Annotated in this window: 51 protein-coding genes, 1 pseudogene and 2 riboswitches (1 of these 54 running past the window's edge); of the genes and pseudogenes, 33 read left to right on the top strand and 19 right to left on the bottom strand. The window is 69.9% G+C overall.

Going from position 1 to position 56,168, the window contains the following annotated elements; translation table 11 throughout:
* The 4 genes from ACZ5K7_RS44455 to ACZ5K7_RS44440 form a co-directional block, all read left to right on the top strand.
* Positions 1-441, top strand: the 3' portion of a protein-coding gene (locus ACZ5K7_RS44455; RefSeq protein ID WP_351713094.1) for an enoyl-CoA hydratase/isomerase family protein. It extends 327 nt beyond the left edge of the window; only the last 441 of its 768 coding nucleotides appear in the window; the start codon falls outside the window, past its left edge; its stop codon occupies positions 439-441.
* 290 nt (positions 442-731) lie between these two features.
* Complete coding sequence (locus tag ACZ5K7_RS44450; RefSeq protein WP_351713096.1) at positions 732-1,235, top strand: ATP-binding protein; 504 nt, start codon at positions 732-734, stop codon at positions 1,233-1,235.
* A gap of 63 nt (positions 1,236-1,298) precedes the next feature.
* On the top strand, positions 1,299-2,090 hold the full coding sequence (locus tag ACZ5K7_RS44445) for a polysaccharide deacetylase family protein (protein WP_468923516.1): 792 nt from the start codon (positions 1,299-1,301) through the stop codon (positions 2,088-2,090).
* Complete coding sequence (locus tag ACZ5K7_RS44440) at positions 2,090-3,283, top strand: YncE family protein (protein WP_468923513.1); 1,194 nt, start codon at positions 2,090-2,092, stop codon at positions 3,281-3,283. The genes ACZ5K7_RS44445 and ACZ5K7_RS44440 overlap by 1 nt, the downstream gene beginning before the upstream one ends.
* 55 nt (positions 3,284-3,338) lie before the next feature.
* Here the strand turns inward: ACZ5K7_RS44440 and ACZ5K7_RS44435 are convergent, their stop codons facing one another.
* Positions 3,339-3,971, bottom strand: a complete 633-nt coding sequence (locus tag ACZ5K7_RS44435) for a GNAT family N-acetyltransferase (protein ID WP_351713102.1) — start codon at positions 3,969-3,971, stop codon at positions 3,339-3,341.
* A gap of 53 nt (positions 3,972-4,024) precedes the next feature.
* On the opposite strand from ACZ5K7_RS44435, the gene ACZ5K7_RS44430 reads away from it, so the two are divergent.
* Together ACZ5K7_RS44430 and ACZ5K7_RS44425 are read left to right on the top strand one after the other, a co-directional pair.
* The gene (locus ACZ5K7_RS44430; RefSeq protein ID WP_468923509.1) at positions 4,025-4,936 is read left to right on the top strand and encodes a helix-turn-helix domain-containing protein; all 912 of its coding nucleotides are present in this window, start codon (positions 4,025-4,027) and stop codon (positions 4,934-4,936) included.
* A 59-nt stretch (positions 4,937-4,995) separates the two neighbouring features.
* On the top strand, positions 4,996-5,208 hold the full coding sequence (locus ACZ5K7_RS44425) for an EF-hand domain-containing protein (protein WP_351713106.1): 213 nt from the start codon (positions 4,996-4,998) through the stop codon (positions 5,206-5,208).
* A 149-nt stretch (positions 5,209-5,357) separates the two neighbouring features.
* On the opposite strand, the gene ACZ5K7_RS44420 is transcribed toward ACZ5K7_RS44425, so the two are convergent.
* A complete protein-coding gene (locus ACZ5K7_RS44420; protein ID WP_468923505.1) occupies positions 5,358-6,326 on the bottom strand; it encodes an AraC family transcriptional regulator in 969 nt (322 codons plus the stop codon).
* A gap of 101 nt (positions 6,327-6,427) precedes the next feature.
* Between ACZ5K7_RS44420 and ACZ5K7_RS44415 the strand changes: the two genes are divergently transcribed.
* Entirely contained in the window at positions 6,428-7,429 is a 1,002-nt protein-coding gene (locus ACZ5K7_RS44415) for a zinc-dependent alcohol dehydrogenase family protein (RefSeq protein ID WP_351713110.1), read from the top strand.
* A gap of 81 nt (positions 7,430-7,510) precedes the next feature.
* Complete coding sequence (locus ACZ5K7_RS44410) at positions 7,511-8,209, top strand: NADPH-dependent F420 reductase (RefSeq protein WP_450973614.1); 699 nt, start codon at positions 7,511-7,513, stop codon at positions 8,207-8,209.
* Between the two features lie 564 nt (positions 8,210-8,773).
* On the opposite strand, the gene ACZ5K7_RS44405 is transcribed toward ACZ5K7_RS44410, so the two are convergent.
* Positions 8,774-9,334, bottom strand: a complete 561-nt coding sequence (locus ACZ5K7_RS44405; protein WP_468923502.1) for a glycoside hydrolase family 25 protein — start codon at positions 9,332-9,334, stop codon at positions 8,774-8,776.
* Between the two features lie 130 nt (positions 9,335-9,464).
* Positions 9,465-10,502, bottom strand: a complete 1,038-nt coding sequence (locus ACZ5K7_RS44400) for a phosphatidylinositol-specific phospholipase C domain-containing protein (RefSeq protein WP_468923499.1) — start codon at positions 10,500-10,502, stop codon at positions 9,465-9,467.
* A 185-nt stretch (positions 10,503-10,687) separates the two neighbouring features.
* Between ACZ5K7_RS44400 and ACZ5K7_RS44395 the strand changes: the two genes are divergently transcribed.
* Genes ACZ5K7_RS44395 through ACZ5K7_RS44385 form a run of 3 tightly spaced genes read left to right on the top strand, consistent with a single transcriptional unit; the run spans position 10,688 to position 11,695 of the window.
* The gene (locus ACZ5K7_RS44395; protein ID WP_468923571.1) at positions 10,688-11,014 is read left to right on the top strand and encodes a PadR family transcriptional regulator; all 327 of its coding nucleotides are present in this window, start codon (positions 10,688-10,690) and stop codon (positions 11,012-11,014) included.
* Complete coding sequence (locus ACZ5K7_RS44390) at positions 11,011-11,367, top strand: DUF1048 domain-containing protein (RefSeq protein ID WP_468923496.1); 357 nt, start codon at positions 11,011-11,013, stop codon at positions 11,365-11,367. The genes ACZ5K7_RS44395 and ACZ5K7_RS44390 overlap by 4 nt, the downstream gene beginning before the upstream one ends.
* A gap of 1 nt (position 11,368) precedes the next feature.
* Positions 11,369-11,695 carry a DUF1048 domain-containing protein gene (locus ACZ5K7_RS44385; RefSeq protein ID WP_351713120.1) on the top strand — a complete coding sequence of 109 codons (327 nt, stop codon included), beginning with the start codon at positions 11,369-11,371 and terminating at the stop codon, positions 11,693-11,695.
* Positions 11,696-11,721: 26 nt separating this feature from the next.
* On the opposite strand, the gene ACZ5K7_RS44380 is transcribed toward ACZ5K7_RS44385, so the two are convergent.
* On the bottom strand, positions 11,722-13,173 hold the full coding sequence (locus ACZ5K7_RS44380) for an alpha-amylase (RefSeq protein ID WP_468923493.1): 1,452 nt from the start codon (positions 13,171-13,173) through the stop codon (positions 11,722-11,724).
* A complete protein-coding gene (locus ACZ5K7_RS44375; RefSeq protein WP_468923490.1) occupies positions 13,170-15,857 on the bottom strand; it encodes an MGH1-like glycoside hydrolase domain-containing protein in 2,688 nt (895 codons plus the stop codon). The genes ACZ5K7_RS44380 and ACZ5K7_RS44375 overlap by 4 nt, the downstream gene beginning before the upstream one ends.
* A 717-nt stretch (positions 15,858-16,574) precedes the next feature.
* Here ACZ5K7_RS44375 and ACZ5K7_RS44370 point away from each other — a divergent pair.
* The 4 genes from ACZ5K7_RS44370 (at position 16,575) to ACZ5K7_RS44355 (ending at position 20,762) form a co-directional block, all read left to right on the top strand.
* The gene (locus ACZ5K7_RS44370) at positions 16,575-16,877 is read left to right on the top strand and encodes a hypothetical protein (protein WP_468923487.1); all 303 of its coding nucleotides are present in this window, start codon (positions 16,575-16,577) and stop codon (positions 16,875-16,877) included.
* Between the two features lie 138 nt (positions 16,878-17,015).
* A complete protein-coding gene (locus ACZ5K7_RS44365) occupies positions 17,016-18,119 on the top strand; it encodes a SagB/ThcOx family dehydrogenase (protein WP_468923484.1) in 1,104 nt (367 codons plus the stop codon).
* A gap of 79 nt (positions 18,120-18,198) precedes the next feature.
* Positions 18,199-19,416, top strand: a complete 1,218-nt coding sequence (locus ACZ5K7_RS44360; protein WP_468923481.1) for a JmjC domain-containing protein — start codon at positions 18,199-18,201, stop codon at positions 19,414-19,416.
* A gap of 50 nt (positions 19,417-19,466) precedes the next feature.
* Complete coding sequence (locus ACZ5K7_RS44355; RefSeq protein ID WP_468923478.1) at positions 19,467-20,762, top strand: MFS transporter; 1,296 nt, start codon at positions 19,467-19,469, stop codon at positions 20,760-20,762.
* A gap of 76 nt (positions 20,763-20,838) precedes the next feature.
* Here the strand turns inward: ACZ5K7_RS44355 and ACZ5K7_RS44350 are convergent, their stop codons facing one another.
* From ACZ5K7_RS44350 to ACZ5K7_RS44330, 5 genes are all read right to left on the bottom strand, one after another.
* A complete protein-coding gene (locus tag ACZ5K7_RS44350) occupies positions 20,839-21,372 on the bottom strand; it encodes a hypothetical protein (RefSeq protein ID WP_468923475.1) in 534 nt (177 codons plus the stop codon).
* Positions 21,369-22,880: a nitrosuccinate lyase gene (locus tag ACZ5K7_RS44345; RefSeq protein WP_468923472.1), complete on the bottom strand. Its 1,512-nt coding sequence runs from the start codon at positions 22,878-22,880 to the stop codon at positions 21,369-21,371. The genes ACZ5K7_RS44350 and ACZ5K7_RS44345 overlap by 4 nt, the downstream gene beginning before the upstream one ends.
* Entirely contained in the window at positions 22,877-24,961 is a 2,085-nt protein-coding gene (locus ACZ5K7_RS44340; RefSeq protein WP_351713137.1) for an FAD/NAD(P)-binding protein, read from the bottom strand. Before ACZ5K7_RS44340 ends, ACZ5K7_RS44345 begins: the two co-directional genes overlap by 4 nt.
* 98 nt (positions 24,962-25,059) lie before the next feature.
* Positions 25,060-26,166 carry a 3-dehydroquinate synthase II family protein gene (locus tag ACZ5K7_RS44335; protein WP_468923469.1) on the bottom strand — a complete coding sequence of 369 codons (1,107 nt, stop codon included), beginning with the start codon at positions 26,164-26,166 and terminating at the stop codon, positions 25,060-25,062.
* The gene (locus tag ACZ5K7_RS44330; protein ID WP_468923466.1) at positions 26,163-26,978 is read right to left on the bottom strand and encodes a 2-amino-3,7-dideoxy-D-threo-hept-6-ulosonate synthase; all 816 of its coding nucleotides are present in this window, start codon (positions 26,976-26,978) and stop codon (positions 26,163-26,165) included. The genes ACZ5K7_RS44335 and ACZ5K7_RS44330 overlap by 4 nt, the downstream gene beginning before the upstream one ends.
* A gap of 417 nt (positions 26,979-27,395) precedes the next feature.
* Between ACZ5K7_RS44330 and ACZ5K7_RS44325 the strand changes: the two genes are divergently transcribed.
* The gene (locus ACZ5K7_RS44325; RefSeq protein WP_351713144.1) at positions 27,396-28,268 is read left to right on the top strand and encodes an AfsR/SARP family transcriptional regulator; all 873 of its coding nucleotides are present in this window, start codon (positions 27,396-27,398) and stop codon (positions 28,266-28,268) included.
* A 169-nt stretch (positions 28,269-28,437) separates the two neighbouring features.
* On the opposite strand, the gene ACZ5K7_RS44320 is transcribed toward ACZ5K7_RS44325, so the two are convergent.
* Both ACZ5K7_RS44320 and ACZ5K7_RS44315 read right to left on the bottom strand, forming a co-directional pair.
* On the bottom strand, positions 28,438-29,280 hold the full coding sequence (locus ACZ5K7_RS44320; protein ID WP_351713786.1) for a winged helix-turn-helix domain-containing protein: 843 nt from the start codon (positions 29,278-29,280) through the stop codon (positions 28,438-28,440).
* A gap of 302 nt (positions 29,281-29,582) precedes the next feature.
* Complete coding sequence (locus ACZ5K7_RS44315) at positions 29,583-30,062, bottom strand: RrF2 family transcriptional regulator (RefSeq protein ID WP_351713788.1); 480 nt, start codon at positions 30,060-30,062, stop codon at positions 29,583-29,585.
* 92 nt (positions 30,063-30,154) lie between these two features.
* Between ACZ5K7_RS44315 and ACZ5K7_RS44310 the strand changes: the two genes are divergently transcribed.
* From ACZ5K7_RS44310 to ACZ5K7_RS44290, 5 genes and pseudogenes are all read left to right on the top strand, one after another.
* On the top strand, positions 30,155-31,414 hold the full coding sequence (locus tag ACZ5K7_RS44310) for an MFS transporter (RefSeq protein WP_468923461.1): 1,260 nt from the start codon (positions 30,155-30,157) through the stop codon (positions 31,412-31,414).
* Between the two features lie 261 nt (positions 31,415-31,675).
* A complete protein-coding gene (locus tag ACZ5K7_RS44305) occupies positions 31,676-32,926 on the top strand; it encodes an FAD-dependent monooxygenase (RefSeq protein WP_468923458.1) in 1,251 nt (416 codons plus the stop codon).
* 16 nt (positions 32,927-32,942) lie between these two features.
* On the top strand, positions 32,943-34,580 hold the full coding sequence (locus tag ACZ5K7_RS44300) for a class I adenylate-forming enzyme family protein (RefSeq protein WP_468923455.1): 1,638 nt from the start codon (positions 32,943-32,945) through the stop codon (positions 34,578-34,580).
* Entirely contained in the window at positions 34,577-35,590 is a 1,014-nt protein-coding gene (locus tag ACZ5K7_RS44295) for a methyltransferase (protein WP_351713796.1), read from the top strand. The genes ACZ5K7_RS44300 and ACZ5K7_RS44295 overlap by 4 nt, the downstream gene beginning before the upstream one ends.
* A gap of 80 nt (positions 35,591-35,670) precedes the next feature.
* A pseudogene (locus ACZ5K7_RS44290) lies at positions 35,671-35,802 on the top strand (IS21 family transposase); the annotation flags it as partial.
* A gap of 97 nt (positions 35,803-35,899) precedes the next feature.
* Here the strand turns inward: ACZ5K7_RS44290 and ACZ5K7_RS44285 are convergent.
* The 4 genes from ACZ5K7_RS44285 to gcvT form a co-directional block, all read right to left on the bottom strand.
* Entirely contained in the window at positions 35,900-37,267 is a 1,368-nt protein-coding gene (locus ACZ5K7_RS44285) for an L-serine ammonia-lyase (RefSeq protein ID WP_468923451.1), read from the bottom strand.
* 56 nt (positions 37,268-37,323) lie between these two features.
* Positions 37,324-38,586: a serine hydroxymethyltransferase gene (gene glyA / locus ACZ5K7_RS44280; RefSeq protein ID WP_468923448.1), complete on the bottom strand. Its 1,263-nt coding sequence runs from the start codon at positions 38,584-38,586 to the stop codon at positions 37,324-37,326.
* Positions 38,587-38,624: 38 nt separating this feature from the next.
* Complete coding sequence (gene gcvH, locus ACZ5K7_RS44275) at positions 38,625-39,002, bottom strand: glycine cleavage system protein GcvH (RefSeq protein ID WP_351710937.1); 378 nt, start codon at positions 39,000-39,002, stop codon at positions 38,625-38,627.
* Positions 39,003-39,141: 139 nt separating this feature from the next.
* Positions 39,142-40,269, bottom strand: a complete 1,128-nt coding sequence (gene gcvT, locus ACZ5K7_RS44270; RefSeq protein ID WP_468923444.1) for a glycine cleavage system aminomethyltransferase GcvT — start codon at positions 40,267-40,269, stop codon at positions 39,142-39,144.
* 47 nt (positions 40,270-40,316) lie between these two features.
* Positions 40,317-40,426, bottom strand: a riboswitch (glycine riboswitch).
* A riboswitch (glycine riboswitch) is annotated at positions 40,427-40,525 on the bottom strand.
* 162 nt (positions 40,526-40,687) lie between these two features.
* On the opposite strand from gcvT, the gene ACZ5K7_RS44265 reads away from it, so the two are divergent.
* The 3 genes from ACZ5K7_RS44265 to ACZ5K7_RS44255 all read left to right on the top strand — a co-directional run bounded on the left by ACZ5K7_RS44265 (position 40,688) and on the right by ACZ5K7_RS44255 (position 43,277).
* A complete protein-coding gene (locus ACZ5K7_RS44265; protein WP_468923441.1) occupies positions 40,688-41,407 on the top strand; it encodes an AAA family ATPase in 720 nt (239 codons plus the stop codon).
* 103 nt (positions 41,408-41,510) lie between these two features.
* On the top strand, positions 41,511-42,302 hold the full coding sequence (locus tag ACZ5K7_RS44260; protein ID WP_468923438.1) for an enhanced serine sensitivity protein SseB: 792 nt from the start codon (positions 41,511-41,513) through the stop codon (positions 42,300-42,302).
* A 192-nt stretch (positions 42,303-42,494) separates the two neighbouring features.
* Positions 42,495-43,277 carry an enhanced serine sensitivity protein SseB C-terminal domain-containing protein gene (locus tag ACZ5K7_RS44255; protein WP_351710943.1) on the top strand — a complete coding sequence of 261 codons (783 nt, stop codon included), beginning with the start codon at positions 42,495-42,497 and terminating at the stop codon, positions 43,275-43,277.
* Positions 43,278-43,362: 85 nt separating this feature from the next.
* Here the strand turns inward: ACZ5K7_RS44255 and ACZ5K7_RS44250 are convergent, their stop codons facing one another.
* Entirely contained in the window at positions 43,363-43,902 is a 540-nt protein-coding gene (locus ACZ5K7_RS44250) for a hypothetical protein (protein WP_351710945.1), read from the bottom strand.
* Positions 43,903-44,637: 735 nt separating this feature from the next.
* On the opposite strand from ACZ5K7_RS44250, the gene ACZ5K7_RS44245 reads away from it, so the two are divergent.
* The 7 genes from ACZ5K7_RS44245 to ACZ5K7_RS44215 all read left to right on the top strand — a co-directional run bounded on the left by ACZ5K7_RS44245 (position 44,638) and on the right by ACZ5K7_RS44215 (position 53,213).
* Entirely contained in the window at positions 44,638-45,636 is a 999-nt protein-coding gene (locus ACZ5K7_RS44245) for an ABC transporter permease (protein ID WP_351710947.1), read from the top strand.
* 58 nt (positions 45,637-45,694) lie between these two features.
* A complete protein-coding gene (locus ACZ5K7_RS44240; protein ID WP_351710949.1) occupies positions 45,695-47,449 on the top strand; it encodes an ABC transporter substrate-binding protein in 1,755 nt (584 codons plus the stop codon).
* Positions 47,450-47,521: 72 nt separating this feature from the next.
* Positions 47,522-48,529 carry an ABC transporter permease gene (locus ACZ5K7_RS44235; protein WP_351707412.1) on the top strand — a complete coding sequence of 336 codons (1,008 nt, stop codon included), beginning with the start codon at positions 47,522-47,524 and terminating at the stop codon, positions 48,527-48,529.
* Positions 48,526-49,617 carry an ABC transporter ATP-binding protein gene (locus ACZ5K7_RS44230; protein ID WP_450973512.1) on the top strand — a complete coding sequence of 364 codons (1,092 nt, stop codon included), beginning with the start codon at positions 48,526-48,528 and terminating at the stop codon, positions 49,615-49,617. The genes ACZ5K7_RS44235 and ACZ5K7_RS44230 overlap by 4 nt, the downstream gene beginning before the upstream one ends.
* A complete protein-coding gene (locus ACZ5K7_RS44225) occupies positions 49,614-51,014 on the top strand; it encodes an ABC transporter ATP-binding protein (protein ID WP_468923431.1) in 1,401 nt (466 codons plus the stop codon). Before ACZ5K7_RS44230 ends, ACZ5K7_RS44225 begins: the two co-directional genes overlap by 4 nt.
* Before the next feature lie 100 nt (positions 51,015-51,114).
* On the top strand, positions 51,115-52,506 hold the full coding sequence (locus ACZ5K7_RS44220; protein ID WP_468923427.1) for a M1 family metallopeptidase: 1,392 nt from the start codon (positions 51,115-51,117) through the stop codon (positions 52,504-52,506).
* A gap of 47 nt (positions 52,507-52,553) precedes the next feature.
* Positions 52,554-53,213 carry a trimeric intracellular cation channel family protein gene (locus tag ACZ5K7_RS44215; protein WP_351710957.1) on the top strand — a complete coding sequence of 220 codons (660 nt, stop codon included), beginning with the start codon at positions 52,554-52,556 and terminating at the stop codon, positions 53,211-53,213.
* Here the strand turns inward: ACZ5K7_RS44215 and ACZ5K7_RS44210 are convergent.
* Positions 53,122-54,351 (bottom strand): alpha/beta hydrolase, encoded by a 1,230-nt coding sequence (locus ACZ5K7_RS44210; protein WP_468923423.1) that lies wholly within the window; start codon positions 54,349-54,351, stop codon positions 53,122-53,124. The genes ACZ5K7_RS44215 and ACZ5K7_RS44210 overlap by 92 nt on opposite strands.
* A gap of 173 nt (positions 54,352-54,524) precedes the next feature.
* Here ACZ5K7_RS44210 and ACZ5K7_RS44205 point away from each other — a divergent pair, with 173 nt between their 5' ends.
* Positions 54,525-55,376 carry a thioesterase family protein gene (locus tag ACZ5K7_RS44205; RefSeq protein ID WP_468923420.1) on the top strand — a complete coding sequence of 284 codons (852 nt, stop codon included), beginning with the start codon at positions 54,525-54,527 and terminating at the stop codon, positions 55,374-55,376.
* Between the two features lie 206 nt (positions 55,377-55,582).
* Entirely contained in the window at positions 55,583-55,966 is a 384-nt protein-coding gene (locus ACZ5K7_RS44200; RefSeq protein ID WP_351710963.1) for a hypothetical protein, read from the top strand.
* The last annotated feature ends 202 nt before the right edge of the window (positions 55,967-56,168 follow it).

The following is a 56,168-nucleotide window of genomic DNA, read 5'->3' as shown; positions in this document are numbered from 1 at the left end:
CTCGCCCTCTGTGCCGACTACCGGATCGCCGGCGACAACGCCAAGCTCGGTCAGCCGGAGATTCTGCTCGGGCTCATCCCGGGGGCCGGCGGTACGCAGCGGCTGCCCCGTCTGGTCGGGCCCTCCAAGGCCAAGGACCTGATCTTCACGGGCCGTATGGTCAAGGCGGACGAAGCCCTCGCCATCGGCCTGGTCGACCGGGTCGTACCCGCCGCCGACGTCTACACCGAGGCGCACGCCTGGGCGGCCAGGCTCGCCCAGGGGCCCGCGATCGCGCTCCGGGCCGCCAAGGAGGCGATCGACACGGGCGTCGAGACCGACCTGGAGACGGGACTCGCCGTCGAACGGAACTGGTTCGCCGGTCTGTTCGCGACCGAGGACCGGGAGCGCGGTATGCGGAGCTTCGTGGAGGAGGGGCCGGGCAAGGCGAAGTTCCTGTGATCTTCGCCTGGTTGTCAAAGCCCCGAACCACTTGCAATTGACGTGATGTCTGATTCGGGGGTCCCTCGATGGGGCGGTTTATGGGAGCCTTAAAGCACCCTTAAGTCTGCCTTGTCGAGGGAGTCTGTCGATTGCCCGGAGATGAGTCGTCGTCGCAGGTCGGGCGGGCTGTCGGCACTCCTGAAATGCCTACGGCATATGCCGTTCGACCGGTGCCGGGCGGGAGCTTCGCGGGGGCGTATTCCTCCGGAACGGCCCCGGAGGGCGCGCCGGGCGGCCATGATGGGGGCATGGCGGGGCTGGAGGGCATCGAACAGCCGCGGGGACACGACCGTGCGGCCGCGGCGCGGTGGTCGCCTGCGGTCGAGGACGAGCGGGCGCTCAAGGCGATCGAACTCTTCGGCAACCCGACGGAAGCCGAGGTTCCGCTGCCGTCCCGCCCCGAGTCCGCGGCGACCGCCCGCCGACTCGCCCAGGTCGTCGTCCTGCGTCAGTGGCGGCTCAGCCCCAAGATGACGGAGGACGCGGTCTTACTCGTCTCCGAACTCGTGGGCAACGCCGTACGACACACCGGCGCCCGCGTGTTCGGGCTGCGGATGCGCCGCCGGCCGGGGTGGATCCGGGTGGAGGTACGGGATCCCTCGCGGGGGCTGCCGTGTCTGATGCCGGTTCAGGAGCTGGACATCAGTGGGCGGGGCCTGTTCCTGGTGGACAAGCTGGCGGACCGGTGGGGCGTCGATTTGCTGCCGCGAGGGAAGACGACATGGTTCGAGATGCGGGTGGCCGATCGGTGAGGGGCTCACTTGACTAGCCCCTTATCAGGTCAATCACCTATTTTCCTCCCCAACCCCCCTTAAATGGGACGGGTGACCACCTCCAACCGACGCGACGTCCTCCGCGCAGGCGCCGGCCTCATCGCCGGAGGCACACTCGCCACCGGTTGCGGCACCACCGGTACAGACGAACCGCCCTCGCACGCCGTCGCCAACCTCGTATCGACCCCCACCTCGGCCGCGCCCGCCGCCCCCGCCCCCCGCGCCTTCCCCGGACAGCCGCTCCAGATCGCGCACGGGCCCCGCGCGAGCGCCTCCGTCGCGCTCACCTTCCACGGCCAGGGCGACCCCGCCCTCGCCACCCGGCTCCTCACCACCGCCGAGAAACACGGCGCCCGCCTCACGGTCCTCGCCGTGGGCAGCTGGCTCGACGCGTACCCCGCCATGGCCCGCCGCATCCTCGACGGCGGCCATGACCTCGGCAACCACACCCAGCGGCACATCTCCGTCAACGCCATGGCCGAGGCCGGCGCCCGCGCGGAGATCACCGACTGCGCGGACCGCCTCAGACGGCTCACCGGCTCGATCGGCAGCTGGTTCCGCCCGTCCAGGGCGCCCACCGCCTCGCCGCTCGTCGCCCGGCTCGCCACCGAGGCCGGCTACCCGCACGTGCTGTCGTACGACGTCGACTCGCTCGACTACACCCGGCCCGGCGCGGACGCCGTCACCCGCCAGGTGCTCGCGGAGGTCACGGGCGGCTCGGTGGTGAGCATGCACTTCGGGTATCCGGACACGGCCGCCGCCCTCCCCGCCGTACTCCAAGAACTCGACCGCCGCGGACTGCGCGCGGTCACCACCACGGAGCTGCTGAGCTGATGCGAACCACGAAAGCCGCCCGGCTGCCGGTCGTCGGCGCCGTCCTCGCCGCCCTGGCGCTGCTGTCCGCGTGCGACGGCGGATCCGGGGCCCCCGAGACACCGGCCGCCCGCAGCACCGCTCCCGTGCACCCGCAGGCGAAGAAGGCGGAGCCGGTCGTCGACGTGCTGCCGGGCATGCCCCCGGTCCTCGACCCGGCCGACGTGTACGCCGCCGACCGCCCCGGCAACCTCTCGCCCGTCGTCAAGGGCTACCCGTCCCGGATCTACGTCCCCAACACCAACTCCGACACGGTCTCCGTCATCGACCCGAAGACCTACCGGGTGACGGAGACCATCCGGGTCGGCCGCCAGCCCCAGCACGTCGTGCCGTCCTGGGACCTGAAGACCCTGTGGGTCAACAACGACCTGGGCAACAGCCTCACCCCCATCGACCCGCGGACCGGCCGGGCCGGACAGCCGGTCGCCGTGCACGACCCGTACAACCTGTACTTCACGCCCAACGGCAGGTACGCGATCGTGATGGCCTCCAACGACCGCCAGCTGGTCTTCCGTGACGCGCACACCATGCGGACCGTCAAGGCCGTGCCGGTCACCTGCTACGGCGTCAACCACGCCGACTTCTCCCTGGACGGCCGGTACTTCATCGTCTCCTGCGAGTTCAGCGGGGAGGTGCTCAAGGTGGACACCGAGAAGATGGAGGTGCTCCGGCAGGAGAAGCTGCCGTTCCACGGTGCCATGCCGCAGGACGTCAAGGTCTCGCCCGACGGCAAGCTGTTCTACATCGCCGACATGATGGCCGACGGGCTGTGGATCCTGGACGGCGACCGCTTCACCCGGCCCGCCTTCCTGGCCACCGGAAAGGGCGCCCACGGGCTGTACGTCAGCCGGGACTCCCGCGAGATGTACGTCTCCAACCGGGGCGAGGGCACCATCTCCGTCTTCGACTTCGCCCAGAACCGGCTGACGAAGAAGTGGCGGCTGCCGGGCGGCGGCAGCCCGGACATGGGCGGAGTGTCGGCGGACGGCAAGGTCCTGTGGCTGTCCGGCCGATACAACTCCGAGGTGTACGCCATCGACACCCGCACGGGCGGCGAACTGGCCCGCATCCACGTCGGCAGCGGCCCGCACGGCCTCGCCGTCTATCCGCAGCCGGGCCGCTACTCCCTCGGCCACACCGGCATCTTCCGCTGACCGCTGACCGCTGACCGCTGACCGCTGACCGCCGACCGCCCGGGGCCGCCCGGGGTCACGCCCTGAGCAGCAGTGCCTCGGCGCCGACCGGCAGGTAACCGGCCGCCAGAAACGCCCGTACGCTGCGGGCGTTCCCCGGGGCGACCTGCGCCCACAGGGGCTCCTCGGCCAGCTGCCGGGCGGCGGTCACCAGGGCCCGGCCCAGCCCCCGCCGCCGTACCCCCTCGTCCACCTCCACCGAGACCTCCAGGCGTCCCGCGACCCCCCGCCCCAGGACGACCACCCCGCCCTCCGCCGCCCAGGCGCGCACCTCGTCACGGCGGGCGCGGGCGTAGGCGACCCGGGAGTGGTCGGGGCCGGTGAGCTCGGTCAGCGGGAGGTCCGGCCGGCCCGGGAGCGGGTCGGCGACCAGCAGCGCGTCGACGGTCTCCTGCTCGCGGCCCGTGCGGTCCATCAGGGAGACCAGGAAACGCGCGTTCACGGTCGCGCACAGCGGATCGCAGGGGGTCGCGCGCAGGGTGTCGTACACCCACTGCGGGTCCTCGTCGGTGAAGACGACCGAGTGCGCGGTGAAGGAGAGCACCCCCGCGTCCCGGGCGGACGGCTGCGGGACGACGGTCGTACCGCCGTCGGGCGGCGGGAAGACACCGTGGGCCGCCGCGTCGAGAATGTCCCGCAAGGTCTCCATGGCCGTGCCCGCTCCTTGAGTCTCCACCCACTGGAAGGCCCACACTCGCAGACATGATCGACAACAGCACCGGACTTTTCACCATCGGCGAGCTGGCGCGCGCCACCGGGCTGACCGTCCGCACCATCCGCTACTGGTCCGACGAGGGCGTGCTCACGCCGGTGGGCCGCTCGGCGGGCGGCTACCGGCTGTACGGCGCCGAGTCCTTCGCCCGGCTGGAGCTGATCCGCACCCTGCGCGAACTGGGCCTCGGCCTGGCACATGTGCGTGCGGTGCTCTCCGGCGAGCAGACCGTGGCGGAGGTCGCGGCGGCGCACGTGGCGGCGCTGGACGCGCAGATCCGGTCGCTGAAGGTGACCCGGGCGGTGCTGTCGACGGTGGCGCGACGCGGTTCGAGTGCGGAGGAGACGACCCTGATGAACAAACTGGCACGGCTGTCGGCGGCCGAGCGACGGCGGATCCTCGAGGAGTTCGTCGAGGAGACGCTGCACGGGCTCGACACCGTCGATCCCGAGATCCGCAAGCGGATGCTCGCCACCGTGGCGGAGCTGCCGGAGGACCCGACGCCCGAGCAGGTCGACGCGTGGGTGGAGCTGGCCGAGATGGTCCAGGACCCGGACTTCCGGGCCCAGATGCGCAGGGCGACCGAGTTCAACGCGGCCGACCGGGGGCCCGATGTGCCCGCCGGGACCTCCCTGTGGTTCATGAAACGGCTCATCGACCTGGTGGGCGAGGCACGTCGGCGGGGCGTCGCGCCCGAGACGCCGGAGGCCGACGAGGTGCTGCGCGGGCTGTTGGGCGACGCCGACCCGGCCGCCGTGCTGAAACGGCTGGACACCGCCTTCGACTACCGGCTCGCCCGGTACCGCGAACTGCTCTGTGTGCTGAAGGGACAGCCCCTCACCGTCTACGCGGAGGAGTTCGCCTGGGCGGCCGCGGCTCTGCGGGCTCGCGTGGACCGTTAATCTGACCTGCGACAGTACGCCGACACGGCACAGGCATTACGGACAAAAGGGGCGGATCGGTGGCGGACATCGAAGAAGCGCGCATTCACTTCCAGCGGATCGATGCGGACGGTGACGGTTTCATCACCGCCGTCGAGTTCAAGAGCGCCCTCGCGCAGGGCGGCGACTGGAACGTCACCGAGACGGTCGCCCAGGCGATCATCAACAGCCGCGACCTGAACGGCGACAAGGTTCTGTCGTTCGACGAGTTCTGGGCGCACCTGAGCAAGTAGCCGCCAGGAGCGAAGAGTGCGGGGGCCCGGAACCCGGGCCCCCTCTCTCATGCCCGGGGGCCGTTCCTCACGCTGGGGGACTCGACGCGGACGGCCCGGTGGCCGCCGGACCCTGACGCCGCGGTCGGGGCTGACGGATCCGTCGAGGGCTAGCCGGTGGGCCGCGTGGAGTCGGCGGATGCGGTGGATCCGTTCGCGGGTTGGCCGGCGGACCTGCGGTACTGGCCCGGTGCCACGCCGTACTCCCGTTTGAAGGCCTTGGCGAAGGCGAACTCCGAGGTGTAGCCGGTGCGTTCGGCCACCTGCCGGAGCGGGAGAGTGTCCTCGCGCAGCAGGCGGCCCGCCGTGGTCATCCGCCACCAGGTCAGATAGGCCGACGGCGGTTCACCCACCAGAGAGGTGAAGCGGCGCGCGAAGGCCGCGCGGGAGAGGCCGCCCCGCGCGCCCAGCTCCGCGACCGTCCAGGGGCGCGCCGGCTCGCCGTGGATGGCGCGCAGCGCCGCCGAGACCGCCGGGTCGGCCAGCGCGGCGGACCAGCCCCGGTCCTGGCCGGCGCCCCGCTCCCGCTGCCACCAGGCCCGCAGGATGTAGAGCAGCAGGGTGTCGAGCAGCGAGGTGACGATCGCGTCCGCGCCCGGCTGCCGGTCCTCCAGTTCCATACCGAGCAGTTCCACCGCGGCCCGCAGCGAGCGGTGGGTGCCCACCTGGGCGGGCAGGTGGACCACCTCCGGCAGTTCTGACAGCAGCCGGTGGGAGCGGGAGCGGTCCAGCCGGTAGGCACCGCAGAGCAGGACCGTGTCCGGTTCCGACTCCCGGGCCGGGCGCGGTGGTTCGGGCCAGCGGCCGTCCGGGCCGGGCCGCACGTCCTCCAGCGGGGCGTCCGGTCCGCTGGCCAGCGCGTGCCCGTGGCCGTGGGCCAGGAACACCACGTCCCCCGGTCCCACCGCCACCGGCCGGCCCGTCACCGGGAGGAGCCAGGCCGACCCGCGCAGCACCACATGGAACCCGGCGCCCTCCGAGGCCGCGAACCGCATCCCCCAGGGCGCGTGCTTGTCCCGGCGGGAGGAGTGCGGCCGTCCGGTGCGCATCGCGGCGACCGCGTCGCTCAGTACGTCCATGCCCGAACGGTAGCCGTACGGACGCCGGACGAGACGGACAGACAGGAAAGCGAGTCAGCAGGACATGGATCGTCTCGTGGGTGCCGCCTAGCGTCGATCACATGACAGACACCGCACGTACCGTGCTCTTCCACGAACTCGGCGGACCCGACGTCCTGACCGTCGAGGACGTACCCGTCCCGGACCCCGGCCCCGGTCAGGTCGCCGTACGCGTCGAGGCGTTGGGCCTCAACCGCGCGGAGGCCCTGTTCCGGGCGGGGACTTACTACTACCAGCCGTCCCTGCCCGCCTCCCGGCTCGGTTACGAGGCCTCCGGGGTCGTCGAAGCGGTCGGCGAGGGCGTCACCGAACTCGCCGTCGGCGACCCGGTGACGACCGGTCCCGGCATCGAGATGAGCGCGCAGGGCGTCTACGCGGAACGGGTGGTGCTGCCCGCGGCCTCGGTCGTACCGCGCCCCGCCACCGTGGACCCGGTCACCGGCGCCGCGGCCTGGCTGACGTACACGACGGCGTACGGCGGACTGCTGGAGACCGGGGGGCTGCGGCCCGGCGACCACGTACTGATCACCGGGGCGTCCAGCGGGGTCGGCACCGCCGCGATCCAGGTCGCCCGCCGCATCGGCGCGACTCCGATCGCCACCACCCGCACCGAGGCCAAGCGGAAGCGGCTGCTGGAACTGGGCGCGGCCGAGGTGATCGTCACGGCGGAGTCGACGGCGGAGGCCGTTGCCGAGGAGGTCAGGCGGCTCACCGGCGGCAGAGGAGCGGAGGTGATGTTCGACGCGATCGGCGGGCCCGGCTTCCGCCCGCTGGCGGAGGGACTGGCGCCGGGCGGCTCCATGGTGGTCTACGGCTGGCTGGACCGGCGGCCCGCCGAGATCCCCTGGAACTGGCCCTTCACCATCCACACGTACGCCAACCAGACCCTCACCTCCACCCCGGAGGGCCGTCGCCGCTCCACCGCCTTCCTCAACGCCGGCCTGGCCGACGGCGGCTTCCGCCCGGTCGTCGGCGAGGTACTGGACGGCCTGGACCGTATCGGGGACGCGCACCGCCTGATGGAGTCCAACGCTCACCTGGGCAAGATCGTCGTACGGCTCTGAGGGCCGGAGCCGGCGCTCACCCGGTCGGCGCAGCGTCGGAACAGGGCAGGCACGCCCGCGGTTGATGTCCCGCAGCAGTGTGTGTACGCAGGTGCATCGACTCTCGAAGGGCGTGTCATGAAGATCGGCATCATCGGCGCGGGCAACATCGGCGGCAACCTCACCCGGCGGCTCACCGCCCTCGGCCACGACGTGTCCGTGGCGAACTCGCGCGGCCCCGAGACGCTCCGCGAACTGGCCGAGGAGACGGGAGCGACGGCCGTACCGGCCGAGGAGGCCGCGCGCGGCGCCGAGGTCGTGGTCGTCACGGTCCCGGTGAAGGCGGTCCCGAACCTGCCGGCGGGCCTGCTGGACCACGCGGCGGCGAACGTCGCGGTGATCGACACCGGCAACTACTACCCGCGGGAGCGGGACGGCCGTATCGACGACATCGAGGACCGGGGCCTCACGGAGAGCCGCTGGACCGAGCGGCAGATCGGGCACCCCGTGGTCAAGGCCTTCAACGGCACCTTCGCCCAGGACATCCTGGACCGTCACCGCCCCGCCGGCGACCCCGGCCGGCAGGCCGTCCCGGTCTCCGGCGACGACGAGGCGGCCAAGCGGGTCGTCCGCGCCCTGATCGACGAACTCGGCTTCGACACGGTCGACAACGGCGGCATCGACGACTCCTGGCGCCAGCAGCCGGGCACCCCGGTGTACGGCCTGCGGGACGGCGTCGAGGGCGTACGCAAGGCCCTGGCGACGGCGTCTCCGGAGCGGCCGGAGGGCTTCCGGGGATAGAGCGGCGGGACGGCCCCGGGGGTCTCCGCGGGCAGGGCGGTTCCGTCGCTCTGCCCGGCGGGCTCGCCGGTGGCGTGGCGCCCCGTCCTCCCCTGGCGTACCGGCGGCGCTGTGCACCCGGACCGGGAGCGGCGCGCTGTGCGCCATATGGCGTAGACGCGGGCGTCGGCAGGTTCTATCCAGGACACGGCAGGTCGCGCCCGGCGGCCGGGGCGCTGTGACCGGCCGCCCGGTGCCAACCGGACTCCCCGTGGGCTCGGGGGAACCGTCACGTGCGAGAGCGAGACCGGGGGACGCTTCCGGCACGGGCGGGGCCACGGGGACGGCCGGCGGCGGGACCGATCCGGGGAGCCCGGTCCCGCCGCCCGTGCCGTGTCGGACGACGGGCTCCGGGGCTCACCCGTCGGCGGACACGGGCCGTGCGGGCTCACGCCTCGAACGCCTGGTCATTCACCCGGTCCGGGGCGCGCACCGCCGGCCCCTGACGTACCGTCACTGTCCGGCCCCGGGATCTCGACGGCTCGCGGACGCGCCTCACCGCGCGCCGGGAGGCGAGGCGCGGGCTCAATCCCCCTTCTTCGCCCAGGAGGTGAGGGCCGCCTTGCTGGCGAAGTCCGCCACGTTCTTGTCGTGCGGGTCGCTGGTGTACTGGTGGAAACGCCACTTGGCCTTGATGCGCGGGTGGCCGGCGCTGACGTAGTCGGCGATCCAGAGTCCGTCGCCGGCGAACGAGGTGGTGTCGACGTTCAGCCAGAAGTTGCGGTTGGTGTAGAGCACCACCCGGTGGCTGGGCCGCAGTTCCTGCACTGATCGGATGAAACGATCCTTCTCGGCGTTGCTCGCGTGGGTGCCGTCGCCGGTGGTCTCCCAGTCGACGGCGAGGATCTCGCCCGCCTTCTCGGGGGCGTGCTTGACGAAGTACTCGGCCTGGGCGGTGATGTTGCCCGGCCAGAGGAAGTGGTAGTAGCCGACGACCAGTCCGGCGTCGCGACCCGTCTTGGTCTGGGCGGCGAGCTTGGGGTTGACGTACGAACGCCCCTCCGTCGCCTTGATGAAGACGAAGGAGAGGCCGTCCGTGTCGTAGGCGGAGGACTGGTACGCGCTCACGTCGATTCCGTGCAGCATGTGGGGGGACTCCCTGGGTGCCGATGGGGGAGGGGGAGAGCGGGGAGACAGGAGTGGGGGGCAGGAAATGCAAGTGTGCATTCCGTATTCCCCGGATCGGCACCGGCGATCCGCGTGGGCGCGCGATTTGTCAGCTCCGGGCGGCCACCTCGCCGAGCACGGCCGCCGACTTGGGCGACCAGTCCGAGGTGATGATGCTGGCGTGGTCGGCGGCGAGCAGCGCGAGCCGCGCCGCGACCTCGGCGTCCGTCGGGCTGGTCGAGGAGATCGCCGGTGAGACGTTGTAGGCGTCCGTCATGATCAGGATGTAGTGGTTCGTGGAGTAGAACGACGTGTCGTAGCCGTTGTTGACGTAGGTCGCGGCGTCACCGTCGAAGAACACGAACCAGGGCCGGATACCGGCGTCGTAGCGGCTGGTGCGCGGGTCCCCGTTCGCGGCGCCCAGCACGGCCGGGAAGGCCTGGGCCGCGGAGATCTGCCCGGCGGCGTACAGGTCCCGGAGATGGTCGCCGTACTCCTCGTCCGTCCAGTAGTGGTCGAACGGGTTGGCCTGTTCCACCGTGCCCGGGATCAGCTCGAAGATGAACTTGCCCTTGAGCGCGTCCCGGGTCGGCCAGGCGTTCGCCTTCGCGGCCGCGTCGAGCGTGGAGTACGACGAACCGAGCAGGTCGGCGGGCTTGTACACGCTGCTGCCGAGCTTCTGCGAGACGAGCGTGTCGAATTCGTCGGGGCCGAGGCCCACGTTGTTGTTGAACCCGACCTTCAGCTCGACTTTGACGACGACGGGCGCGTGGTCCGGGTGCAGCTGCTCCCAGGCGGCCATGTTGTCGAGGCAGCTGCCCAGGTCCTGGTTCCGGTTCTGGCTGTACAACTCGGCGGGTGTGTCGGCGTATTCGCAGTTGTTGTCGTTGCCGAGCGGGTTGCTGTGGCTGACCCGCCACCGCTTGGTGAGGCTGTCCGCGTACACGTCCAGCTCCAGCAGCGAGGCCCCGGAGTCCAACGCCTGCGCCCAGTAGGTGTACTTGTCCTTCTCGTACGCGTTGTGCGTACCGATGGCGGTGGTTCCGGAGAACTTCGTCGCACCCGTGTCCGCGTGCGCGGTGCCGGGCACCACCAGGAACAGCGCCCCGGCGGCGACGACCGCCGCCAGCCGTCTGAGAACCCGCATGACCCAACTCCCTCGGTTTGATGGTGAGTTGGCGGAAGCGTAGAAGCAGGGGGTTACTGCGCGGTAGCCCCAGGGGGAACACGGATGGGCCGGTGTCCTCGGTGCTGCTAGCCGAGCTACTCGGTGATACCGTGTACTGGTACTCGGTACTACGTAGTACCGGCGGAGTCGAAGAGGGGTCCGTGGTGGACGACCTGACGGAGATGCTGAAGGGCACGCTCGAGGGCTGCGTGCTCGAAATCGTCGGCAGGGAGGAGACCTACGGATACGCCATCACGCGCCGGCTGAATGAACTCGGCTTCTCCGACGTCATCGAGGGGACGGTCTACACCATCTTGCTGCGGCTGGAGAAGAACGGGCTCGTCCAGGTGACGAAACGGCCGTCCGGGATGGGGCCGCCGCGCAAGTTCTACGCGCTCAACGCCGCGGGGCGCGAAGAGCTCGGGAAGTTCTGGGTGAAATGGGAGTACCTCTCGTCACGGATCGACACGCTCAAGGAGGGCGGGCGATGAACTTCTGGGAGACCATCACCGGCAGCGACCTCACCAGGGAATGGAAGGCGTTCGAAGCCCGGGCCGGGGCTCTGCCGCCCGACCACCGGGCGGCGTGGGAACAGATCAAGGCCCACCTCTTCCCCTACGGGGACTTCACGGCTCGCAACCTGATGCCGATCCTCGACAGTGCCCTCGGGCTGCTCGAAGAAACCGCGGCGGACGGGCAGAGCGTTCACGAGGTGCTGGGCGACGACGTCGCGGGTTTCTGCGCGGCACTGGCCGGCGGAGAGGGGGCTCGCGGCTATCACGACCGGTGGCGCGAGCAGTTGAACCGCAACGTCGCAAGGAAACTGGGCCGGCTGGGAGGCTGACGTGGGCATCCAGGACATCATCGAGGGCAAGAAGCAGTGGCGGGCGCACATGGCGCGGGTCAAGGCGCTCCCGCCGGACTACCAGATCGTCTACAAGGAGATGCAGAAGTACTTCTTCAAGATCGGACCGGTCGGCTTGTTCGACGGGACCCTGCTCCCGGGGATCGTCGACTTCTTCGAAGAGGGCGTCGCGTCCGGCCAGGGAGTCCTGGAACTCATCGGCGACGACGTCGCCGCCTTCTGCGACGACCTGGTCAAGGACTCGCGCACCTACGCGGAGATCTATCAGGAGTCCATCAGCGGGCAACCCGGCACGGCAGAGCAGTAGGACCGACCGGCAGAGGGATCACACGGCTACCGGCCCAGTGAGACCAGATGCCAGTGCCAGGCGTCGAGCGCGACGAACAGACCCTGGTCGGCCAGTTCGTCACCGTCCCGTTCGTAGCTGCTCTCGTCGAGCAGCCCGGTGAGTTCGCACGACCGCCCGCGAAGGTCCGGCCAGGGCAGCGGAACCCGTCCCTGGGCGGGCCGGTCGGAGTAGTTGATCACGACGAGGTACCGGTCCTGGCCGGTGCTCCAGGACCAGGCGAGCAGATTGCCGTGGGTGTCGTTGTCCGGCCACCCCGTACAGGTCAGCAGCTGCCAGTCACCCTCGCGGACCGGGGCCACGGCGGCGAGCAGGCGGTCGTGGAAGTCACGCAGGGACGCGTCGGCCGGTTCCTGCGGGCGGCGTGAGAGGAACACAGGCAGCCGTACCCGCCGTCCTTCGAACTGGCCCTCGTGCCACAGCGTCGCGCCCGGCAGCGTGGCGACGGCCACGGCCGCCGCGCGTTCCCGCTCGACGGGCAGGACGGCGGCGGCCCGGGGCTCGTCGTGGTTCTCCAGGAAGCGGAGGAGCCTGCGCTGGTAGGCGATGTCGGCACCGAGGTGGGCGCGGACGGATCCGGCGTCCTCGTGGACCAGCCGGTCGTAGAGCCGCTTGTCGTAGCAGTGGTCGAACCCCTGCTGCTGGAGGGGCCATTCGAGGTCCCAGTACGCCTCCGCGACGAACAGGAGACCGGGGTGGCTCGCCCGCACCCGGGGGATCACGTACGGCCAGAAGTCCTCCGCCGGCACCGGGCCCGCCCGGTCCCCCCAGGTCTTGGCGAACACGTCGTTCATGAGGAGCATCGCCATGTCGCAGCGCACCCCGTCCGCCTGGTCGCCGATGGCCACCAGGGTGTCCACCGCCGCCGCCCGCAGCTCCTCGCTGAACGCGTTCAGCTGGACCACGTCCGGCCACGGCGCGAAGTACGGGTCCCGGCCCCGGGCGTACACCTGCCCGCCGGCCTCCAGATAGGCCTCGGGCGCGCGGGCCAGGTCGTCCGGTGTGCCCCGGACCAGACAGCCGGGCCGTTCGCTGAGCCAGGGGTGATCGGGTGCCACATGGTTGGGGACGTAGTCCAGGATCAGGCGTACGCCCCGCGCGGCGAGTTCGGCCCGTGCCGCGGCCAGTCCTTCGGGGCCGCCGAGGCCCGCGTCGACGACGTAGTTCCGCACGCAGTAGGGGGATCCGGCGATGTCCGCCCGGGTGAGGTCCGGCAGCGCCTCGCGGAACGAGGCGAGCAGCTTCTCGTCGCGCAGGGCGATGCCCAGCCCCGCCGGGCTGCGCTCCCACACACCCATCAGCCAGACGGTGTCGACACCCGGTCGCGCGGCCTCGTCCCACGCCTCACCGGGAACGTCGCCGAGCGTGACCCGGCGCCCGTGCCGCACGCTCAGCTCACCCAGCCAGACCAGGGTGTTGATCTCGTGGACGACGGTCATGACAGCGGCTCCTCGCGCAGGGCGCCCCAGTCGCCGGCACCGACGAGACGGAAGAGGGTGGCGGTGACGGCGACGAGGCCGGTCCAGCCGGTCTGGTGAGAGGCGCCGAGACCCGCGCCGGTGTCCCCGTGGAGGTACTCGTAGAACAGGACGAGGTCGCGCCAGTCGGGGTCGGCGGCGAATTCCTTGCGGTCGCCGTGCACCGGGCGGCGGCCTTCGGCATCGCGCAGGAAGGCGCCGGTTAGCCGGCCGGAGATCTCCCGTGCCACCTCGTAGAGGTTCATCCTCCGACCGGAGCCGGTGGGGCATTCCACGGTGAAGTCGTCGCCGTGGTAGGCGTGCAGGTTCAGCAGGGCGCGGACGAGAAGGATGTTGATCGGGAACCACACGGGTCCGCGCCAGTTGGAGTTGCCACCGAACATGCCCGAGTCGGACTCGGCGGGCAGGTAGCCGACGCCGTACGTCTCCCCGTGCACCTCGAAGGTGTACGGATGCGCGGCGTGGTGGCGGGACAGCGAGCGGATGCCGTGCGGACTCAGGAACTCCTCCTCGTCGAGCATCCGGGCCAGCACGCGGCGCAGCCGGTCCTCGTCGAACAGGGCGAACAGATGCCGCCCGGCCGCGTCGGCCCCGGGCACATGACGGGACGACACGAGTGCCTCGACCGCTGGATGCCGGCGCACGAACTCCGCTGCTTCTTCGGCGAGTTCGGGAAAACGGCGGTCCGCCCAGCCGCCGATGACACTGGTCGCGGCGAGCGGGATCAGGCCTACCAGGGAGCGCACCTTCAGCCGGGTCGCGGTGCCGTCGGGCAGCCGCAGGACGTCGTAGAAGAAGCCGTCCTCCTCGTCCCACAGACTCTGGTTGGCGTCGCCGATGCGGTTCATGGCGACCGTGATCCACGCGAAGTGCTCGAACAGGGTCTGCGCCTGCTCCACGTAGACGGGGTTGTCCTCGGCGAGTTCGACGGCGATCTCCAGGAGGTTCTGGCAGTACAGGGCCATCCACGCGGTGCCGTCGGCCTGGTCGAGATGGCCGCCGGTGGGCAGCGGGGCACTGCGGTCGAAGACCCCGATGTTGTCCAGGCCGAGGAAACCTCCTTGGAAGACGTTGTTGCCGTCGACGTCCTTGCGGTTGAGCCACCAGGTGAAGTTCTTCGTCAGCTTCTGGAAGGCGCTCTCCAGGAAGACGCGGTCGCCGTGGCCCGTGCGGTGCTTCTCCAGCTCGTAGACGAAGAGCACGGCCCATGCGTGCACCGGCGGATTGACGTCGCCGAAATTCCATTCGTAGGCCGGGATCTGGCCGTTGGGATGGAGATACAGACGGCGCAGCAGCAGCTCCAGCTGCGACTTGGCGAAGCCGATGTCGACCATGGACAGGGCGATGGTGTGGAAGGCGAGGTCCCAGGCCGCGAACCACGGGTACTCCCAGGTGTCCGGCATCGACATGATCTCGTCGTTGACCATGTGGAACCAGGCGCTGTTGCGGACGCGTGGGTCGGCGGCCAGCGGATCGACGCCGTGTTCGGCGAGCCAGCGCTCGACGTCGAGGTGGTAGTACTGCTTGCTCCACAGCATCCCCGCGAGCGCCTGCCGCACCACCCGGCGCTCGTCCTCGCCGAGACCGTCCGGGACGACGCCCTCGAAGAAGACGTCCGCCTCCGCCCGCCGTGCCTCCATGACCGCCCCGAACTCCGCCCACGGGTCGTCCGGCCGGGTGTCGCTCAGCCGCAGCCGGACGGTCGCCCTGTCACCGGCCGGCACGGTGAGGACATGGAGCACGGAGGCCTTCGTACCCGTCTGCGCCGGGTTGACGGCACCGGTCTCGCCCTGGACGACGTACCGGCCGATGCCGTCCTTGACGTACGGGCCGGCGTTCGGGCTGCCGAAGATCCGCTCGTTGTCGGTGTCGTTCTCGGTGAACAGGGTCTGCCCGTCACCTGTGAAGCACAGCCACCGGGTGCCGAGTTCCTCGTGGTCGGCGCGGATCGCGCCCGGGACCCCCCGCAGGCTCGGTACGGCCGTGCCGCCGGCCCATGACCAGGTGTGCCGGAACCACAGCGTGGGCAGCAGGTGCAGCACGGCCTCGTCGGGGCCGCGGTTGTGCGCGGTGATCTCGACGAGCAGGTCCTCGGGTCCGGCCTTGGCGTACTCGACGACCACGTCGAAGTAGCGGTTCTCGTCGAAGACGCCGGTGTCGAGGAGCTCGTACTCGGGATCGTGGCGCCCGCGGGCCTGGTTGACGGCCACCAGGTCCTCGTACGGATAGGCGCCCTGCGGGTACTTGTAGAGGTACTTCATGTACGAGTGGGTGGGCGTCGAGTCCAGGTGGAAGTAGTACTCCTTGACGTCCTCGCCGTGGTTGCCCTCGGCGTTGGTCAGGCCGAACATCCGCTCCTTGAGGATCGGGTCGCGGCCGTTCCACAGGGCGAGCGCGAAGCACAGCCGCTGCTTGTCGTCGCTGACGCCCGCGATGCCGTCCTCGCCCCACCGGTACGCACGGGAACGGGCCTGGTCATGGGTGAAGTACGACCAGGCGTCACCCCCGGGGCTGTAGTCCTCCCGGACGGTCCCCCACTGCCGTTCACTGAGATACGGCCCCCAGCGCCGCCACGCGGCCCGACCCGCGTCGGCCTCCGCCAGCCGCAGCCGTTCGGCGTCCGCCCCGCCCTCGTTCTCCGTCATCGCCCGCACCTTCCCACGCGACACCTGCACTCAGACTCCGGTGTCCCGGACTCCGCCGCAATGACCCTGCGAGACCGCAACCGCCGGAGCCGCCCGCGGTCCCCCTCGGACAAGCCTCCCCAGTGCGCCCACCGCGGACGCCCGCCAGCGTACGGGCGGCCGCGGCGCGGTCCTTGGGTCGATCGACTGCCTCCGACACCCAATGCGGGTACGCACGTTGACACATCCGGCGGAGGAAGGGGTTCGTGGGGCCGGCCGTCCCCGTGCCCTCAGCACTCGATGACGTGCAAGCGCTGGGCGAAGTGGCCGGCAGGCGGGCGCGAGGCGCTCGTGGCCCAGCCGCGCGGGCGTCGGGTCGGCGAGCACCAGGTGCTCGATGCGGTCGAGCGGCAGGCCATCCGGCAGGCCGTACTGGATCATCGTTCCTGTGACTTGGGGCCGGCGCTGGTCCTCGCGGTGGCCGCGGTGCTGGCGTGGGTCAGCGGGAGCCCGACCCTGGCGGTGACGATCACGCCGGAGGCCGGCAGCCCTCTTGCAGGACCGCGGAAAACATAACGGGGGGCCGGCCGTCTGAATGGCGGAAACGGCTGAAGGAGAAAGAGAATTACTCACCCGGAGGAAAATTCGCGCACATCCTAGCGCCCCCCTGTCGAGGTTCGCTCAACGCCCGTTCGGGAAACGTCTGCAACCTTTTTCGGCTGTGACACCATTGCTTCGATGCGCCGGGAGCCACCCTCCTACCTGGTGTTTCACCGAATCCCCGGCTCTGGGACAGTGCTTTTGCGCCAGACCGGTCGCACCACCTTGATGACGCATTCCGAGGGACGTAATGTCTCTCCCGCAACCGGAGATCGCGTCGAAAACTTCCGTGCAATACTCCCCGAGGTTTCGACACGATCTGCGGCCCCGTCGGCGATTCGCCCGCGGGACCAGAAGGAGGGAATGGGGGTGACACAAATGGAGCTCGACATCGAGATCATCGAGGACGGCCAGGTGCTGCTGCACCACCCGTCCCGCTGATAGTTGCACAACCGGGTTGAGAACGAAGATGCCCGGCTGCGATGCGAGCAGTGCATCGCAGCCGGGCATCGTCCTGAGGGCGGCCGTGCTCCCACGACGGTATCGCCCTTTCGCAGCCGCCGCCTGGAGAGGGAATCCATGACGAAAGTCCGCCGCCGAGAGCAGCTGGTCTGCCGCTGGCTTTCCGACGGCTTGGAACTCGGCCTTCCGGGTCGTCGGCAGTGGGCCAAGCTGTCGCCGGACCTGCTGAGAGTCGTGGACAGGGCGGGTGCCGGGATCGAAATGGACGAACTGGTGACCGCGTTCGGAAAGGAGCACGAGTCGAAGATCCGTGATGCTGTCACCGCCCTGATGCGGCTGGGCATTCTGGTGTCTCTCGACGAGGGCGCCGACGACACCCCGGCTCTCTGGGAACGGTGGGGCGTGATGGCCCGGCGATTCCACGTCGAGGCGCGGGACGCCGACTATCTGGCGGATTCGCCCGAACGGGCCGACGTCGCCGAGGAGATCGTGGCCGAGGGCGGTGCGCCGGAGGCGTTCAAGGAGTACCCGGACCGTCCCTTCGTGCCACTGCCCCGTCGGATGCTGCCCCTGAACACGCCTGTCGACGAGGTCTTCGCCAACCGCCGCACCCACCGCCGGTTCACGGCAGCCCCGGTCACGCTGGACCAGCTGAGCACTCTCCTGTTCCACAGCTTCGCACCGCACCGCTTCATCGACGGCGGTGTGTTCGGAACACAGCAGTGCAGGGTGAGCGCCTCCGCGGGCGGTCGTCACGAGGTGGAAGCGTATGTGGTGGCGTACAACGTCACCGGGCTGCCGCCCGGCCTGTACCACTACTCGGCCGCACGCCACGTCCTGGAGTTGCTGGGCACCGACGCCGCCCGGGAACGCGTCGCCGATCTGACGTATCACCAAGAGGCCTCCTACAACGGGGCCTTCACCGTCTTCACCACGGCCGTGGCAAACCGTCTGGCGTGGAAGTACCGGCACCCACGCGCCTACCGTCTGTGGATGTACGACGCCGGCCACTACGGTCAGACCTTCGCGCTGGCGGCCACAGCCCTCGGGCTCGGCCCGTTCCAGACGGTCGCTTTCGTGGACAGCGGGGTCGAGGACTTCCTCGGTCTGGACCCCGATGAGGAGTTCGCCGTCTACCTGCTGGCCGCGGGCGTTCCGGACGGCGGCAGCCGCCTGGTCCCGTCCGACTTCGCCTATCCGTCGCTCTCGGTGACCAGCTGACCAGCTGACCAGCTGACCAGCTGACCTGCGACGGCGATCGAACCGCGGGTATGCCCGCACGACCTGACAGGAGGATGCCTTGGCGCTGAAGCGCTGCGTCGCGATCTCTCCCGACGAGTTCCACAGCTCGGTCTTCGGCCAACGGCATCTGTTCACCGCCGCGAGCCAACTGGCCGAGGACTTCACCGACCTGTTCTCCCCCGCGATACTGGAGGACCTGCTCTCCGGCGGTCTGCGCACCTCCTCGCTCCGGCTGGTGCGCGACGGGGTCGAGAAGGACATCCGCAAGGGGTGCGTCGACGAATCAGGCGACGCTCCCGACACCGCGCCTTTTCCCCACACGGACGGCATCCGCTCCGCACTCGCCGCCGGACAGACCCTGATTGTCCGGTCGCTGCACCGGTTCCACCCTCCGATACGGCGCTTCGCCCACGAACTCGCCGCCGAACTGGGGCACCCGGTCAAGGTCAACGCCTTCGTCACCCCGCCCGGGTCGCAGGGTGTGAACCTCCATTTCGACGTGCAGGACGTCATCGTCCTGCAGATCGTGGGCGACAAGCGGTGGGTACTGCGCACGCCGCCCATCCGCGACCCGCTGCCCGCGCACGCCTGGTTCGACGTCCCGGAGCGGCGCCGGGAAGAGCTGCGCGCCGCCGGCCGGCCCCTCGACGACCTGATCCTGCACGCCGGCGACAGCCTGTACCTGACCCGCGGCACCCTGCACTCCCCGATGACACGCGACAACCTGTCCATCCATCTCACCGTCGCCATCACCCGGACCACCCACCACGACCTGCTCTCGCAGCTGGTGCGCCGCGCGGTCGACGACGACTGGCTGCGCGAGGGCGTCGACTCGGCCGCGCTCGAAGGCGATCCCCGGCTGGCACGTGACACGCTTCGGCGCGCCGCCGAGCGGCTGTCCGCGCTGGCCGACGCCGTCTCCCCCGACGAGATTCTGTGGGAGGTCCGCAAAGCCGCGTTCCGTGAGCAGACCCCCGACCCCCTGCCCGTCCTGCCCACTCCCGGTGACGGGACGGGTGAACACCGGCTCCGCGGCGGCGCGTACTTCCGCACCACGCCGGAGGACTCCGGGCTGATGCTCGCGGTGGGCAACCGCCGGGTACGGCTTCCGGTGGCGGTCGGACCGTTGCTCGACGGGCTGCGGCGCGATCCCGTACTCGACACCTCCCGACTCGTCGCCGTGCTCGGAGAGGAGAACGCGCGCAAGGTGACCACCGCCCTGGTCGACGTGGGCCTGCTGACACCTGCCGTCCGCCACCTCGGCGCCGACGCCTGAAGACATACGCCGGTCCCACCCGGCGGAGAACTGAAAACAGAAGGCCATCCATGACTCATGACATCCCGCTCCCGGACGGCCTGGACGAGGATCCCGGCAGGTCCACCGGGAGGAAGTTACGGAATCATCCGCGCTTCCTGCGGCTGTGGGCGAGCCAGGCCGGCGGAGCCATCGGCGACCAGCTGCTCCCCGTGGCACTCAGCCTCTACATCCTCCACCGGGGAGGCAGCGCGGCGGATGTCGGCTTCGTGCTGGCCGGCCGAGCGGTCGCCCTCGTCGTCTGTCTGCTCATCGGCGGCATCATCGCCGACCGGGTACGGCGCACCCGTGTCCTGATCGGCGCCGACTGCTTCCGGGCGGGAGTGCTGCTGGCCACGGCGCTGCTGCTCACCCGGCTGCCCCTGAGCCTGCTGCCGCTGATCACGGCTCTCGTCGGAGCGGGAGAGGCGCTGTCAAGACCGGCCTACCGCTCGCTCATGCCGACCCTGCTCCCCGACGAACTGCTGGAGCGGGGCAACGCCGTGGTGTCCGCGGTGCAGCGTGGCTCGGCTGTGCTGGGGGCGTTGGCCGGAGCCGCCGCGGTGTCCCTGATCGGCGTACGGCCGGCGCTGCTGCTCACCAGCGCGGTGTTCGCGCTCGGCGCTGCGGCCGTACTGCGGCTGCCGGAGGCCGAACGGGCGACAGGCCACCGTTCACCGGTGCTCGGGGAGGCCGCCGAGGGGCTGCGGGCGATTCGCCGCCGCCCCTGGGTGATGGTCGTCATGGGCACGGTCTGTCTGCACCTGTTCGCCGGTTCGGCGACCGCGCTCACCCTGCTGCCCGTGATCGCGCGCCGTGAGTTCGGCGGCGACATCGCGTACGGCTACGTCCTGGCCGCCATGGGCCTGGGTGCACTGCCCGCCATCGCCCTGGCTGGACGCTGGCGGCCGAAGGCCCGGGGAGCGGTGTCCATGATCGCGCTGACCGGATACGCCCTGCTGCCGTGGAGCCTCGCCCGGCCGTTCTCGCTGCTCGGCGTGATGCTCTGCTTCGCCATAGGGGGCTTCGTGGTGGAGCTGTACTTCATCTACTGGCTGTCCGCACTGCAGCGGGCCTTCCCCAACGAGCTGCTCGGCAAGGTCTTCGCGCTGGACCAACTGGGTGCCTACGCACTGCTTCCCGTCGGATACGCACTGGTCGGCCCCGTGTCGGCACTGGTCGGCACGACGAGCACGCTGGTGGGCGGCGGTGTCGTCGTCGCCGCCTCCAGCCTGCTGTGTCTGGTCGTGCCCGGCGTCGCACGCTTCGAGAACGTGCGGGGATCCGCCGGGGAACCCGCCGGGAGAACCGTCGCGAAGCCCCTGTGACACCACGCCCTCCAAGGCGCGGCGGCTCGGTCCCAACGCGTTGCCGGCGGCTGGACGCCCGCGGGCCCGCCGCGGCTCACACGGCCGCTGCCAGCAAGCGCAGCGACGCCAGTTCCGGACGCACCGGCACGGGCCGTACGACACGGCGGCCGGACGCCCTGCTACGGGCGGCCGCGATCTCCCGCAGCAGGGCCTCCCCTTGGTCGAACGCCCCCGGCCGGCCGGTGAACACGCGCCGCCAGGAGTGGGGTTGGCCCTGCCGCAGGCCGTCGTCCGTCCGGTATTCGGCGCTGAACTCCAGCACCAGCCCGTCGTCGACGCGGGTGTCCGGGTCCAGCGGCCGCAGCCGTACCCGGATGTGTGCCTCGGGAAAGTCCACTGTCACGGTGTCCAGACAGCACGACACACGGTGGGCTCCGGACAGGCGCCGGTCACCGATGATCAAGACGAAACACAGCGCCAGCCCCCGCCGTTGCACGACGGACCGTCGGGGCCGGCTCCCCGCCGCTCCATGCGCCGGGTGGCGCAGGAGACCGGCCTCGGTCATGAATCCTTCGCTCGGCCATGGGCCGGGGGCCGGATCGCCGTGGCGGAACGTCTGCGCGGTCATGTCCGTCGCACCTCCAGCGCCGCCTCCACGAGGGAACGGGCCGCGCCCGTGTACCGCGTGGGATCGAGCAGGTCGGCCCACTCCGCGGAGTCGAGCAGGTCGCACAGGTGCGGGGTGTCGCGGATCACCGCGCCGAGGGTACGTCCGGTACGGTCGGCCTCTGCGGACGCCCGGGTGAGCAGGTCCCTCGCCGCGCGCTTGCCCAGCAGGGGGGCCAGTACGGCGACGATCCGCTCGGAGACCACCTGGCTTCCGGTGAGGTCGAGATTGGCCCGCATCCGCTGGGGTCTCACCACCAGGCCCTCCACCAGTTCCACAGCTGTGTGCGTCGCTCCGCCGGTGAGCCGCAGACACTCGCGCAGCAGGTGCCACTCGGCGTGCCACGCCCCTGCCGACCGCTCGTCCTCCGACACCAGACACTGCGTCAGGCCGGCTGCCATCACCGGCACCTGAAGGGCCGCACTGCGCAGCAGCGTCGCCAGGACGGGATTACGCTTGTGCGGCATCGCCGAGGACGCGCCGCGTCCGGTCGCCGTCGGCTCGGCCACTTCCGCAACCTCCGTCCTGGCAAGCGACTGCACATCCACGGCGATCTTGCCGAGAGCGCCGGTGGTGAAGGCCAACGCGGCGGCGAGGTCGGCGATCGGGGTGCGCAGCGCGTGCCAGGGAAGCCGCGGCCGGGCGAGCCCCGTCTCCTCGGTATAGGCGGCGGCCAACCGGTCGAGGTAGTCCGCCACCCCGTCGAATTTCGCGTCCGTCGCGCCGGGCCGCCACCCGGCACCGCCGCTGTCGCCGACCGAGGCGTACTGCAGATATCCGGCCAGGGTGCCCGCGGCCCCGCCGAGCGAGAACGGAAGTCCGCTGTCGAGGAGTCGGCCGACGCGGTCGGCGGCGTCGACCACCAGCTCTCGCCACCCGGCCGCCTTGAGGCCGAAGGTGGTCGGCACCGCGTGCAGGGCCAGGGTCCGCCCGGCCATGGGCGTGTCCCGGTGTTCGGCGGCGAGCCGTCCGAGCGCCTCGGCCGTCCGGGCCAGATCGGCCCGGATCACCCGCAGCGCACGGTCGGCGACGAGCATCGCACCGGTGTCCAGTACGTCCTGGCTGGTCGAACCCTGGTGGACGTAGTCGGCCGCCGCCGGATCCCGCTCGGCCACCACCCGGGTGAGTGCGGCCACCAGTCCCACCACGGGATTGGCGGTCTCCCGGGCGCTCCGCGCGATGGCGATCGGATCGATCCGGCCGACGCGCGCGGCGGCCGTGATCTCCTCGGCGGCGGACTCGGGCAGTGTGCCGAGCCGAGCCTGGGCGCGGGCCAGAGCAGCCTCGGCGTCCAGCATGGCCTGCAGCCAGGCGGCGTCGGACACCACCGACTCGATGGGCGTGCCGGCCCGCACCGGCGACAGCAGGCCTGAGTCCACCGGCGCCGGCGACGCGGCCGTGGGGCCTGGCGTGTCGGCCGTGGCGGGTGTGGGCGCGGACGCGGCTTCGGATCCGGGGACGGTGGTCATGCTCGCACCTCCGTGAGCCGGCCGGCCGGGAGCACGCCTTCCGGCATCGGTACGCGGACCGCAGGTTCGGTCGGCGGGAGTGCCAGCACAGCGCGGGCGATGGCGTCGGAGTCGCCGAGCGACACCGAGTTGACCCCCGGACGGGCGCCTGCCGCGGTCACCCAGTGGACGGCCTCGGTGGGAACCCCGAACGCGAAGCGGCGCGGATGGGCGCGGCCCAGGGCGTCGACCACATGGTAGGGCCGGGGTGTGACCTCGAGTCCGCCGGTCTCGTACGTCCTTCCGCAGCCGGCCGGTATGCGGAAGGGACGGCACTGCCGGGTCTCCCGCAGGTGGCGCAGCAGCGGGTCCGCGGTCTGCCGGAGATCCGGCTCGGGCAGCCGGGCCTCGATCAGTACCGAGGCGCGGTACCTCGTGTCCGCGACGGCGGGGGACGAGGCCACGAAGGCGGGGTTCTGCCCGTCGATGTCGACCCGGATGCCGGGCCCGACGACATCGAGGATCCCCGACTCGATCAGCGCGACCATCTCCTCGATGCGTGACGCAGGCGGTCCGATCGACAGGAAGGCGTTGAACCCCGTGTACCACCCGTCGAGTTCGTCACGGTGCGAGTCGCCGTCGAGCCCGGCGTGGTCCACGACCAGCCGGATCTCGTTGCGCAGATCACGCAGCACGTCCAGGGCCGCCTTGTGGGGGTCACCGACGTTGCCGCCTCGGGCCCGCCGGATGTCGCGCTCCAGATACTGCAGCAGCCAGTGACGGAAGTCGTCGTGGCTGGTGAACCGGTGCTCGCCGTCCGGATGGGCGATCAGCTCCCAGCGCCAGTGGTCGGCCTCCGCGATGCCGAAGCGGTGCAGCACTGCGGTACGCCCCGAGTCGTCGGGGGCTCTGAGGTACTCCTCGACCAGCGAGGTCCGGTCCGCGTCGCGTCCGTGGGAGGCCAGCAGCGTCTCGTAGTAGACGCTCTCCACCTCCCTTGCGATGAGAGGCCACAAGGCGGTGGAGAAGTACAGCCGGTCGCCCCGCCGGTGGTGTTCGGTCAGTTCCTGGATGACCCGGGGCGTCAGCAGCCGCGGGGTGTGCCGTCCGTATGCGCCCTTCTGGTTCTCGGCGCGAGCGTGGTAGGGAATGCCGCGCCGGGAGCCGGCGTACATGCGCGGCTCACGACCCGAGGGGCGGTACCGCACCTTGCCGCGGTGGCGTTCGAAGGCACCGCCGCGGCCCACGGTGAGCAGCACCATGAGGTCGAAGAAGTTCAGTCCCAGCCCGCGCAGCAGAACCCGTTCGCCCGGCGCGATGTGGGACAGGTCGAGGTCCGCGGGATTGGCCGGGGCGACATGCACGAGTCCGACGGCGGAGGCGGCAGTCGCGAGGTCCGGCGTCTGCCGGGAAGGGAGGTGTCCGAGAGCGAGCACCACCGCGTCCAGGCCGGTGAGCCGGGTGCCGTCGGCGAGCAGTACGGTCTGTGTGCGTGGCCGGTCGGTGTCGGCATCGGAGCCGGCACCGGGATCGGCGTCTCCGACGGGGCGCGTGTCCGGGGCCGTGTGCGGACTCGTGTCTTTCCCTGATCCCGCGTCCGTGCCCGCGTCCCACAGGGCGACGGCTGAGGAACGGTGGACCATGATCGTGATGTGTTCCGGCGCCGAGGTCACCACCTGCCGGAAGGCGTCCTCCAGGTAACGGCCGAACAGGGCGCGGGTGGGGTAGCTGTTCGCCCCCAGGCCGCGAGCCTCGGCAAGTGTGGAGTCGTCGTATCCACCGAGCAGTTGCTCCAGCTGGTTCAGCTCGCTCAGCGCCCGTGCCCATTCGAACAGGCTGGGACCCGTCTCGACGGGGCCCGTCATCTCCACCGAGTCATCGGTGTACACGGTGACCTGCGAGGCCACGGTGTTCATCAACAGTTCGCGGGGCTGGTCGGTGCGCCATACCCGCCCGGCGCCGGGCCTGGCGGGGTCGACCACATGGACCGTGACCTGGGTGCAGGAGGCCGACTTCCGCTCGTTGGCACACAGCCTTTCCAGCACCGACAGGCCACGTGGCCCGGCGCCGATGACACAGACCGTGAGCTGTCCTGTGCTCACAGAGATCTCCCCGGGGTCGTGGCCCGTTCGGGCCTGCCACTGTCTCCTGGAGCCGGGCCGGTACGGTGCGTAGGGCGCGTCCCGAACCAGTGGCGGGTTCACTTCTCGAGGCAGAACTCGTTGATCGGGTAGCCGACGTGGCGGTCCTCCACCGGCAGGTAGCCGAGCACCTTGTCACCGGGCTTGAGTTCGGTGCTGTTGAGGACGATGCCGCCCGGGCCGAGCACCCGTACGTGCCAGTCGTCCTGGAGGATCAGGTTGGCCGTGCGCCCGTCGGGCCCGACCGCGTCCACTGACAGCAGAGGGCGGGTCTCGATCTTGACGCGCCCCACGGTCACCAGACGCGTCCGGCCGTGGATGTCGACGGCGGTCACCTTGCTGCCCGCCTTGAGTTCGCTCAGGTAGCTGGTCCGCTCGTCCTTGGCCAGGGTGTAGGAGTGGATCGCCCCCGCGTTGACGCGGAACGGCCGGGTGGGCATGTACGGCAGCGGATGTGTCTCACTGACGCAGAGGATCAGGCCCTTGGAGTGCGATCCGACGAGAATGCCCTCGTCCTTGCCGAAGTAGGTGGCCGTGTCCACACAAGCCCGCTCGCCCATGCCCACGTGCGCGGTGGCGGTGACCTCCAACTCGACCAGTTCCAGGTCCGGCACGTCCGCCTCGGCCGCCCGCTTCAGCGCGGTGGCGTCCCCGACCTTCGCCGGAGCCATCAGCACTCCGTCGGAGCCGAGTTCGAGGACACCGAAGATGATCTCGGCCTCCTCCACGTCCTGGGCGACGGTGATCAGACTGCCCTTCGCCCGGGCGGCCGCCGCGATCACGATCTCCAGCGGGATCTTGGTCGGGTCGCGGAACGACAGCACGCTCCACTTCTCGGTCCGCCCGGAGTGGCAGGCCTCCTCCAGTGTCGGGGCGTCGATGATCTCCACGAACCGGCCGAACTCGACGTCCGGGTGCAGCGCGGCCAGTTCGGCGGGTTCGCCGTGCTTGGCCGGGTCGACGATGACCACGTCGGCGACGCCGAAGTCCTCGGGAAGCGGGCCGCCCTGCGGGAAGAGGACCTTCCGCACCGTCGGAGGAAGCCCCTTCAACTCCGCCGGATCGGCGGAGAGGACGCCGTCCACCCTGGCGTGGATCGCCTCCTGGAGGATCGCGTCCTTCGCGGAACCAACCGCACGTATGTCGATCCAGCTGAGCTTGCTCACAGCACACCTGCCATTCGTGAGGTGGAGAGGGGAACGGTGGGAACGGACGGGCCGTGGACGATGCGCGCCAGTTCGCGGACGGTCTGCGAGGGCGACGGGGAGGCGAAGACCCGTCGGCCGACGGCCAGCCCCGAGCACCCGGCGTTCATCGCCGCCCGGGCGAACTCCGCGAGGCCGCCGGGGCTGTTGACGCCACCCGCGACCAGCACCGGGATCGGTGAGGCGGCCACCACCTCGGCCATCCGTTCGGTGGTGCCGGCAAAGACCGTCTTCACCATGTCGGCGCCGAGGTCGGCGGCGACATTGACCACATGCGCCACCACATCGGGCGAGGCGAGCCCGGTCAGCCGGGGCCCGCGGGGATAGACCATCGCCAACAGCGGCATGCCCCATCGGTCACAGGCAGCCGCCACCTTGCCCAGGTCGGCGAGCTGGGCGGCCTCGGTGTCGGAGCCGATGTTGACATGGACGCTCACAGCGTCGGCCCCCAGTCGGACCGCGTCTTCCACATCGGCGACCAGGACCTTGGCGTCGGTGTCGGGGGCGTGCGCGGTGCTGGCGCTCAGGTGCACCACCATGGAGCAGGACGACAGCAGCTGGGGGTCGATCAGCCGCGCCCGGCCCTTGTGCACGACGATTCCGTCCGCCCCGCCGGCGACGATGTCGCGGACCAGGTCGCTGAAGGCGTCGGCCGTCGTGATAGGGCCGTCGGAGACGGAGTGGTCGAGGGGCACGATGAGGAGACGGCCGTCTCCGTGCCCCGACAGCCTGGCCAGACGCAACGACGTACCGGGTAGAGCGGCTCTCGCCATCAGGTACTCCTTGTTCGGCACTCGGAAGGGCGGGTCATGATGCTGGCAGCCCGTGTTCGAGAAACTGTTGATGAAACCGTAGGAGGCCAGAACAGACAGTGTTCGTTGCCACCCGAGTTGCCTCCGAACGGCGGCCGAGGGGCGGAATAGAGTTATTCCCGTGGGGTGGCTGCCGGTGGGTCGGATCGCCGGGCGCCTGTGCAACTGAGGAGCATTTCCGTGAATCTCCAGTTGCACTTCGCTCACTGCTCGACAACGGAATCCGGCCAACATTTTGCCCATGGAGGCCGTATCGGTCGCACTCGTATGACTTCGATAGGAGTTCCGGTCATAATCTGTGGGCAACTGCACAGGAGCCAGGCGAGAATCACCCGGCGGGCAACGTGGCCCGCCGGTTCGACTGTGATGGGGGAGACCATGAAAATGGCCCAGTTCTCAGCCGCTCGACCTCTGGAACGACCGCAGGCCACTGCGGTCGGTGAGAAGTCCGAGGGCTTCCGGTTCGGAGTTCTTGGTCCACTGCACGTCAGCGTGAAAGGCTCGACTGTGGCGACGCCGGTCGCCCCGAAGATTCGCACCGTCCTCGCGATGCTGCTCGCCGACACGGACCACGTCGTCCCGGTGGGGGCGCTGATGCGGGAGCTGTGGCCGGAAAAGCCGCCGGTGAGTGGCCTTCGAACGCTGCAGACGTACATCTTGAACGGCCGCAAGTTGCTCGCTCGGCTCACCGGGCGTCCGGCTGCGGAGATCGCCCGGGACGTGCTGGTGACCGGGGCCGGCGGATACAGTCTGAACAGCGCCAGCGGGGAACTCGACTCGCTGGAGTACCTGCGACTGGTGAATCTCGGGGGGAAAGCCATCAGGGCCGGTGACGAAAACTCCGCTATTCTGCTGCTCGATCGGGCACTAAGTCTGTGGCGCGGAGACGCCTTCGTGGATGTGCCCGTCGGCCCGGTTATAGAATCCAAGCGCCGACTTTTATCCGAGAGCCGCCTGGGTACTGTCGAAACCCTGGCGGAGGCCAGGATCAGGGTTGGCCTGTACCAAGAGGTGACGGCTGACCTCGCTGCCCTCACCAGCGAGCACATGCTGCACGAAGGCCTGCACGCCCAATACATGCGAGCGCTCGCGCTCAGCGGGCGCCGTGCCCAGGCGCTCGAGGTCTTCAGTGCACTGCGCACCCGACTGGTGACCGAGGTCGGACTGGAACCGGGATATCCCCTTCAGCAACTCCAACTGGCCATATTGAACTCGCATTCCGCGGCCATGCCGTCCGAATTGCTCACCTGACCCCGGGGCGGCCACCTTGTCCGGACCGGCGGGTCGGTCTCGCGCGCGGGGGCGGTCACGTGAACCCGGTCCGGTCATCGTCCGTCGGCGCCGGGAGGCGCCGACGGACGACTGCCGGGCCAGGGCGCGGCCCGTGGACATCGCGGAGAACCACCGCGGCCGCGGGCCGTCACACCGTCGGGGCGGTGGTGACGGGTCCCCGGTGGGCCGCGCCACCTTGGCCTCCACGACCGCCCGGCGGTGAACCCCGCAGCGCCACCGCCAGGTTATGCCAGGCATCGGCGCAGGCCGCAGCCATGACGGAGACCGCTCGGGCGTAGTGCGCCGGCACGGAGTCGGCCATGCGGTCCCACTGCTCGGCGTCTGTCGTGTGAATCTCCATCATGCACAACAGCAGGGTTTCCATCTCGGAGAGAGCGGGCGCGGGCTGTGTCCGGAGGTCGGCCATGGCGGCCCCTCGGGCGGTGGCCTGCGCGTGCGTGGTGACGCCAGGACGGGATGTCTGGCGCGGCTGCGCCGAGCGCTGTCTCGGCGGGACCGGGTTCTCCCCCCGCTCCAACCGCCGACGCACGTCACGCACGGTACCCGGAGAAATACCGGCCTTCTTCGCTATCTCCCGCAGTGATGCGTTCGGCGTCTCGGCGAGAAGGCGGCTTGCGATACGGCGCCCCCGGGCACTGCTGAGGGGGCGCGTCCTGCCGTCCCTGCCGACGCGAACCTCCTCCGGGACGGCGCTGCCCCCGAGTCTGCGGCGCTGGGCGCCCACGGTCTTCGCGGACAGTCCGGTGACGGAGGCGATCGCCCGATCCGACCAGTGCGGGTGAGTACGGACGATGCGAGCGGCCGCTGTCACGCGTTCGGCCTGTGCCAGCGGCAGACCACCTGTCACGTTGGCCTCCACGGCCAGGACGAAGGCGTCCTGCGGCGACCCTTCGAAGAACCGTGCCTCGATGCTCTGCCTGCCGCGCCGCCGGGCGACCCGTAGGCGGTGCATTCCGTCGATGACTCGCATCGAGGAACGGTGCACGATGATCGGAGGAAGGGGGGTGTGTGATCTCGCAAGCATCCGGACGCGTTCGGCGCTGTCGCCTCCCTCGCGAGGCGAGTCGGCGGGCAGCAGCCGATCGAGCGGCAGCGACTCCACCGAGGACAGTCCCCGTGCACACCACTGGCTGGGATCGTCGCCCCCGGTCCTGACCCTGGCCTCCGGCTCCTGACCGTCACCGACACCCATAAATGGACATTCCTCCTCGGTAGGGGTCACGCCGCCCGCTCACGGCCGGCTCGCGCTCGCGCCGACGTGGCGCTCGCGGTCTACTGCTGGTCGCCGAGCCACTGACGTACGTCGCGCATCGCGGTGCCCGAACTGTCGGCGTCGATCTCACTCCCGAGGTCGGCGATCGAGACGCCTGCCAGGGCCTCACGCCATGCCGCCTCGGCGGTGGCCATGGCGCGGGCCACGGCGCAGGGTTGGGAACACTTGCCCGGGGGCAGCGCCAGCGGCCCGCGCCTGCGGATCTCGGTGCACCGGAATGGCTGCAGAGGGCCGTCGACCGCCTGCACGACCTCGAGCGCGGTGATTTCCGAGGAAGGCCGGGTGAAGGTGTACCCCCCGGTCGCGCCCGGCGTGGAACGCACGATGCCCGCGCGGGAGAGTGCCTGCAGATGCTTGGCGAGATACGCCGCCGGGACGCCATGCAGTTCCGCGAGCCGAGTGGCCGCCACCGGGCCTTTGCTCTGGCTGAGGGAGACGCAGCAGTGCAACGCCCACTCCACGCCGTTGGACAGCTTCATGACGCCAGGATAGCAATCGCGGACACCATCTATCCGCGATCCTGCTATAAATACGGAGGAAAAATATCCGGATTGAAGGGTGTGGCCCGTTCATGGCAGAGACTGAAGATCATTTGAAGGCGACGGCACAGCCGACGGCGACGGCCCCCCCGGCCTCCGCCGACCGTGCCGCTCTGGGCTTCGCGGTGGTCGCCCTGTTCGTGGCGGCGGCCAATCTCCGCCCCGCGATCGCGGCTGTTTCACCCCTGGTGGACCGGATCCGTACCGACCTCGGGCTCTCGGCCACGGGAGTGTCACTGCTGACGACCATTCCGACCCTGGCCATGGGGCTGTGCGCGCCGACCGCCGCCTACGTCGGTCGCCGCTGGGGGTTACAGCGGGGAGTGCTGCTGGGACTCGCCGTCGTCGGGATCGCGACCGGGGCCCGCGGCCTCGGCGAGTCCACGGTGCTCCAACTGTGCTGTGCGGCCGTGGTCGGTGCGGGCATCGCCATCGCGCAGACGCTCCTTCCGGCTGTGGTCAAGACACGTTTCGCGAGCCGTGCCGGCCTGGTGACCGGTATCTACACGGCCGGACTCGGACTGGGCGGTGCCGTGGCCGCGGGCGTCAGCGCGCCTCTCGCCGACGCTTTCGACTCCTGGCCCGGCGCCCTGGCGTCATGGGGCGTGCTGGCCGTGGCCGGCATGGTGCTGTGGTCCGCCGCGCGGAAGTCTCTGAACCTCGAGCACATCGACGGGCCCAAGGGGCCGGCCACCAACGCCCTGCCCTGGCGAAGCCCGCTCGCCTGGCGGATCACGGCCCTCTCGGCCGGCAACTCCGCCCTGTATTACTGCGAGCTCGCATGGATCGCCCCCCTGCTGCACGACGACGGCGGGCTCAGCGAGTCCACCGCGGGCTTCATGCTCACCGTCATGATCTCCATCCAGGTGGTGGCGATGCTGGCAGTGCCCGCCGTCCTGGGTGAGCGGGCCGACAAACGGCTCGGCCTGGCCATCACCACCGCACTCACCGCGATCGGCTTTCTGGGCTTCGGCTTCAGCCCTGGAACTGCCGACTGGGTATGGATCGTCGCCATGGGCATCGGTCACGGCGGGCTGTTCACGCTGGTGCTGACGCTGCCCGTCTCGGCGAGTCGTGATGCCGCTCAGGCCGGACGCTTCAGCGCCATGGCGTTCTTCGTCGGCTACGGATGCGCGGCCGTCGGCCCGGTCCTGGTCGGCGCCCTGCGTGACGCCACCGGCGACTTCCACCTCGGGTTCGGGCTCCTTGCCGCCGTTACCGCACTGATGCTGGTGCCCATCGCCAGGCTGTCCCCGCGAAGCATCGAGAAGGCGCAGCAGTCGGACCGCTGACCATACCGAAACGCCCGGCCCCGTCGGCCTTCCGGAGGGCCCGCCCCGCGGCGGGCCCTCACGCGTTCTGTTCCGGCCCCAGCAGCGGGTTTGAGTGGACGTACGGCTCGATCTCGAACGGCCTCTGTGAGGCTCTTGCGGGTGCGGGGTGGAGCCCAGCCGTGGTGCGCGCCACCCACATCGCCGCCCACCGGTTCGGTCCCTGTGCCGGACCGCCTGCTCCGCCCGCTGATCCGGTCACGTCAGGTCGAGAGGACGCGCATGGGTAACGCAAAGGCTCGGGTCGCCATCGTGGGGGGAGGCATCGCCGGCCTCGTCACCGCCACCATCCTGCGCCAGCACGGTATCGACTGCCGGCTGTACGAACGATCCCCGGTGTTCTCCACAGTGGGGGCAGGCATCCAGCTCTCGCCCAACGGCGTCCGCGTTCTGCACGGGTTGGGCCTGGCCGACTCCCTGGCCGAGACCGCCGTGCAGGCCCGATCGATCGACACACGGCGCTGGGACGACGGAACGCCGATCGCCCGCGTCCCGCACGGCGCCGACTGTGACGACCTGTTCGGCGCCCCGTACTACCTGATGCACCGCGCCGACCTCCAGCGGTGCCTCGTGTCGGCAGTACCCGACCGCACCGTCGAACTCGGCAAGGCCTGCCAGCAGGTGGTGGAACGTCCCCGTGAGGTCGAACTGCGCTTCACGGACGGCTCCGTCACCACGGCCGACCTCGTCATCGGGGCCGACGGTGTCCACTCGGTGGTGCGCTCGGCGGTGATCGAGGACCGGCCCCTGTTCTCCGGCTACGTCGTTCACCGTGGCCTGGTGTCGGCCGACGTCGTCCCCTCGTTCAGTGACGATCCACGGGTGATGTTCTGGCTCGGCCCCCACCGGCACGTCACCTACTACCCCGTGGCGGGTGGCAGAACCGTCCACTTCAGCGCGGTCGGCGTCAGCGAGGATGCGCCCGCAGGCCTGTCGTCGTCGGCCACCGAGGTCGAAGACCTGGACGCGGCGTTCGCCCACTGGCACCCGGAGGTGCACAGCGTGGTCACGGCCGCGCGATCCGTCACCCGCTGGGGGCTGTTCGACCGTGACATCGCCCCGCACTACGCCACCGAACGGGTCGTGCTGGTCGGAGATGCCGCGCACCCGATGCTGCCCTACATGTCCCAGGGCGCGAACCAGGCTCTGGAGGACGTCACCGCCCTGACTCGCTGCCTGCTGGACGGCGACCTCCGCAGCCCGGCCGACGCGCTGCGCCGCTACGAGACACTGCGCATGCCCCGCACCACCGAGGTGCACCGCAGCGCCAGGAATCTCGCGGTGACGTTTCACCTCCCCGACGGCGACGCCCAGGTGGAACGAGACCGTGGCATGCGCGCCGCCCAGGACCTCACGCATCTGGGATGGCTGTACGGCTACGACGCCGACAGCACGGCGTCCGACCCGGCCACCAGGCCGGAACAGCCCCCGCCGGTGGTACCCCCGTCTCCCATCCTCAGCCGTCAGCTCTGACCCCGAAGGAGGACCAGTGCACGCCGTGTTGCGCCGGGTTACACGCGGGAATGGCTTCTACATAGGCGAGATCTTCCATGCCGCCGCGCGCCGCAAGGCCACCACCGAGGTGACCCTCGACCACCCCCTGCAGTGGGCCCCCGAACGGGGAGTGCACTTCACCGTGGGCGAACTGGCCGATCAGATCGACGAACTCGCCGCCCGGTTGTGGGCCGCGGGCGTCCGGCCCACCGAGCGCGTGGCGCTGTACAAGACCGACAACTTCGACATCGCGCTGCTCGCCTGCGCGGCCGCGCGGATCGGCGCGGTTCCCGCGCTGTTGTCACCGGCCCTCGACGGCAGCGTCGTGGCAACCTTGCTCGGTCGTCTGGAGGAGCCCTGGCTGGTGACCGATGGTGACACCCTCGCCGGAGCCCTCGGCGACGTCCGGATGGACGGCCTGGTGCGGGCGGTCCTTCTGTCGGCGGGGGACGCCGGCCCGCGCACCGAGCATGTCCGCACCCTGGCCGCGTACGACGGCGCGCCGCGCCGCGAACCGGTCTTTCTGCACCCGCGGCAGCCGTCGCTGATCACCCACAGCTCGGGTACCACCGGCATTCCCAAGCTTGCCGTGCACTGCCCCGAGGCGGGCTGGCACCGGCTTGTGCCGCAGCGGATCGTGGCATGGCCGATCCGGGAGCGGGAGACGGCCGCATTGTGCATCACCTTCGTCCACTCCCGCTTCTACCAGGGGTTGGCGATGTTCCTGAGCCACGGCAACCCGCTGGTCATCGCCGTCGACCCGGCGCCGGACCGTATCGGCCCGCTCTTCGTCAGGACCCGCCCCGGATACATCGAGACTCATCCCAACACGTACATCGACTGGGAGGAACTCGCCGACGCCCCCGGCGCTCCGCTGGCCGGTGTCCGCGTCTTCGGAGCCACCTTCGACGCCATGCATCCGCGCACGATCCAGCGCATGCTGGGAGCGTCCGAGCGGCAGCGGCCGGTGTTCGTCCAGTTCTACGGGCAGTCGGAGATCGGTCCGATGGCGGGCCGCTGGTACACCCGGCGCAGTGCCCACAAGGCGGACGGACGGTGTGTCGGGCTGCCGCTGCCCGGCTTCATCTCCATGCGCGTCGTCGACTCCGAGGGCAAGCGGCTGCGCGCCGGGCGGACCGGCCATCTGGAGGTACGCAGCCGCACCCGGATCCTCACCTACCTCGGCGAGGACAACCGGTACCAGAGCCAGCTCCACGACGGCTGGTGGCGGGTCGGCGACATGGGTCGGCTCAGCCGCTGGGGGTTGCTTCACCTGATGGACCGTGAGGTCGATCGGATCGACACCATGGACAGCAACCTGGCGGTCGAGGATCTGTTGATGAGCCGGCTCGAAGAACTGCGTGAGGTGGTCATCGTGGCCGGACCCGGGGGTGAACCGGTCCCCGTGGTCGCCACCCTCGGGGAGCGGCCGCTCGACGAACAGCGGTGGCGGCAGGCGACCCACGACCTTCCACCGATGGAGCCGTTCCGTCAGTTCCGCTTCGAAGACCTGCCACGCACCTCGACCAAGAAGATCCAGCGTCCGGAACTCGTTCGGCTGGTTCGCGACGGCCTCCCCCGCGCAGGCGCAACGGGTGGCCGCCAGGGATCCGACGAAACCATGGAGGCATGACGATGGACGACTCCGCGGGCCGCCGGCTCGTCGAGCTGATGGCCGGGTTCTGGAAGACGCAGGCGGTCTGGATGGCCACCGAGATGGGAGTCATCGACGCCATCGCGGCGAGCGGACGTGCGACCAGCGTCGGCCTGGCGCTCGATGTCGATGCCCACCCCGACGCACTGGGGCGGCTGTTGCAGTTCCTGGACAGCCTCGGCGTGATCAGCGGTGACGAGGCCACGGGGTACGTCCTGACCCCGGTCGGGGAACTGCTGCGGATGGGTACCCGCGACTCGATGCGTGACCATGTCCGCATCTACGGCTCGCACTTCTACCAGGCGTGGGGTGCCCTGTCCCACTCGATCAAGACCGGCCGGTCCGCGTTCGCCTATGTGTACGGCAGCGACCTGTTCACGTATCTGCACCAGCACCCGGAGACATCCCTCACCTACGAGCGGGCCATGGTCGCCGGCACACTGTTCTTCTCCGAGGTCAGTCGTGTGTACGACTTCTCGCGGGCGCGGCGCATCGTGGACGTCGCCGGCGGTCACGGGGCGCTCCTGAGCGAGATCCTGAAGGCGAACTCCGGCCCGCGCGCCGTCCTCTTCGACGCACCGCACGTCATCGAGGAGACCGTGGACCGCCCGATCGCCACCGAGTACGCCGACCGCTGCGAGCGGGTGCCCGGCGATTTCTTCGAGACCGTCCCCGAGGGCGGCGACGTCTACCTTCTCTCGCGCATTCTGCACTGCTTCGACGACGAGGCGTGCCACCGCATCCTCACCAACTGCCGTCGTGCCATGGCACCCGACGGCCGACTGCTGATCGTGGAGCGGCTGCTGGCCAAGAGCACCGGCTCGTCGCTCACCGAGGGGTACAACATGCACATGCTGGTGGTCCTCGGCGATGGCCGGGAACGTGACGAGGCGCAGTACCGGGCTCTCCTCGACAAGGCGGGCTTCGAGTTGCGGTCCACCCACCCGTTGCCCCTGGAGACCCATCTCATGGTCGCCGTACCGCGCTGATCGCCTACTGACACACCATGGCCGCGCCGTCCGTGGGGTGACCGCCCACCGGTCGCCTCACGGCAGGCCGCGTCAGTCCACTGGCGGAGTACCCGTGGATACCCGCCACGGTGATCGCCGAGCGGATCGGCTGGGAACGGTCACTGTCGGTGCTGAAGCGGCGGGTGCGGGAACTGCGTGTGCCTCGGAGGCCACCAAGTGCGCCGACACGTCACGGGCCGGCCGCACGGCGTCGTCACGCGGCGCGTCTGCCCAGAGGCGTCCGAGACGAGCGCCGCCGCTGTGTCGCGGGGGGCAGGGCCCATTTCCTCAGCACTCGATGATGTTCACCGCCAGCCCGCCCCGGGCCGTCTCCTTGTACTTGACGCTCATGTCGGCGCCCGTGTCCTTCATGGTCTTGATGACCTTGTCCAGGGACACCTTGTGGGAGCCGTCGCCGCGCATGGCCATGCGGGCCGCGGTGACCGCCTTGACCGCGGCCATGCCGTTGCGCTCGATGCAGGGGATCTGGACCAGGCCGCCGACCGGGTCGCAGGTGAGGCCGAGGTTGTGCTCCATGCCGATCTCGGCCGCGTTCTCCACCTGTTCCGGGGAGCCGCCCAGCACCTCGGCCAGCGCGCCCGCCGCCATCGAGCAGGCGGAGCCGACCTCGCCCTGGCAGCCGACCTCGGCGCCGGAGATGGACGCGTTCTCCTTGAAGAGCATGCCGATCGCGCCGGCGGCGAGGAGGAAGCGGACCACGCCGTCCTCGTCGGCGCCGGGGACGAAGTTGATGTAGTAGTGCAGGACGGCGGGGATGATGCCGGCCGCGCCGTTCGTGGGCGCGGTCACCACCCGGCCGCCGGCCGCGTTCTCCTCGTTCACGGCCATCGCGTAGAGCGTGATCCACTCCATGGCGTGCGCCAACGGGTCGCCCTCGGCGCGCAGTTGGCGTGCGGTGACGGCGGCACGGCGGCGGACCCGCAGGCCGCCCGGGAGGATCCCCTCCCGCGACATCCCGCGCGCGACGCAGGTCTGCATCACCCGCCAGATGTCCAGCAGACCCTCGCGGATCTCCTCCTCGGTGCGCCAGGCCCGCTCGTTCTCCAGCATCAGCGCGGAGATCGACAGACCCGTCTCCTTCGTCAGGCGCAGCAGCTCGTCGCCCGTGCGGAAGGGGTACTTCAGGACCGTGTCGTCCAGCTTGATGCGGTCCGCGCCGACCGCCTCCTCGTCGACGACGAACCCGCCGCCGACCGAGTAGTACGTCTTGGACAGCAGCTCCGCCCCGGACGCGTCGTACGCCCAGAGGGTCATGCCGTTGGCGTGGTACGGGAGTGTTTTGCGGCGGTGCAGCTTCAGGTCCGCGTCGTAGGTGAACGCGATCTCGTGCTCGCCGAGGAGCGACAGGCGCTTCGTGGCCTTGATCGTCTCGATCCGGTCGTCCGCGGTCTCCACGTCGACCGTGCGCGGCGAGGCGCCCTCCAGGCCGAGCAGCACCGCCTTCGGGGTGCCGTGGCCGTGGCCGGTCGCACCGAGCGACCCGTACAGCTCGGCGCGTATCGACGCGACGGAGTCCAGCAGCCCCTCGTTGCGCAGCCGCCGTGCGAACATCCGGGCCGCGCGCATCGGGCCGACGGTGTGGGAGCTCGACGGGCCGATGCCGATCGAGAACAGGTCGAAGACCGAGATGGCCACGGGAACTCCTCCGAAAGGGGCGGGGGCACACGCCATCGGGTGCCCCCGCCGGGGAACTACTTGTTCAGACCGGGGTACAGCGGGTGCTTGCCGGTCAGGGCCTGGACCCGGGCCTTCAGGGCCGCCGCGTCGTAGGACGGCTTCAGCGTCTCGGCGATCACGTCCGCGACCTCGGTGAAGTCCTCGGCCGTGAAGCCGCGCGTGGCCAGCGCCGGGGTGCCGATCCGCAGACCCGAGGTGACCATCGGCGGGCGCGGGTCGTTCGGGACGGCGTTGCGGTTGACCGTGATGCCGACCTCGTGGAGGCGGTCCTCGGCCTGCTGCCCGTCCAGCTCGGACTCGCGCAGGTCGACGAGGATCAGGTGGACGTCCGTACCTCCGGACAGCACGTTCACACCGGCCTCGCGGGCGTCGGGCGCGGTGAGGCGCTCGGCGAGGATGCGCGCACCGTCCACCGTACGACGCTGGCGCTCCTTGAACTCCTCCGAGGCGGCGACTTTGAAGGAGACCGCCTTCGCCGCGATCACGTGCTCCAGGGGACCGCCCTGGAAGCCCGGGAAGACGGAGGAGTTCAGCTTCTTCGCGAAGGCCTGGCGGGCCAGGATGATGCCGCCGCGGGGACCGCCGAGCGTCTTGTGGGTGGTGGAGGTGACCACGTCGGCGTACGGCACCGGGTTCGCGTGCAGACCGGCGGCCACCAGGCCGGCGAAGTGGGCCATGTCGACCCACAGGTACGCCTCGACCTCGTCGGCGATCCGCCGGAACTCGGCGAAGTCCAGCTCGCGCGGGTAGGCCGACCAGCCGGCGATGATCACCTTCGGCCGGTGCTCCTTGGCGAGCCGCTCCACCTCGGCCATGTCGACGAGACCGGAGTCGTCCACGTGGTAGGCCACGACATCGAACTGCTTGCCGGAGAAGTTCAGGCGCATGCCGTGGGTCAGGTGCCCGCCGTGGGCGAGGTCGAGGCCCAGGATGGTGTCGCCGGGCTGGGCCAGCGCGAACAGGGCGGCCTGGTTGGCGGAGGCACCGGAGTGCGGCTGCACGTTCGCGTACTCGGCGCCGAACAGCTCCTTCACCCGGTCGATGGCGATCTGCTCGGTGACGTCGACATGCTCGCAGCCGCCGTAGTAGCGGCGGCCCGGGTAGCCCTCGGCGTACTTGTTGGTGAGGACCGAGCCCTGCGCCTCCATGACCGCGACCGGAGCGAAGTTCTCCGAGGCGATCATCTCCAGGGTGGACTGCTGGCGCTCCAGCTCGGCGTCGACCGCGGCCGCGACCTCCGGGTCGAGCTCGTGCAGGGGCGTGTTCAGAACGGACATCTGTTTCTACGACTCCTCAGCCGGTGTCTGTGCGGCCCTCAGCCGGCGGTGAAGGCGGTGTACTCGTCGGCGGAGAGCAGGTCGGCCGGCTCGTCCGTGACGCGCACCTTGAACAGCCAGCCGCCCTCGAAGGGGGCCGAGTTCACCAGGGACGGGTCGTCCACGACGTCCTCGTTGATCTCGGTGATCTCACCGGTGACCGGCGAGTACAGGTCGGAGACCGACTTGGTCGACTCCAGCTCGCCGCAGGAATCGCCCGCGGTCACGGTGTCACCGACGGCCGGGAGCTGGACGAAGACGACGTCACCGAGCGCGTTGGCCGCGTGCTCCGTGATGCCGACCGTCGCCACGCCGTCCGCGGCGGCCGACAGCCACTCGTGCTCCTTGCTGTAACGCAGCTGCTGGGGGTTGCTCATGGCCTGAATTCTCCTGTACGCGGGGGAGTGCTGGTGAAAGAGGACTGCTGGAAACACGCGTGAGCAGCGGAAATGTGCGCAGGGTCACGCGCTGCCGCGCTCAGTGTCTCCCTGTGGATCTGCTTCTGGCGCCGCGGGTCTACTTCTGGCGCTTGTAGAACGGCAGTGCCACGACCTCGTACGGTTCGTGGCTGCCCCGGATGTCCACGCCCACGCCCGCCGTGCCCGGCGCCGAGTGCGCCGCGTCGACGTACGCCATGGCGATCGGCCTGCCCAGCGTGGGGGAGGGGGCACCGGAGGTGACCTCGCCGATCACCTCGCCGCCCGCGACCACCGGGTACCCGGCACGCGGCACCCGGCGGCCCTCGGCGACCAGGCCGACCAGCACCCGCGGCGGCTTCGCCGCGGCACGGTCGGCGGCCTCCTGAAGCGCCTCGCGCCCCACGAAGTCGCCGTCCTTCTCGAACTTCACCACCCGGCCGAGCCCGGCGTCGAAGGGGGTCAGCGAGGTGGTCAGCTCATGCCCGTAGAGCGGCATGCCCGCCTCCAGGCGCAGGGTGTCCCGGCAGGACAGCCCGCAGGGCACCAGGCCCACCGGGGAACCCGCCTCGGTGAGCGCCTGCCACAGTTCCACCGCGTGCTCGGGCTTCACGAACAGCTCGAAGCCGTCCTCGCCGGTGTAGCCGGTGCGCGCGATCAGCGCCGGGACCCCGGCGACGGTGCCGGGCAGCCCGGCGTAGTACTTCAGGCCGTCCAGGTCGGCGTCGGTCAGCGACTTCAGGATCCCGGGCGACTCCGGTCCCTGGACGGCGATCAGCGCGTACGCGTCCCGGTCGTCCCGCACCTCGGCGTCGAACCCGGCGGCGCGCTCCGTCAGCGCGTCGAGGACCACCTGGGCGTTGGAGGCGTTGGCCACCACCAGGTACTCGGTCTCGGCCAGCCGGTAGACGATCAGGTCGTCGAGGATGCCGCCGTCGGCCCGGCAGATCATGGTGTAGCGGGCGCGCCCGACGCCGACGGAGGCGATGTTGCCGACCAGGGCGTGGTTCAGCAGGGCGGCGGCCTGGGGGCCGGTCACGGCGATCTCGCCCATGTGGGAGAGGTCGAAGAGCCCGGCCCTGGTCCGCACGGCGACATGCTCGTCGCGCTCGGATCCGTAACGCAGGGGCATGTCCCAGCCGGCGAAGTCGGTCATGGTGGCGCCGAGCGAGCGATGCAGGGCATCGAGCGCGGTACGGCGGAGTGCGGCGGAATCGGAACTGCTCATCGGTCGGTCGTCTCCCAAAGATCCCAGGGCATGACAGGCGAGGTCTGTCCTCCCCATCTGTCATCGGAACCTGAGAGGTTCGCCCTGACCACGTCGGTGGTCACGGCTTGCACCTTGGGTGGGGCCACCGACACGGCGGCCCGCTTTTCAGATGTGCCTCGCCCGCGCGGTAACGGGGGCCTGAGAGATTCAAGGGAGGGACTTGCTCCTTCGGCGCCCCAGCGAAGACGGCTGGGGACTCTCCCGCGCGGATTCAAACGGCCGGTATGCAGTTGGCGGGCACATCATTGCATGCCGGGCAGAGCTTTGTAACAGGCCTGTGGCCGGAAGCGGACGGAACCGCGAGACACCGTGCATTACCTTCTCTTTACGGTAAGCGGGGAGAACCTTTCCTGAACCCCCAGGGAGGACGATCACGGTGACAAGGACCACGGCATACGCGACGACGGGCATCGCCCTGCCCGAGCAGTCGACGGCCCCGGCCCGCGAGCGGTGCGGGGGGCTCCCCCACGCTCGCCTGCGCTCGCGCGGGGGGACCCCCATGGCGCCGGTCGTCCGCGATCTGCGCGACCGGGCCGGCCGCAGCCCGCACGGCCTGCTCTTCGGCCCCCGTGACCTGGTCGTGGTCACCGGGCTGCCCGGCAGCGGCAAGTCCACCCTGATGCACCGCACCGTCCAGGGCACCCGGATCGACTCGCAGGACACCCGCGACCGCTGGGACGCCCGGCTGGCCCGCTTCCTGCCGTACGCCCTCTACCGCCCGCTGGTCCGCCTCGCGCACTACGCCGGACTGCGCAGCGCGCTGCGCACCGGCGAGGGCGTGGTGGTGCACGACTGCGGTACCCAGGCCTGGGTGCGCGACTGGCTGGCCCGCGAGGCCCGCCGTCGCGGCGGCACCCTGCACCTGCTGCTCCTGGACGTCACTCCGGGCACGGCACTGGACGGGCAGCGCGAGCGCGGCCGGGGCGTCTCCCGGTACGCGTTCCTGCGCCACCGCCACGCCGCCGCCCGCCTGGTGCGCGCGGCGGAGCAGGGCGGGCTGCCCGAGGGCGTGGGCTCGGCGGTGCTCCTTGACCGGGACGCGGCGGACGTGCTGTGTCGGATCGCCTTCCGGAAGGCGGAGAAGCCGGCCGGGTGAGGCTTTCCGGAAAGCGGAGCGGCTCACGGGGTGAGGCATTGTCACAGCCACCCGCTAGCCTTTTCAGTCTCAGCAGCAGTGGATTCCAGCAGGCGGTAGGCAGATGGACTTCCCGGCGGACATTCCCGCGGACTTCCCGGCACAGGCGCACCCCCACCCGCACGGCGGTTGGCCCGGCAACGAGCTGGAGGAGGTGCTGTCGGCCTCCCTCGGCGTCCCCGCGGCGGCGGGCCGCCTCATCGAGGTAGTGGCCCGCAGTTTCCTGTGGGTCCCGCTGCCGGAGGGCGGCGGCCCGCACAGCGGCCCGCTGGACCTGCCCACCACGGAGATCCAGGGCGGGGTGTACGTCCCGGTGTTCAGCTCCGAGGAGCAGTTCCGCCAGGTGGTCGGCTCCCATCTGTCGTACACGATCGCCCCGGCCGTCGAGTTCGCCCGCGGTCTGCCCCCGCAGGTCGGCATAGCCGTGAACCCCGGGGGAGTGGTGGGCGTCCCGCTGCCGCCGGAGGCGGTCGCCGAGCTGTGCCGGACCGGCCGCAGCGAACTGGACGGCCCCGCCTCGGGCGGCCGGGTCCGGCTCTTCGAACCGGACTGGCAGGACGACCCGATGGACTTCCTGGCCGCGGCCTCCGCCGAGTTCGCGGGCACCGGCGTGGTCGCCACGGCCCGCCGCTGCCTGGCCGCGGTCGAGACGGCGGACCCCGTGATGTTCGTGGGCGTCGAACTCTCCCGGTGGGAGGGGGACATCAGGGCCCTGCCCCTGGACGCGCTCGGCAAGGCCCTCGGCCGGGTCCCGGTGAAGTGGCCGGTGAACCTGGTCCTGCTGGACGTGGCGGACGACCCGGTGGGCCACTGGATGCGGGAGAACGTCCGCCCCTTCTATCAGTACGGTCACTAGGAACCCCCTGAGGACAGCCGGCCAGGGGCGCGGGGCGGTGCCGATGTGCGGCTCCGCCGCGTGGGCGCCACCGGTCACCGACCAGCCGCACCCGCCGACGGACAATCGGCCTCCACCCTCTCCGCGCTTAAGCTGTCTCCGAACGCGGGGCGACCTCCAACGCGGGGCAACTCAATGAAGGGGCGGTAACACGTGAGCGCCAGCGGCACCGCGGCGACCGGACAGGTCGAGCACATGCTGCGCCAGGTAACCCCCGGGCGCTACGACGCCTACGAGGCACTCCTCCGCGCCCTCGCCACGCCCTCCTCCGGCCAGATCTGGATGCTGCTCTGGCACGGCCAGGCCGGCTCCCCCGACGCCCAGTACGGGAACATGGAGGTCGACGGCTACGGCTACGCCCCCTGTGTGACCTCGGCCCAGGAACTGTCGGCGAGCGGCTGGAACCGCTCGTACGAGGTGGTCGACAGCCTCGACGTGGCCCGCACGCTCTATCCCGACCACTTCGGTCTGTGGCTCAACCCGCACGCCCCGGGCGGCGGCGTCGGCGTCCCCTGGCTGGATCTGCGCCGGATCGCGACCGGCCTGGACCGCCAGCCCGCGGGGCCGCTGCGGCTCGCGGAACCGGCCATCGAGATTCCGCAGTTCTATGCGCTGCTGTCGCAGAACGCCCACCGTACGCCCGCGATCCGCTCACTGCGGCGCGCCTGGGTACAGCCGGCGCTCGGCGCGCCGTATCTCGCGATCGGGCTCGACGTGTACGACACGTCGCCGCCGACCGTGGACTCGGTGCGGGCGATGATGCAGCAGTCCATCGGGGCGGTGCCGGACGGGCTGCCGGTCTCGACGGTCGCCATGACCGACGAGTACGACCCGGTGGTGATGTGGATGCGTGCGACGGCACGGCCGTTCTACGACCGCGAGGCACACGCCCCGGCCCCGGCGGCGGGGTACGGGTATCCGCCCGCGCGGTACTGACCCGTCGAACGATGGGGCCCGCCCTGTTTCACAGGGCGGGCCCCATCGTTGATTTCCGGCGTGTGCCGAGACCTCCGCGGATTTCTTACTTCGGCTTCGGGGTGCAGGCCTCGTTCTTGCTCTGGCACGAGGCGAAAAGCGGGTACGCGGTGATGGCGTGCACGGTGTTCGATTTCACCTTCACCACATCGCAGTTCGGCTTCTCCACCCACTTGGTGGTGGAGAACGGCGTGTACTGGACCTTCGGCTGGACGTAACCGTAGTAATGGCCGGCCACCGGCAGGGAGAAGGAGACGCTGTTGTCCTTCTTGGTCTGCTTGGTCACGTTGTACGCGTAGCTGCCGTCGACCTTGATCTTGAGGATCTTACGGATCTCCCATTCGAGGCTCACGCCCACCGAGACGGTGTGAGAGGTCTGCCGTACCGTGCTGAAGGCCAGGTCGTACTTCAAGGTGGCCCTGGAGGAACTGCTGTTGTAGGCCCCGACGCGGTCGCCGATGGCCGAGTAGTACGGCTTGCCCGACTTCTTGATCGTGTAGCTGACCTCGCCTCCCCGGCAGGACGCCGGGCCCGTCGTGCCGGACGCCGCCGCACTGGCCGCGGGGGCCAGGGCGACCGCACCCATGATGAGGGAGGTCGATGCAAGGGCCGAAAAAGTGGTTCTGCGTACGCGAGACGACATTCGCGTTCCCCGTTTCCTGGATTCCCGGACGCTATTTGTATTGTCCGTCGTCCGGTAATTCTTGGGCGGTGAGCGGCTTGCTCTCCGCCGATGACGGAGAAGTTATCGGGCGGAAATGAAAGCTGGCAAGCCGATTCGAATTGTTGCCCGTGAGCACCCTCAAATGACGCTCAAATTCCACTTCCGCTAGACTCGGCGTAGTCCAGGGATTGCGTCGAATGTCCGCCCTGTGGGCGGGGAGGAAAGCGGCCTCTTGCTGTGAACTGGACACCACGCTTCGTAGTGTGATGTGCATCACTCTTTCCGGGTCGTTGTCCGCCTGCCGGGCGGGGGTCGTCGAGTGGGCCGTCCGGTGGCGAGTTGATGGCGCGTCGTCCAGGAGAGCCTTGCTCAGTCCTCGTCTTCGCGCGTAGATGAAGGCGAAAAGGGTCGATTGCGTCCCTCTTGGGGTGATTGGCTCCGTCCGACCCCCGTTACCCACCGTTCGGATAACGGAATCCCTCGGCCTGCATCACGGTTGCGCATACTTTCTCCGTCAGATCTGGCGGGTGATCGCGGCAAAGCTGAAGACTCGCCACTCAGGCGTGAGGTTTAAACCTCGCGATCATGCAAGTCGACAAAGCCGCAATCCGCGGCTGGCGTAGGCCGGTTACCGCCGGCGAGAGGGGTCGGGCCACAGTGACCGCACCGATCGAGACCACTGGAGCGGCATCCGAAGTGCAGCCGGAGGCTGTGCTGGAAGGTGTCGGCAAGGGTCAGATCGAGGGCCGTTCCCTCGGGCAGATCGCCTGGACCCGGTTCAAGAAGGACAGAGTCGCCGTGGCCGGCGGCATCGTTGTCGTCCTGCTGATCCTCGTCGCGATCCTCGCCCGCCCCATCCAGGCCCTGCTCGGCCTTGACCCCAACGCCTTCCACCAGGACCTGATCGACGCCAACACCTCGCTGCCGACCGGTGGCTGGGGCGGCATGAGCCTGGACCACCCGCTCGGCGTGGACCCGAAGTTCGGCCGGGACATCGCCACCCGCGTCCTGGAGGGCTCCTGGGTGTCGCTGGTGGTCGCCTTCGGCTCGACCATCCTGTCCAACGTGATCGGCGCGATCATGGGCGTCGTCGCGGGCTACTACGGCGGCCGTGTCGACTCGGTCATCAGCCGGCTGATGGACACCTTCCTCGCCTTCCCCCTCCTGCTGTTCGCCATCGCCATCTCCGCCACCCTCCAGGGCGGCGCGTTCGGCCTGAACGGACTGCCGCTGCACCTGAGCGTGCTGATCTTCGTCATCGGCTTCTTCAACTGGCCCTACCTGGGCCGGATCGTGCGCGGCCAGACCCTCGCCCTGCGGGAGCGCGAGTTCGTCGACGCCTCCCGCGGCATGGGTGCCAAGGGCCCGTACATCCTGTTCCGTGAGCTGATGCCCAACCTGGTCGGCCCGATCATCGTCTACTCGACGCTGCTGATCCCGACCAACATCCTCTTCGAGGCGTCCCTGAGCTTCCTCGGCGTCGGCATCCAGCCCCCGCAGGCGTCCTGGGGTGGCATGCTCCGCGAAGCCGTGACGTACTACCAGGTCGATCCGCAGTACATGATCGTGCCCGGCCTTGCCATCTTCATCACCGTCCTGGCGTTCAACCTGCTCGGTGATGGTCTCCGCGACGCTCTCGACCCGCGCAGCCGCTGACGCCTGCTGTCACCGAGAGCCCGACAAGTTTCCGACAATGGAGGGGAACCCACCCATCATGCGAAGGTCAGCGCTGGCCGCGATCGCGGCCATCGGCTCCGCCACCCTGCTGGTTGCAGGGTGCAGCAAGGCCGATGACAACAAGGACGGCAACGGTGGCGGCAGCTCCGCCGCGGCCAACGCGGCTACCAAGGGTGTCGTCAACGCGTCCGACAAGAAGGGCGGCACGGTCACCTACGAGCTGTCCGACGTCCCGGACTCGTTCGACCCCGGTAACACGTACTACGCGTACATGTACAACTTCAGCCGGCTGTACGCCCGCCCGCTGATGACGTTCGAGCCGGGCCCCGGTTCCAAGGGCAACACCCTGGTCCCGGACCTCGCCGCGAGCAAGGGTGTCCCGAGCGACGGCGGCAAGACCTGGACGTACAAGCTGCGTTCGGGCCTGAAGTACCAGGACGGCACGGCGATCACGTCCAAGGACGTCAAGTACGCCGTCGAGCGCTCCAACTTCGCGCGTGACGTGCTCTCCCTCGGCCCGAACTACTTCCAGCAGTTCCTGGTCGGCGGCGACAAGTACAAGGGTCCCTACAAGGACAAGAGCGCCAAGGGCCTCTCGTCCATCGAGACCCCGGACGACACCACGGTTGTCTTCCACCTGAAGCAGGCCTTCCAGGAGTTCGACTACCTGGTCTCGGCCCCGCAGACGGCCCCGGTCCCGCAGGCCAAGGACAACGGCGTCGACTACGTCAAGAACATCGTGTCCTCGGGCTCGTACCAGTTCCAGAGCTACCAGGACGGCAAGCAGGCCGTGCTGGTCCGCAACAAGAACTGGGACCCGAAGACGGACCCGCTGCGCAAGCAGCTGCCGGACAAGATCGTCGTCAACCTGAAGGTCAACCCGGAGACGGTCGACAAGGACGTCCTGGCCGGCGACGCGATCGACCTCGGCGGCACGGGCGTCCAGGCCGCCACGCAGGCCCAGGTGCTGACCGACTCCGCCAAGAAGGCCAACACGGACAACACCTACGGTGGCCGTCTGGTCTACATGGCGATCAACACCAAGCTGAAGCCGTTCGACAACGTCGCCTGCCGCAAGGCCGTCGAGTACGCGATCGACAAGGTCTCGGTGCAGACCGCCGAGGGCGGCCCGATCCGCGGTGACGTCGCCACCACGGTGCTGCCGCCGGACATCCCGGGCTACACCAAGTCGGACGTCTACGCCACCACCGGCAACAAGGGTGACGCCGCCAAGGCCAAGGAGCAGCTGCAGGCCTGCGGCAAGACGTCGATCAACACCAACATCACGGCCCGCTCGGACCGTCCGCAGGAGATCGACGCCGCCACGGCGATCATCAACTCGCTGAAGAAGGTCGGCATCAACGCGACCCTCAAGCAGTACCCGTCGGGCAAGTACTTCACCGACTACGCGGGTGTCCCGAACTTCGCCAACAAGCAGAACGTCGGCCTGATGATGATGCAGTGGGGTGCCGACTGGCCGTCCGGCTACGGCTTCCTGCAGCAGATCCTGAACGGCCAGGCGATCAGCCAGTCCGGTAACACCAACCTGTCGCAGTACGACAACAAGTCGGTCAACGGCCTGCTGGCGAAGGCGATCGGTACGCAGGACGACACCACGCGCAACGGCCTCTACACGCAGATCGACAAGCAGACCATGGACGATGCCGCCCTGGTGCCGCTGACGTACTTCAAGGTCCTGCTGGCGCGCCCGACCACCTTCACCAACCTGGTCTCCACCGCGGCCTTCAGCGGTCAGTACGACTACCTCAACATCGGCGTCGCGTCGAAGTAGCAGCCCCGGAAGGCAGGTGAAGGCATTGGTGCCCGCGGGCCGAGAGGCCCGCGGGCACCAGCGCCGATCCCCGTGATCTCGTACATCCTCCGTCGGACGCTCGCAGCGGTGATCCTGCTGCTGGTCGTCTCCGCGGTCACCTTCGCCATCTTCTTCGTGCTGCCGCGGCTGGCCGGGCAGACCGCTGATCAGCTGGCGCAGCAGTACATCGGCAAGAGCCCGTCGAAGGCGGACATCGCCGCGGTCAAGCACAACCTCGGTCTGGACCAAGCCGTCTACGTCCAGTACTGGCACTTCATCAAGGGGATCGTCTCCGGCGCCACCTATGATCTGGGCCCCACCACGGTGCACTGTGACGCGCCGTGCTTCGGCTACTCCTTCAAGACCCACCAGGCCGTCTGGCCGCAGCTCACCTCCCGGATGCCGGTGACCCTGTCGCTGGCCCTCGGCGCGGCCGTCCTGTGGCTGGTCTCGGGTGTGGCGATCGGCGTGGTCTCCGCGCTGAAGCCGCGCTCCTTCTTCGACCGCACCTTCATGGGTGTGGCCCTCGCCGGCGTCTCGCTGCCCATGTTCTTCACGGGCAACCTGGCGATCCTGCTCTTCACCTATCAATGGCCGATCTTCGGCCGAACGTACGTCCCGTTGACAGAGAACCCGGCACAGTGGGCCAACACCCTCATCCCTGCCTGGTGCTCGCTGGCTCTCCTGTATTCGGCCATCTACGCGCGGCTCACCCGCTCGGGCATGCTGGAGACGATGAACGAGGACTACATCCGTACGGCCCGCGCCAAGGGCCTGCGCGAGCGCAAGGTGGTCGTCCGGCACGGACTGCGCGCCGCGCTCACCCCGATCATCACCGTCTTCGGCATGGACCTCGGTCTGCTGCTGGGCGGCGCGGTGATCACCGAGACCGTGTTCTCACTGCACGGCATCGGCCAGTACGCGGTGCAGGCGATCGACGACAACGACCTGCCGCCCATCCTGGGTGTGACCCTGCTCGCCGCCTTCTTCGTCGTCATCGCAAATCTCCTGGTGGACCTGCTCTACGCGGCCGCCGACCCGCGGGTGAGGCTCTCGTGACCGAACTCTCCAAGACCGGCGCCGCCGTGGGCGAGCCCACGCCGGCCGCCCCGTCCGACGCCTTCCTCGAAGTCCGAGACCTCAAGGTGCACTTCCCGACGGACGACGGCATCGTCAAGTCCGTCGACGGCCTCAGCTTCTCGCTGGAGAAGGGCAAGACCCTCTCCATCGTGGGCGAGTCCGGCTCCGGCAAGTCCGTCACCTCGCTGGCCGTCATGGGCCTGCACCGGCTCGGCGCCCGCGGCAAGAACGTGCAGATGTCCGGCGAGATCTGGCTCGGCGGCAAGGAGCTGGTGAACGCGTCCCCGGACGAGGTACGCCGGCTCCGCGGCCGCGAGATGTCGATGATCTTCCAGGACCCGCTGTCCGCGATGCACCCGTACTACAAGGTCGGCGACCAGATCGTCGAGGCGTACCGGGTTCACAACAACGTCAGCAAGAAGGTCGCCCGCACCCGCGCCATCGAGATGCTCGACCGGGTCGGCATCCCCGAGCCGGCCAAGCGCGTCGACGGCTACCCGCACGAGTTCTCCGGCGGTATGCGCCAGCGCGCCATGATCGCCATGGCCCTGGTCAACAACCCGGAACTGCTCATCGCGGACGAGCCGACCACCGCCCTCGACGTCACCGTCCAGGCGCAGATCCTCGACCTGATCCGCGACCTCCAGAAGGAGTTCGGCTCCGCGGTCATCCTCATCACCCACGACCTGGGTGTGGTGGCCGAGATCGCCGACGACGTGCTGGTGATGTACGGCGGCCGGTGCGTGGAGCGCGGCCCGGTCGACGAGATCTTCGAGAAGCCGCAGCACCCCTACACCTGGGGCCTGCTGGGCTCGATGCCGCGCATCGACCGGGAGACCTCCGACCGGCTCATCCCGGTCAAGGGCCAGCCGCCGAGCCTTATCAACGTCCCCTCGGGCTGCGCCTTCCACCCGCGCTGCCCGTACGCGGACCTTCCCAAGGGGAACGTCACCCGCACGGTCCGTCCCGAGCTGCAGCAGGTAGACGGCGGTCACTGGTCCGCCTGCCACCTCTCGGCCGAGGACCGCACGCGGATCTGGACCGAAGAGATTGCGCCGAAGCTGTGAGCGACACGAAGAAAACCGATGACGCCGTCATCCCGCAGCAGGCGTCGCCCTCGTCGGATCGTGAAGTGCTGCTGAAGGTCGAGGGCCTGCAGAAGCACTTCCCGATCAAGAAGGGCATCCTGCAGCGCCAGGTCGGCGCGGTGAAGGCCGTCGACGGCATCGACTTCGAGGTGCGCAAGGGCGAGACCCTGGGCGTGGTGGGCGAGTCGGGCTGCGGCAAGTCGACCATGGGCCGGGTCATCACCCGCCTCCAGGACCCGACCGGCGGCAAGGTCACCTTCGAGGGCCAGGACATCACGCATCTGTCCGCCGCGAAGATGCGCCCGCTGCGCCGCGACATCCAGATGATCTTCCAGGACCCGTACGGCTCCCTGAACCCCCGGCACACCATCGGCTCGATCGTCTCGGCGCCGTTCCGGCTCCAGGGCGTCGAGCCGGAGGGCGGGGTCAAGAAGGAGGTCCAACGCCTCCTGGAGCTGGTGGGCCTGAGCCCCGAGCACTACAACCGCTACCCGCACGAGTTCTCCGGCGGTCAGCGCCAGCGCATCGGTATCGCCCGTGCGCTCGCCCTGAAGCCGAAGCTGGTGGTGGCCGACGAGCCCGTCTCCGCGCTGGACGTGTCGATCCAGGCCCAGGTCGTCAACCTCATGGACGACCTCCAGGAGGAGCTGGGCCTCACGTACGTGATCATCGCGCACGACCTCTCGGTCGTCCGGCACGTCTCGGACCGGGTCGCGGTGATGTACCTCGGAAAGATCGTCGAACTCGCCGACAGCCCGAAGCTGTACGAGTCGCCGATGCACCCGTACACCAAGGCCCTGATGTCGGCGGTGCCGGTCCCGGACCCGAAGCGGCGTGGCCAGAAGAGCGAGCGCATCCTGCTCCGCGGCGACGTCCCGTCGCCGATCGCGCCGCCCTCCGGCTGCCGCTTCCACACGCGGTGCTGGAAGGCCACGGAGATCTGCAGGACGACCGAGCCGGCGCTCATCGAGCTCCGCCCGGGTCAGCGGGTCGCCTGCCACCACCCGGAGAACTTCGCCGACCAGGCTCCCCAGGACACGGTCCTGTTGAGCGCGGCGAAGGAGGCCTCGGAGCTGGTGGGCCAGGCGGTCCTGGAGGAGACGCCGGAACCGGCGGCGGAAGCCACGGAGCCGACGCCGGCATCCGAGCCGGAGCCGGCGTCCGAGCCGGAGTCGGCGTCCGAGCCGGAGTCGGCACCCGAGCCGGAGTCGGTATCCGAGCCGGAGTCGGAGTCGGAGCCGGAGCCGGAGTCGGCACCCGAGCCGGAGTCGGCGTCCGAGTCGGAGTCGGCACCCGAGTCGGAGTCGAGCGCCGAAGCCACGGATGACGTCTCCACAGCCGCGTCACAGAAGTCCCAGGAGTCAACGGACAAGTAGCCCATGACACAACTGGGTAAAGACATGTACATGTCCTAACGGGAGGGCGCAGAGTCGACCGTGTCTGTTCGCTGACCGGCACACTCAAAAGGGACGACTCATGCGCCTCTCCCGTTCGGCACGTCTGGCGGCTGTCGCAACCGCGGCAGCCGCCTCCTTCGTCATCGCGGCCGCCCCCGCCCCCACCCCGGGTGCCGCGGGCATCGGTGACCCCTACTTCCCGCAGCTCGGCAACGGCGGCTTCGACGCCCGCCACTACGACCTCGACGTGGCGTACAACCCGGACACCGACCGTCTCGACGGCCGTACGACCCTCACCGCCCGCGCCACCCAGAAGCTCTCCTCCTTCGATCTCGACCTCCAGAAGCTGGAGGTCACGCGCGTCGAAGTGAACGGCAGACGCGCCGAGTTCACGCGCACCGGCGACGAGATCACCATCACGCCGAGGAACCCGCTGTCCAAGGGTCACGAGTTCACCGTCTCCGTCACCTACGGCGGGATACCCGAGGCCCTCAACGGCCCCATCGTCTTCGGCTCCGACTACGGCTGGATGAAGACCACCGACGGCGTCTTCGTCGCCTGCGAGCCCAACGCCGCCTCCACCTGGTTCCCGTCCAGCGACCACCCCTCCGACAAGGCCACCTACGACATCCGGATCAAGGCACCGAAGGGCCTGACCGGTGTCTCCAACGGCCGGCTGGTCTCGACGTACGACAAGGGCGCCTCGACGTACAGCCATTGGCGCGAGAGCAGGCCCATGGCGACCTACCTCGCCACCGCCACCATCGGGAAGTTCGACGTGCGGACGGGGAAGACGCCCTCCGGCATCCCGATCTACGTCGCCATCGACCCGGTCCTCGCGAACAGCAACAGCGTCGACGTGTACGCCGTGACGGCCGCCGCCACCGACTACTGGTCGCAGGTCTTCGGGCCGTACCCGTTCGAGGAGACCGGCGCCATCGTCGACGACATGCCGGAGGCGGGGTTCTCGCTGGAGGTGCAGAGCAAGCCGGCCTACTCGGCGGTGCGCAACGAGACGACGATCGTGCACGAACTGGCCCACCAGTGGTTCGGCGACTCGGTGAGCGTGGCGCAGTGGAAGGACATCTGGCTCAACGAGGGCTTCGCGACCTACGCCCAGTGGCTGTGGGCGGAGCACCAGGGCACACGCTCGGCCCACGACTCCTTCCAGGCCGGCTACGACTCCCGCGCCGCCGACAACCCCTTCTGGCAGATCACCGTCGCCGACCCGCAGCGCGACACCATGTTCGCCTCCGCCGTCTACCAGCGCGGTGCGATGACCCTCCAGATGCTGCGCGAACGGATCGGGGACACCGCCTTCTTCAAGCTCCTCCCCGCCTGGACGAAGCTGCACCGCTACGGCAACGCGAACACGGCCGACTTCATCCAGCTCGCCGAGAAGGTCTCCGGACAGCAGCTCGACGACCTGTTCCAGACCTGGCTGTTCACCCCAGGGAAACCCGCCCTGTAAGCCTGGCTTTGTAAGGTCCATGCACCCTGACAGGTCACAATGTCAGGGTGCAGCTCCAGCAACTCTTCTCTCCCTCCGTCCAGCACACGCTCGACGTCATCGGCATCTTCGTGTTCGCGATCTCCGGCGCGCTGCTGGCCGTCCGCAAGAACTTCGACGTCTTCGGCATCGCCGTGCTCGCCGAGGTCACCGCGCTGGGCGGAGGGATCTTCCGGGATGTGATCATCGGGGCGGTGCCCCCGGCCGCCTTCACGGACCTGGGGTACTTCATCACCCCGCTGCTCACGGGGCTCGTGGTGTTCTTCCTGCACCCGCACGTCGAGCGCATCCAGTCGTCGGTCCTGGTCTTCGACGCGGCCGGCCTCGGCCTGTTCTGCGTCACCGGCACCACGAAGGCGTACTCCTACGGTCTCAACCTGACCGCATCGGTCGCCCTCGGGCTCGCCACCGCGGTCGGCGGCGGTGTGCTCAGGGACGTGCTCGCCAACGAGGTTCCCTCGCTGCTGCGCTGGGACCGCGACCTGTACGCGGTCCCGGCGATCGTCGGGGCGACGATGGTGGCGCTGTGCATCCACTACGACGCGCTGACCCCGTTCACCAGCGGGCTCGCGGTCGTCACCGCTTTCGTGCTGCGCCTGCTCGCGATGCGGTTCCACTGGCGAGCGCCGCGTGCGTGGAATCGGCGGACGACGGTTCGCGAGGAGTAGTGCCGGACGGGGCACGGCTCTGGCCCATGTTGACCGTCAGCCATGCGAAGACCGCCGGCACCTGGGGACGCCACAGCGCCATGTTGTGGCCGCCCGCACTGCGCGGCAGGAACACCACGTGCACGGTGGTCGGGGCCTTGGCGACCTGTTCGAGCGCCACTCCGGCCTGGTAGCCGTCGCCGGACTCACCGGACAGGTAGAGGGCGATCCGGGGCGGCGCGGCCGCCTTCCGGAGCAGCAGATAGGGGTTGTTCCGCTCGCGCAGGGCGACGCTCTGCGCGGCGAGTGAATTGCGTTCGCCGATCGGGTCGTTGTAGCCGGACAGGCTGATCGCGGCCCGGTAGCGGTCCGGGTGGGCGACGGCCAGCTTGACCGCGCAGTGCGCGCCCGCCGAGTAGCCGGCGACCGCCCAGTTCGCCGGGGCCGCGGCGGCGCGGAAGTTGTCGGTCACCATCCTCGGCACGTCGATGCTGAGCCAGCTGTCGGCGTTCACCGTGCCCGGGATGTTGGCGCAGCCGGTGTCCACGCCGGCCAGCAGGTTGGTGCGCGGGGCGACCAGGATGAAGGGCGCGACCCTGCCGCTCCTCATCAGCGGCTCCAGCTGCTCGTGCACCTTCAGCGAACCGAACCAGGCCTTGGCCGAGCCGGGATAGCCCGGCAGCAGCTCCACCACCGGGAACCGGTGGTTGCGGTACGCCGGTTCGTCGTACTGGGGCGGCAGCCAGACGTAGACCTCGGCGTTCACGCCCGAGACCCGGCCCTTGAGCTGGGTGACCCGTACCCCGCCCGCCGCGTGCATGGCCGCTCCCTCGGCCGCCGTGAAGGTCTGCCTCACCTTGGGCAGCCGCTTCAGCGCTATGCCGCCGGTCCCGTCCTGGCCGAGGTTCGCGGCCTGCTGGACGTGGTCGCCGGTGCCGAGCAGGTCGGCCCAGTTGTCGTACAGGTCGTTCTGGTTGTTGACCACCACGAAGATCAGCGTGACCGCGGTGGCCTGCGCGAAGAGCAGCATCAGGACCCTGGCCACGGCGCGTACGGCCTTGGGCCCGCGCATCCTCGACCACAGGACGAGCGGCAGTATGAGGGCGACCACGGACAGGACGATGGTCGTGTAGAGGAACGGAGTCCCGGTGAGGCTCATGTCCCCATAGAGGGGAATTCCCGGCTCCGGGTTACGGACGTGTCCGGACACTTACCTAGAAATTGCCGGAATCTCACCCGGCGGAGTGGATCCCCTACCCGCTGATGACGGTACCGACCGGCACCCCACCGGAAAAGCTACCGCTTAGTAATTTCCTGTTGTACTGTTCAGCCATGCCAGAAGCAGCTTCCACGCGAGCCGTGATCGGCGACAGCGAGTTCGACCGGGACACCGCGGTCACCCGGCGCGCGCCCGGGGTCTACGACATCGACCTCTCGGCCGGCTGGACCATCATCAACGCCGTCAACGGCGGCTATCTGATGGCCGTCCTCGGCCGGGCTCTCGCGGACACCCTGCCGCATCCGGACCCGTTCACCATCTCCGCGCACTACCTGACCGCGTCCCAGCCGGGCCCGGCCGTGATCCGCACGGACACCGTCCGCACCGGCCGCACCCTCTCCACCGGCCAGGCCTCGCTCTTCCAGTACGACGACGACGGCAACGAGGTCGAACGCATCCGCGTCCTCGCCTCCTACGGCGACCTCGCCGCCCTCCCCGACGACGTCCGCACCACGGCGACCCCGCCCGTCATCCCGCCCATGGACCAGTGCTTCGGCCCCGAGGACGGACCGGCGCCCGTCGACGGCAGCTCCGCCATCACCGAACGCCTGATGCTCAAGCTGGACCCGTCGACCCTGGGCTGGGCCCTCGGCGCACCCTCCGGCAAGGGTGAGATGCGCTCCTGGTTCGGCCTCGCCGACGGCCGTGACGCCGACCCCCTCGCCCTGCTCCTGGCGGTCGACGCGCTGCCGCCCACCGCCTTCGAGATCGGTCTCAAGGGCTGGGTCCCCACGGTCGAACTCACCGTCCACGTCCGCCACCGCCCCGCCCCCGGCCCGCTGCGCGTCTCCGTCACCACCCGCAACCTGGCCGGCGGCTTCCTGGAGGAGGACGCCGAGGTCTGGGACAGCACGGACCGACTGGTCGCCCAGTCGCGCCAGTTGGCCCGGGTCCGCCTCGGCTGACGTATCCGCCGGGACCCCGTTCTGTCACGGACGTGTACCAGGGAGTAAACCGCGGCTGTCCGGAAAGACGCAGGTCAGCGCGGTGACTTGGGCAGCCCTTTACCCGAATCACAGGCCGGGGACAGTGCGGGCCCAAGTACGCCCTAAGCGCCGTTGGTTGAGTGCCACGCCTCAGGACTCCCTCATCCTTTATGGAGCTGTCTCTCATGAAGCGTGTACGTCTCGTCCCCGCGGTCGCCCTGCTCGCCGTGTCTCCGCTGCTGCTGACCGCGTGCGGCTCGGGCGACTCGTCGTCGTCCTCCGGCAGTGGCAACTCCGGCCAGTCGCAGTCCTGTCAGGCGCCGTCGGGCATGCCCACGGGCAACGCCTCCGGGCGGCCGAGCGGTGCTCCCTCCGGTGCGCCCACGGGCAACTCCACCGTCAAGCCGACCGGCACCCCCACCGGCATGCCGAGCGGCGGTCCGGGCGGCGGCGGCCAGGGCGGCCCCGGCGGTGGTCAGGGCGGCGGTTGCGGCGGCGGCCAGGGTGGCCCCGGCGCGGGTGGTGCGGCGCCCAGCGGGGCTCCGACCCAGCAGGCCACGAAGAGCTGACACCAGGCGTGGCACGACAGGGGCGGGGGGGGGGGGGGGGGGGGGGGGGGGGGGGGGTGTGGGGGGGGGGTGGGGGGGGGGGGGGGGGGGGGAGGGAGGGGGGGGGGGGGGGGGGGGGGGGGGGGGGGGTGGGGGGGGGGGGGGGGGGGTGGGGGGGGGGGGGGGGGGGGGGGGGGGGGGGTGGGGGGGGGGTGGTTTTCTC

It is taken from the genome of Streptomyces sp. NPDC031497, from assembly GCF_055580905.1.
The sequence above is the reverse complement of the archived record's forward strand: the minus strand, read 5'-3'. Positions and strand labels throughout refer to the sequence as shown.

Bases quoted from the DNA above. Each gene is read 5' to 3' on its own strand.
- ACZ5K7_RS44450 (WP_351713096.1), top strand. From the start codon at position 732: ATGGCGGGGCTGGAGGGCATCGAACAGCCGCGGGGACACGACCGTGCG.
- ACZ5K7_RS44445 (WP_468923516.1), top strand. From the start codon at position 1,299: ATGGGACGGGTGACCACCTCCAACCGACGCGACGTCCTCCGCGCAGGC.
- ACZ5K7_RS44440 (WP_468923513.1), top strand. From the start codon at position 2,090: ATGCGAACCACGAAAGCCGCCCGGCTGCCGGTCGTCGGCGCCGTCCTC.
- ACZ5K7_RS44435 (WP_351713102.1), bottom strand. From the start codon at position 3,971: ATGGAGACCTTGCGGGACATTCTCGACGCGGCGGCCCACGGTGTCTTC.
- ACZ5K7_RS44430 (WP_468923509.1), top strand. From the start codon at position 4,025: ATGATCGACAACAGCACCGGACTTTTCACCATCGGCGAGCTGGCGCGC.
- ACZ5K7_RS44420 (WP_468923505.1), bottom strand. From the start codon at position 6,326: ATGGACGTACTGAGCGACGCGGTCGCCGCGATGCGCACCGGACGGCCG.
- ACZ5K7_RS44415 (WP_351713110.1), top strand. From the start codon at position 6,428: ATGACAGACACCGCACGTACCGTGCTCTTCCACGAACTCGGCGGACCC.
- ACZ5K7_RS44405 (WP_468923502.1), bottom strand. From the start codon at position 9,334: ATGCTGCACGGAATCGACGTGAGCGCGTACCAGTCCTCCGCCTACGAC.
- ACZ5K7_RS44400 (WP_468923499.1), bottom strand. From the start codon at position 10,502: ATGCGGGTTCTCAGACGGCTGGCGGCGGTCGTCGCCGCCGGGGCGCTG.
- ACZ5K7_RS44390 (WP_468923496.1), top strand. From the start codon at position 11,011: ATGAACTTCTGGGAGACCATCACCGGCAGCGACCTCACCAGGGAATGG.
- ACZ5K7_RS44380 (WP_468923493.1), bottom strand. From the start codon at position 13,173: ATGACCGTCGTCCACGAGATCAACACCCTGGTCTGGCTGGGTGAGCTG.
- ACZ5K7_RS44375 (WP_468923490.1), bottom strand. From the start codon at position 15,857: ATGACGGAGAACGAGGGCGGGGCGGACGCCGAACGGCTGCGGCTGGCG.
- ACZ5K7_RS44370 (WP_468923487.1), top strand. From the start codon at position 16,575: ATGCGCCGGGAGCCACCCTCCTACCTGGTGTTTCACCGAATCCCCGGC.
- ACZ5K7_RS44365 (WP_468923484.1), top strand. From the start codon at position 17,016: ATGACGAAAGTCCGCCGCCGAGAGCAGCTGGTCTGCCGCTGGCTTTCC.
- ACZ5K7_RS44355 (WP_468923478.1), top strand. From the start codon at position 19,467: ATGACTCATGACATCCCGCTCCCGGACGGCCTGGACGAGGATCCCGGC.
- ACZ5K7_RS44350 (WP_468923475.1), bottom strand. From the start codon at position 21,372: ATGACCGCGCAGACGTTCCGCCACGGCGATCCGGCCCCCGGCCCATGG.
- ACZ5K7_RS44345 (WP_468923472.1), bottom strand. From the start codon at position 22,880: ATGACCACCGTCCCCGGATCCGAAGCCGCGTCCGCGCCCACACCCGCC.
- ACZ5K7_RS44330 (WP_468923466.1), bottom strand. From the start codon at position 26,978: ATGGCGAGAGCCGCTCTACCCGGTACGTCGTTGCGTCTGGCCAGGCTG.
- ACZ5K7_RS44325 (WP_351713144.1), top strand. From the start codon at position 27,396: ATGAAAATGGCCCAGTTCTCAGCCGCTCGACCTCTGGAACGACCGCAG.
- ACZ5K7_RS44320 (WP_351713786.1), bottom strand. From the start codon at position 29,280: ATGCGAGTCATCGACGGAATGCACCGCCTACGGGTCGCCCGGCGGCGC.
- ACZ5K7_RS44315 (WP_351713788.1), bottom strand. From the start codon at position 30,062: ATGAAGCTGTCCAACGGCGTGGAGTGGGCGTTGCACTGCTGCGTCTCC.
- ACZ5K7_RS44310 (WP_468923461.1), top strand. From the start codon at position 30,155: ATGGCAGAGACTGAAGATCATTTGAAGGCGACGGCACAGCCGACGGCG.
- ACZ5K7_RS44305 (WP_468923458.1), top strand. From the start codon at position 31,676: ATGGGTAACGCAAAGGCTCGGGTCGCCATCGTGGGGGGAGGCATCGCC.
- ACZ5K7_RS44295 (WP_351713796.1), top strand. From the start codon at position 34,577: ATGACGATGGACGACTCCGCGGGCCGCCGGCTCGTCGAGCTGATGGCC.
- glyA (WP_468923448.1), bottom strand. From the start codon at position 38,586: ATGTCCGTTCTGAACACGCCCCTGCACGAGCTCGACCCGGAGGTCGCG.
- gcvH (WP_351710937.1), bottom strand. From the start codon at position 39,002: ATGAGCAACCCCCAGCAGCTGCGTTACAGCAAGGAGCACGAGTGGCTG.
- gcvT (WP_468923444.1), bottom strand. From the start codon at position 40,269: ATGAGCAGTTCCGATTCCGCCGCACTCCGCCGTACCGCGCTCGATGCC.
- ACZ5K7_RS44260 (WP_468923438.1), top strand. From the start codon at position 41,511: ATGGACTTCCCGGCGGACATTCCCGCGGACTTCCCGGCACAGGCGCAC.
- ACZ5K7_RS44250 (WP_351710945.1), bottom strand. From the start codon at position 43,902: ATGGGTGCGGTCGCCCTGGCCCCCGCGGCCAGTGCGGCGGCGTCCGGC.
- ACZ5K7_RS44240 (WP_351710949.1), top strand. From the start codon at position 45,695: ATGCGAAGGTCAGCGCTGGCCGCGATCGCGGCCATCGGCTCCGCCACC.
- ACZ5K7_RS44220 (WP_468923427.1), top strand. From the start codon at position 51,115: ATGCGCCTCTCCCGTTCGGCACGTCTGGCGGCTGTCGCAACCGCGGCA.
- ACZ5K7_RS44210 (WP_468923423.1), bottom strand. From the start codon at position 54,351: ATGAGCCTCACCGGGACTCCGTTCCTCTACACGACCATCGTCCTGTCC.
- ACZ5K7_RS44205 (WP_468923420.1), top strand. From the start codon at position 54,525: ATGCCAGAAGCAGCTTCCACGCGAGCCGTGATCGGCGACAGCGAGTTC.
- ACZ5K7_RS44200 (WP_351710963.1), top strand. From the start codon at position 55,583: ATGAAGCGTGTACGTCTCGTCCCCGCGGTCGCCCTGCTCGCCGTGTCT.